At 40.0% G+C, this 57,617-nt stretch carries 49 protein-coding genes; 7 read left to right on the forward strand and 42 right to left on the reverse strand.

The features are described from left to right. Positions 1-412: 412 nt before the first annotated feature. From D1B31_RS21410 to D1B31_RS21500, 19 genes are all read right to left on the reverse strand, one after another. Positions 413-1,345 carry an ATP-grasp fold amidoligase family protein gene (locus tag D1B31_RS21410; RefSeq protein WP_118924308.1) on the reverse strand — a complete coding sequence of 311 codons (933 nt, stop codon included), beginning with the start codon at positions 1,343-1,345 and terminating at the stop codon, positions 413-415. 88 nt (positions 1,346-1,433) lie between these two features. Beyond that, positions 1,434-2,783: a lipopolysaccharide biosynthesis protein gene (locus D1B31_RS21415; RefSeq protein ID WP_118924310.1), complete on the reverse strand. Its 1,350-nt coding sequence runs from the start codon at positions 2,781-2,783 to the stop codon at positions 1,434-1,436. 154 nt (positions 2,784-2,937) lie between these two features. Further along, complete coding sequence (locus tag D1B31_RS21420) at positions 2,938-4,272, reverse strand: glycosyltransferase (protein WP_158587646.1); 1,335 nt, start codon at positions 4,270-4,272, stop codon at positions 2,938-2,940. Positions 4,273-4,361: 89 nt separating this feature from the next. Then, the gene (locus tag D1B31_RS21425; protein ID WP_158587647.1) at positions 4,362-5,495 is read right to left on the reverse strand and encodes an O-antigen ligase family protein; all 1,134 of its coding nucleotides are present in this window, start codon (positions 5,493-5,495) and stop codon (positions 4,362-4,364) included. A 47-nt stretch (positions 5,496-5,542) separates the two neighbouring features. Further along, positions 5,543-6,841: a glycosyltransferase gene (locus D1B31_RS21430; protein WP_118924316.1), complete on the reverse strand. Its 1,299-nt coding sequence runs from the start codon at positions 6,839-6,841 to the stop codon at positions 5,543-5,545. A 28-nt stretch (positions 6,842-6,869) separates the two neighbouring features. Further along, positions 6,870-8,126 carry a glycosyltransferase family 4 protein gene (locus D1B31_RS21435; protein ID WP_118924318.1) on the reverse strand — a complete coding sequence of 419 codons (1,257 nt, stop codon included), beginning with the start codon at positions 8,124-8,126 and terminating at the stop codon, positions 6,870-6,872. Then, positions 8,020-9,225 (reverse strand): glycosyltransferase, encoded by a 1,206-nt coding sequence (locus D1B31_RS21440; protein ID WP_118924320.1) that lies wholly within the window; start codon positions 9,223-9,225, stop codon positions 8,020-8,022. The genes D1B31_RS21435 and D1B31_RS21440 overlap by 107 nt, the downstream gene beginning before the upstream one ends. Further along, on the reverse strand, positions 9,225-10,349 hold the full coding sequence (gene wecB / locus D1B31_RS21445; protein WP_118924322.1) for a non-hydrolyzing UDP-N-acetylglucosamine 2-epimerase: 1,125 nt from the start codon (positions 10,347-10,349) through the stop codon (positions 9,225-9,227). Before wecB ends, D1B31_RS21440 begins: the two co-directional genes overlap by 1 nt. A gap of 4 nt (positions 10,350-10,353) precedes the next feature. Beyond that, a complete protein-coding gene (locus D1B31_RS21450; protein ID WP_118924324.1) occupies positions 10,354-11,463 on the reverse strand; it encodes a capsular polysaccharide biosynthesis protein CapF in 1,110 nt (369 codons plus the stop codon). Further along, a complete protein-coding gene (locus tag D1B31_RS21455; RefSeq protein ID WP_118924326.1) occupies positions 11,460-12,482 on the reverse strand; it encodes a nucleoside-diphosphate sugar epimerase/dehydratase in 1,023 nt (340 codons plus the stop codon). Before D1B31_RS21455 ends, D1B31_RS21450 begins: the two co-directional genes overlap by 4 nt. An 11-nt stretch (positions 12,483-12,493) precedes the next feature. After that, positions 12,494-13,693: a glycosyltransferase family 4 protein gene (locus D1B31_RS21460; RefSeq protein WP_118924328.1), complete on the reverse strand. Its 1,200-nt coding sequence runs from the start codon at positions 13,691-13,693 to the stop codon at positions 12,494-12,496. A 39-nt stretch (positions 13,694-13,732) separates the two neighbouring features. Further along, a complete protein-coding gene (locus D1B31_RS21465; protein WP_118924330.1) occupies positions 13,733-14,467 on the reverse strand; it encodes a GNAT family N-acetyltransferase in 735 nt (244 codons plus the stop codon). Between the two features lie 11 nt (positions 14,468-14,478). Next, positions 14,479-15,108 (reverse strand): sugar transferase, encoded by a 630-nt coding sequence (locus D1B31_RS21470; protein WP_118924332.1) that lies wholly within the window; start codon positions 15,106-15,108, stop codon positions 14,479-14,481. Next, complete coding sequence (locus tag D1B31_RS21475; protein ID WP_118924334.1) at positions 15,101-16,336, reverse strand: DegT/DnrJ/EryC1/StrS family aminotransferase; 1,236 nt, start codon at positions 16,334-16,336, stop codon at positions 15,101-15,103. Before D1B31_RS21475 ends, D1B31_RS21470 begins: the two co-directional genes overlap by 8 nt. Positions 16,337-16,437: 101 nt before the next feature. Beyond that, positions 16,438-18,264: a polysaccharide biosynthesis protein gene (locus D1B31_RS21480; protein WP_118924336.1), complete on the reverse strand. Its 1,827-nt coding sequence runs from the start codon at positions 18,262-18,264 to the stop codon at positions 16,438-16,440. 445 nt (positions 18,265-18,709) lie between these two features. Beyond that, the gene (locus D1B31_RS21485) at positions 18,710-19,474 is read right to left on the reverse strand and encodes a tyrosine-protein phosphatase (RefSeq protein ID WP_118924338.1); all 765 of its coding nucleotides are present in this window, start codon (positions 19,472-19,474) and stop codon (positions 18,710-18,712) included. Between the two features lie 97 nt (positions 19,475-19,571). Beyond that, a complete protein-coding gene (locus tag D1B31_RS21490; protein ID WP_420846140.1) occupies positions 19,572-20,276 on the reverse strand; it encodes a CpsD/CapB family tyrosine-protein kinase in 705 nt (234 codons plus the stop codon). After that, positions 20,266-21,015: a YveK family protein gene (locus D1B31_RS21495; protein ID WP_118924342.1), complete on the reverse strand. Its 750-nt coding sequence runs from the start codon at positions 21,013-21,015 to the stop codon at positions 20,266-20,268. Before D1B31_RS21495 ends, D1B31_RS21490 begins: the two co-directional genes overlap by 11 nt. 555 nt (positions 21,016-21,570) lie before the next feature. Continuing rightward, positions 21,571-26,106, reverse strand: coding sequence for a S8 family serine peptidase (locus D1B31_RS21500; protein WP_240035386.1), 4,536 nt, complete (start codon positions 26,104-26,106; stop codon positions 21,571-21,573). A gap of 734 nt (positions 26,107-26,840) precedes the next feature. Between D1B31_RS21500 and D1B31_RS21505 the strand changes: the two genes are divergently transcribed. Together D1B31_RS21505 and D1B31_RS25085 are read left to right on the forward strand one after the other, a co-directional pair. After that, positions 26,841-27,854, forward strand: a complete 1,014-nt coding sequence (locus D1B31_RS21505) for an AI-2E family transporter (RefSeq protein WP_240035380.1) — start codon at positions 26,841-26,843, stop codon at positions 27,852-27,854. 107 nt (positions 27,855-27,961) lie between these two features. Beyond that, positions 27,962-28,084 carry a hypothetical protein gene (locus D1B31_RS25085; RefSeq protein WP_275670737.1) on the forward strand — a complete coding sequence of 41 codons (123 nt, stop codon included), beginning with the start codon at positions 27,962-27,964 and terminating at the stop codon, positions 28,082-28,084. Here D1B31_RS25085 and D1B31_RS21510 read toward each other — a convergent pair. The 7 genes from D1B31_RS21510 to D1B31_RS21535 form a co-directional block, all read right to left on the reverse strand. After that, complete coding sequence (locus tag D1B31_RS21510; RefSeq protein WP_240035387.1) at positions 28,073-29,455, reverse strand: M28 family peptidase; 1,383 nt, start codon at positions 29,453-29,455, stop codon at positions 28,073-28,075. The two genes, D1B31_RS25085 and D1B31_RS21510, sit on opposite strands and share 12 nt — an antisense overlap. A gap of 337 nt (positions 29,456-29,792) precedes the next feature. After that, positions 29,793-30,830, reverse strand: coding sequence for a DUF4179 domain-containing protein (locus D1B31_RS21515; RefSeq protein WP_192894814.1), 1,038 nt, complete (start codon positions 30,828-30,830; stop codon positions 29,793-29,795). After that, positions 30,820-31,350, reverse strand: a complete 531-nt coding sequence (locus tag D1B31_RS21520) for an RNA polymerase sigma factor (protein WP_118924348.1) — start codon at positions 31,348-31,350, stop codon at positions 30,820-30,822. Before D1B31_RS21520 ends, D1B31_RS21515 begins: the two co-directional genes overlap by 11 nt. An 829-nt stretch (positions 31,351-32,179) precedes the next feature. Then, a complete protein-coding gene (locus tag D1B31_RS21525) occupies positions 32,180-32,602 on the reverse strand; it encodes a VOC family protein (protein WP_118924350.1) in 423 nt (140 codons plus the stop codon). Positions 32,603-32,798: 196 nt separating this feature from the next. Next, positions 32,799-33,494 (reverse strand): Ntn hydrolase family protein, encoded by a 696-nt coding sequence (locus D1B31_RS21530; protein WP_118924352.1) that lies wholly within the window; start codon positions 33,492-33,494, stop codon positions 32,799-32,801. 212 nt (positions 33,495-33,706) lie between these two features. Then, positions 33,707-33,877: a hypothetical protein gene (locus tag D1B31_RS24500; RefSeq protein WP_158587648.1), complete on the reverse strand. Its 171-nt coding sequence runs from the start codon at positions 33,875-33,877 to the stop codon at positions 33,707-33,709. After that, complete coding sequence (locus tag D1B31_RS21535) at positions 33,877-35,043, reverse strand: DUF4062 domain-containing protein (RefSeq protein ID WP_118924354.1); 1,167 nt, start codon at positions 35,041-35,043, stop codon at positions 33,877-33,879. Before D1B31_RS21535 ends, D1B31_RS24500 begins: the two co-directional genes overlap by 1 nt. A gap of 424 nt (positions 35,044-35,467) precedes the next feature. Here D1B31_RS21535 and D1B31_RS24505 point away from each other — a divergent pair, with 424 nt between their 5' ends. Continuing rightward, entirely contained in the window at positions 35,468-35,608 is a 141-nt protein-coding gene (locus D1B31_RS24505) for a hypothetical protein (RefSeq protein ID WP_158587649.1), read from the forward strand. Positions 35,609-35,814: 206 nt separating this feature from the next. Here the strand turns inward: D1B31_RS24505 and D1B31_RS21540 are convergent, their stop codons facing one another. From D1B31_RS21540 to D1B31_RS21595, 12 genes are all read right to left on the reverse strand, one after another. Beyond that, positions 35,815-36,021 carry a hypothetical protein gene (locus D1B31_RS21540; protein ID WP_118924356.1) on the reverse strand — a complete coding sequence of 69 codons (207 nt, stop codon included), beginning with the start codon at positions 36,019-36,021 and terminating at the stop codon, positions 35,815-35,817. A gap of 52 nt (positions 36,022-36,073) precedes the next feature. Further along, a complete protein-coding gene (locus D1B31_RS21545; protein ID WP_118924358.1) occupies positions 36,074-36,451 on the reverse strand; it encodes a hypothetical protein in 378 nt (125 codons plus the stop codon). An 83-nt stretch (positions 36,452-36,534) separates the two neighbouring features. Further along, complete coding sequence (locus tag D1B31_RS21550) at positions 36,535-37,470, reverse strand: hypothetical protein (protein ID WP_240035381.1); 936 nt, start codon at positions 37,468-37,470, stop codon at positions 36,535-36,537. Positions 37,471-37,548: 78 nt separating this feature from the next. Beyond that, the gene (locus D1B31_RS21555) at positions 37,549-39,033 is read right to left on the reverse strand and encodes an MBOAT family O-acyltransferase (protein WP_240035382.1); all 1,485 of its coding nucleotides are present in this window, start codon (positions 39,031-39,033) and stop codon (positions 37,549-37,551) included. Positions 39,034-39,219: 186 nt separating this feature from the next. After that, entirely contained in the window at positions 39,220-40,614 is a 1,395-nt protein-coding gene (locus D1B31_RS21560; RefSeq protein ID WP_118924361.1) for an AMP-binding protein, read from the reverse strand. After that, positions 40,607-40,858 carry an acyl carrier protein gene (locus tag D1B31_RS21565; RefSeq protein WP_240035383.1) on the reverse strand — a complete coding sequence of 84 codons (252 nt, stop codon included), beginning with the start codon at positions 40,856-40,858 and terminating at the stop codon, positions 40,607-40,609. The genes D1B31_RS21560 and D1B31_RS21565 overlap by 8 nt, the downstream gene beginning before the upstream one ends. A gap of 530 nt (positions 40,859-41,388) precedes the next feature. Further along, the gene (locus tag D1B31_RS21570) at positions 41,389-41,658 is read right to left on the reverse strand and encodes an excalibur calcium-binding domain-containing protein (RefSeq protein ID WP_118924365.1); all 270 of its coding nucleotides are present in this window, start codon (positions 41,656-41,658) and stop codon (positions 41,389-41,391) included. Positions 41,659-42,028: 370 nt separating this feature from the next. Then, entirely contained in the window at positions 42,029-43,840 is a 1,812-nt protein-coding gene (locus D1B31_RS21575) for an acyl-CoA dehydrogenase family protein (protein ID WP_118924367.1), read from the reverse strand. Positions 43,841-44,356: 516 nt separating this feature from the next. Then, the gene (locus D1B31_RS21580; RefSeq protein WP_118924369.1) at positions 44,357-45,532 is read right to left on the reverse strand and encodes an acetyl-CoA C-acetyltransferase; all 1,176 of its coding nucleotides are present in this window, start codon (positions 45,530-45,532) and stop codon (positions 44,357-44,359) included. Positions 45,533-46,120: 588 nt separating this feature from the next. Further along, a complete protein-coding gene (locus D1B31_RS21585; RefSeq protein WP_275670738.1) occupies positions 46,121-48,487 on the reverse strand; it encodes a 3-hydroxyacyl-CoA dehydrogenase/enoyl-CoA hydratase family protein in 2,367 nt (788 codons plus the stop codon). Between the two features lie 470 nt (positions 48,488-48,957). Further along, a complete protein-coding gene (locus D1B31_RS21590) occupies positions 48,958-50,331 on the reverse strand; it encodes a DUF4179 domain-containing protein (RefSeq protein WP_118924371.1) in 1,374 nt (457 codons plus the stop codon). Next, complete coding sequence (locus D1B31_RS21595; RefSeq protein WP_118924373.1) at positions 50,324-50,875, reverse strand: sigma-70 family RNA polymerase sigma factor; 552 nt, start codon at positions 50,873-50,875, stop codon at positions 50,324-50,326. The genes D1B31_RS21590 and D1B31_RS21595 overlap by 8 nt, the downstream gene beginning before the upstream one ends. A gap of 270 nt (positions 50,876-51,145) precedes the next feature. Between D1B31_RS21595 and D1B31_RS21600 the strand changes: the two genes are divergently transcribed. Continuing rightward, positions 51,146-52,090, forward strand: coding sequence for an urea transporter (locus D1B31_RS21600; protein WP_118924375.1), 945 nt, complete (start codon positions 51,146-51,148; stop codon positions 52,088-52,090). A 119-nt stretch (positions 52,091-52,209) separates the two neighbouring features. Here the strand turns inward: D1B31_RS21600 and D1B31_RS21605 are convergent, their stop codons facing one another. Both D1B31_RS21605 and D1B31_RS21610 read right to left on the reverse strand, forming a co-directional pair. After that, the gene (locus D1B31_RS21605; RefSeq protein ID WP_118924377.1) at positions 52,210-52,755 is read right to left on the reverse strand and encodes a DUF1697 domain-containing protein; all 546 of its coding nucleotides are present in this window, start codon (positions 52,753-52,755) and stop codon (positions 52,210-52,212) included. 36 nt (positions 52,756-52,791) lie between these two features. Next, on the reverse strand, positions 52,792-53,403 hold the full coding sequence (locus D1B31_RS21610) for an MOSC domain-containing protein (protein ID WP_118924398.1): 612 nt from the start codon (positions 53,401-53,403) through the stop codon (positions 52,792-52,794). A gap of 244 nt (positions 53,404-53,647) precedes the next feature. On the opposite strand from D1B31_RS21610, the gene D1B31_RS21615 reads away from it, so the two are divergent. Next, the gene (locus D1B31_RS21615) at positions 53,648-54,022 is read left to right on the forward strand and encodes a hypothetical protein (RefSeq protein WP_118924400.1); all 375 of its coding nucleotides are present in this window, start codon (positions 53,648-53,650) and stop codon (positions 54,020-54,022) included. A gap of 489 nt (positions 54,023-54,511) precedes the next feature. Here D1B31_RS21615 and D1B31_RS21620 read toward each other — a convergent pair whose 3' ends face one another. Beyond that, entirely contained in the window at positions 54,512-54,895 is a 384-nt protein-coding gene (locus D1B31_RS21620; protein WP_118924379.1) for a YkvA family protein, read from the reverse strand. 113 nt (positions 54,896-55,008) lie between these two features. Beyond that, complete coding sequence (locus D1B31_RS21625; RefSeq protein WP_240035384.1) at positions 55,009-55,431, reverse strand: stage III sporulation protein AH; 423 nt, start codon at positions 55,429-55,431, stop codon at positions 55,009-55,011. Between the two features lie 305 nt (positions 55,432-55,736). Between D1B31_RS21625 and D1B31_RS21630 the strand changes: the two genes are divergently transcribed. After that, the gene (locus D1B31_RS21630) at positions 55,737-56,366 is read left to right on the forward strand and encodes a homoserine/threonine efflux transporter (protein WP_118924383.1); all 630 of its coding nucleotides are present in this window, start codon (positions 55,737-55,739) and stop codon (positions 56,364-56,366) included. 284 nt (positions 56,367-56,650) lie between these two features. Beyond that, complete coding sequence (locus D1B31_RS21635; RefSeq protein WP_118924386.1) at positions 56,651-57,418, forward strand: SurA N-terminal domain-containing protein; 768 nt, start codon at positions 56,651-56,653, stop codon at positions 57,416-57,418. Positions 57,419-57,617: the final 199 nt, after the last annotated feature.

The following is a 57,617-nucleotide window of genomic DNA, read 5'->3' on the forward strand; positions in this document are numbered from 1 at the left end:
GTTACGTTGTCACAGGGCTTCAACCTTAGGATTTCTCCACCAGTTGCCTGTCAGCTAATGAGCGTCTTGGTACTTACTCAGATTGGACTTTCACCAATTAGCAATTAACGGCTTGCCTGGGCACGCAGCAAAATAAAAGCCCTCCAGCCACAGCTGGCTGGGGGATTTAATTCCTATTGGTTAGCCAATATACCTAGTCAATTTGCACACAAACTGTGGAACAACCAATCGATAAAACTAGAAATAACGGGGATTGACAGGCACTTAACATAAAAAATCATTAATCAACTTTATGCTAATTACTATGCGTTAATACAAAATGAAAATATCAATAGATACATTTTTGTTATTTTTTACTTCAAATAACTTACCATATAAACTAACAACTTTGATTCATTCACCTAATACCCGACTATATTTTTTTCGCTATTTTTTTACTAACCTTAATTTTCTCATTCTTCAGATTTATCAAATCCCCCCAAATATACTGATATTTATTGGGTGATATATCATGAGATCCACCTTGGTGAAAAGTGATTTCGCCAAAAATAATTTCACCATTAAGGTTATAAAAGTCTACTCTACACGCAGCAAATGGCCTAGATAAAATATTTGCATACTCAATCATTAAGTCAAAGTTTTTTGGTTTTTTAATTAATGTTTCATCGAAGTTTGGACGACGCAACCTTATATTCATATTATTAAAGTCTAAATCATAAACATTTCTTTTTGCCCCCGCGTTATGAGATCCATCTTCAGCCGCTGTTTCAATATCTACACATAAAAATTTAGCCTGCCCATCAAAACAAAAAAACCTATAGTCAACCAAACCTATTTTTGAATTTTTATCCTTGAGTACTTTCTCGCAGATAATCTGTGGTTTAATATTTTTATAATTCCATTCCCTTGAATTCCAATAATAGTTCTTACTCATCAAATTCTGCAACTTTTGTTTTATCTCATCAATAGGAAATGCACTCTTATCTTTACACCAAATGTTTCCATCAGATAAGTGATTACATTTAAGGAAAAATTCATTCGGTAGCTTAGATAAATCAATTTCCTCGGGATTAGAGTATATAGCATACACTTCATTTAAAATATGAGATAGTCCACATTCCTTAACATAGTCCCTGACCTTAACCTTATCGGTACAGATGGTTGTAAGTGAATCTCTATTAAATATATGCAACCACCATAGTTTTTCATTAAATGTTACAGGGTTATTTAAATTAAATTTGTATCCATAATATTTTTTAAAATAATATCGTATATAAAGAGAATCCGGCATTAATTTATATAGTATTTTTTTTGCATTAGAGGGTATTTTTCCAATAATCGACATTATAATCTCCTTCTAAAGGTAAATAATTCATTTTTATAACAAAGCCCTAATCAAACTTCTCCTAATTCCAATATAATTATTATTGCATTCAAAAGCTTAAGTTGATTTTATCAAATCTTTTACATTTTAGAATCACTTTGAAAATAAGAATTATATTTAGTATTGCACCAGAAATGCTGAACAAGGCTATTGCCATGATGTCACTGTTAAAGAAATATGCACCTACTATTAAAAGGCCGAATCTAATCACCAAACTAACGTTTGTAAACAATAGAAAAAACCGTTGTTCTGATATTACTGGTATTACCCTAACACTTGGATTGTTTAAAAACATAAAATAAGTCCATAAAGCCATCCATCTAGCATATTCCCCTGCAATCTCCCAACTAGTACCAAAAGTAAAACTAAATACTGCTGGTCCAAATAAAATAATAAACCCGAATGGTATTAAACCAACTAACGCTAGAAGTTTTGTAGCTTTTAGGACTAATTTAGATGCTTTCTCTTTGTTATTGACAGCTTCAGCTATTCGCGGATAAAAAACATCTCCAACCGCTTTTCCTATTATTTGAGCAGGCATTGATAATAATCTATTTCCAATAACATAAAAACCAGCAGATGCAGGTCCGAAGAAAGTTGTTAGCATTAACATAGGTAAACTTTGTGTTACTCCATTAACAAGCATTTCAGGGGCTCTATAGATTGGAAAGTCCTTATACGACTTCGCTAAAGATCTAAACGGTAATTTCTTTTTAATTTTATTTTCATTTCGTAATTCCTTTTTAATATTCATTGAAAGTAATACCGTATTTAACATTTGTCCTACTGTTGTTAGAACAATAAGTACTGTTGCAACAGGATAGTAAAAACCCATTCCAACTTTTGCAATATTTAATATGAGAGCATGATAAATAGTAACCTTCGCTTTAATACTAAAAAGTTTTTTTCGTATTATCCACTGTTCTGTAACCTGAAGAAAAGTGGAGAGTAATAAATAAAAAGGAATTATTATTAAATATGGAAAAAGTACATCCATGTTCAATAGAGATAATAGGTCTCTACCAAATAAACCAAGTAAAATTGAAACTAAAACAGAAGTTGATACCCCTATATAAACTGAAAAGGCAGCTAACGTCTTTGCTTCGGTATCATCTCTTGGAAGTACAATTGCCATTGGATACGTTAATGCAACAACTGGTCCAATTATACTAGTCAAAGAAGCAAAAACCCCTAAAATTCCAAATGCCTCTGGACCATAAATTCTTGTAATTAAAGGAGAAAATAGAATACCAATTAATTGTGCTATTGCTGTACCTGAAGCAACGGTGAATACATTTCTAATAAAGGAGCCCTTGTTAAACCCGTTTAATTTGTATCTGAGGTTTTTTAAGATAATCAATGACCTTTTTTTGATTGTAAATCCTCCAAATAAGCTCAACTATTTCTTACCCCACTAACATCATTATTTTCCTTTATTAGCATTATAAGATAGTTCTTCCTACCGAGTGCTATACCTATAAGTCCCACAAAAAGTTCAACTTAATCAAATTTCAGTTTCATAGAACTGTTATTAAAATTATGCATTATTATTCTCAAGAAGATCTTTCAATTAAGAATATAAAATCTTTAATTATATTTAAATAATTATATTTATTTACAAAGGCCTCATCAGAATTAAATGTAGGTTCTAATCCCTTTTTGAATCTTTTATATTCATTTAAGATATATTCTTTTAATAAAATATAATGTTCTGCTTGCATCTCTTCATAAGCAATACCTATTTTAGAATTGTGAATCATTTGATATATTTCACTATTTGCCTTATTACCACTCACAAGAGCAATAATAGGCTTATTAAATAACATATATTCCAATATCTTTCCTGGAAAAACACCTTCTTCTCCATTATTATTCCAAGTAGATAATATCAAATAGCGTGATTTACACTGTAATTCTAAACAATCTTTTCTTGATAGGGTACCGTGGTTAACCAGTATGTCCTCAATTGAATACGCCTGTGCCTGCTCGAAAAGAATATTAAACTGTGAACCTGCATACCAAAATTCTATATCATATAAGTCAATTTTTTTCTCTTTAGCAAGTTCGCTTAACACCCTAAATAAAGGAGTAATTTTCCTTTTCCCTCCATACAAAGCACCTGGATATACTAATGAGAATTTTTGGGGTTTATCTTGTGAACCAATTTCATCTAAGTCTTCTATATCGTATCCATTAGGTATTACATATGATTTATCATGATACTTGTTCTTACATATTCTATCTAAATAGCCTTCAGAAACAGCAACAATGTAATCAGCATTCTTACATGCCTTTTTTTGTAGATACCTATTATAATTTTTAAATAAAAATGGTGTATCTTCCAGTACCATCGGATCTCTGAAATCACAAATCCACTTGATATTTGGAAATTTTCTTTTTAACCATAGTCCACTTAAAAGGGAAGCAGTTGGGCCAAAGGTAGATATACAAACCTCATATTTTTTATATGTTTGGGGATTACTTTTTACATTCTCCTTAAAAACTTTAAAAAAGTCATAAGACTTATACAGTGATATTGAATAGCGTATATTAAAACTAATAGTCTTTCTAATTGAGTATGATTTTTTTAATTTATTCTCAATAGACTTGCTATTGCCTTTTTGAATAGATAGGTTTTTTTTGTTGAGTTTATTCATAAGCCTATTATAGAAATTTAAGAAAGGGGTAGTATGATTAAGCTCTGTTATCCTATCTATAGGCTTAATGTCCTCTTTTAATTTTTCATCTTTTTCATTTTTTAAAGAGGTTGTAACCACATCTACATTATATTTATTTTTTTTTAAATACTTAGCAATTTTAAGAGGCCTAATTGCCCCTATGGCATTTTCTGGAGCAAAAAGGTAACTGATGATTAGTATGTTTTTCACAATCTATAACCAACCTTGTTAGAGTTTATTAATAAAGCGTATAAGAAAAAAAGTAGGCGTCTAGAAACCATGTATTTCTATTAAAGAAGTTAAAAGAAAGAATTATCTTTTTTTATTTTTTTCATCAAATGGTAATTTACTATAATAGAAGAGATTATTAGTGCATTCCATAAAAATCTTTTATTCATAGAGTCAATAAAAAACGCTGGAACCAAACCGCTAATTAAAATGGCTAATGCCAAAAACAATCTTTTTTTTATCACTGTATATAATATACTTAATATAAATCCCAAGAAAACTATTCCACCTATAATGCCTTGTTCAAAAAAAACTGTAAAATATGTGTTATGCATTACCTTTGATGTCATTGCCAAGTAACTACCTAAACCATAACCAAAAATAGGATTTTCTTTTAACAATTCAAAACCATATTTCCATAAAATTGTACGGTTACTACCACTGTCATAAGTATCAAATCCAAAAATTCTATCTAATAAGTATGGGTTAACAAACCTGTTTAGCAGAAAAAAACTAGCTAAGAGTGTCGTTAAAGATATTAATGTAATTTCCCCTACTTTTTTAAACTTTAATCTATTTTCTATAAAAGCCTTGCCAACAAAGATAACAGTTGAAGCTAACACCGCAGTAATAAATCCCGCTCTTGATCCAGTCTTAAATAATGCAATAAATGAAAGTAGAAATACAGTAACAAACATAAGCTTTAAAACCAGTGACTTAGATTTGAAAATTCTCCATAATGAATAAGTAGTTGATATTACAATAAAGGCAGCTAAATTATTCGGCTCTGAATTTGCCCCAAATAATGCAATTACAAATCTTTCTCCACCATCATAGGGCTGAGCAAAAAACACAACCAAAATAACTGAAACGAAACTACCTATGAACATACTGTTTATAAAAAGGCTAATGTCACTTCTTGTGAATTTAACAGCTGTTATTACGACATAAAACATTATTATATTTATATAACTATTAATATAAATTTTTGCGGTGTCTATAGAAGGGGTCCAGAATACACTAACTAGAGCTAAGAAAAGCCAAAACAATAAAAATATTTGGGGCATTCCTATTAAAATTTGCTCGTTATTTTTATATGCACTGGCTAAAATTAGAACCAATATTGCTGCACCTAAATATTTTAGGCTAGATGCACCAGTAACATTATTTAGAGCAAATTCTATTGCACTTAATCCAAAATACATGGCGAGCATATAGCTATATGCGGGACGTTTAACTCGTAATTTATAACTTATAATTTTTCCTCTCCTTTTTCAAAACTTTTTATCTCCGTACAAAATTCATTGTAATTATTATTCTCATCAAATAAATGTTCCCAATGATTTCTACAGTTTTGGCGAATTTTTTGATATGTCCCATTATCCATTTCAATAAACTTAACTATTAGCTTTGAAAGCTGTATTACTTTAAAGTCCTTTTCAATGAGATAACCACATTTATTGTCAATAACAGCTTCAGATGTCCCTCCAACATTCGTAGCTATAATAGGAATACCAAATGACATCGCTTCAATTATTGATACTGGCATACCTTCACTTTCTGAAACATTTATAAACAAATGTGGGGTTTTTTTTGAGTAGTAGTTCATAATTACTTCATTTGAGATAGCGCCTTTTAATTCAACCTTAATATTCATTGGTAGTTTCTTTGCTAGACCCTTTACCTCCTCTTTTAACACACCTTCTCCAAAGTGTACCCACTTTATATTATATTTACTTATATAGGCCAAGGCCTCGATTATTAAATGCACCCTTTTAACATTTACGATATTTGAACATGATACAATAGTGAATGTTTCCTTTTCTTTTATATTAAATACTATCTCATTATTAAGACAATAATCCTTTGTACCAAGACGAGAAGTTCTCAACTTACTAGAGTCTTTTATTTTTTCGCTAAGAAACTTTTTCCCGTTTTCAGAGACTGAAAAAATAAGATCTAAAGACTTATAATATTCTTCTCTATAGGGCAAATAAAAATTTAGTCTATCACCACCATATACATCTGATGTACCGTGAGCCCTACTAATAGCCTTTAACTTTATTTTAGGATTTGCCTTTATAATTTCATTTTTCAAATTACTTACAGCCCCTGCTAACGACGAAAACCAGTAAGAATAAAGAATTATTTCTCCCCATTCAGTAAAATCAATTCCTTTAAGTTCTTCTTTAACCTTTCTTTTGATAACCTCTTGATTAATGGTGTAAATGAAGAGTATTTCTACTGTTTTTTTATTGAGAATTTTGTTTGTATACAAATATTTCAATTCAGTCCAAAATGCTTTATTGGTCATGAGTTTATGTCCAGTTTTAAGTATTTCCATTACTTTAGATTTTCTCTCAAGCCTTTTAACTTCAACATTTTTAAATGGGATTTCCCTTACATCTGGTGTATTAGCTGTTCTAAAGCAAGGTATTAAGATTACTCTATCAAAATTTCGGGATAAATATTTTATTTCACTATTGAAAAATTGTTCACCATATTGTGTGTAGGGATACCAGCATGTTAAAACCACTAAACACCTTTTCAATCTAACTCAATCCTTATTATATATATTATTATGTTTCAATTATGCTTTTTAATTTTTGCATTTGTTTTTTATATTCTCTTTCTTTTAAGTCAATAAATATATTATTTTCTTTTAAATATTCTTTTTCTGAGATTATTTTTTTTAATATTTGTGCTGCTTCAACTAGATTGTTTTCTCGGAATAAATTCTTTCTTTTCACAACTCTTTCAATATTTGACTTATGATCCTCCATAATTGTTGGACAACCACACACCTGCGCATGAATAGAACTTAGAGTTGTTTCTTTTGGAAAAATGCAAATATCACTTGCTGAATAATATTTTCTTAGTTCTACAAATGGTTTCACTTCATCTATAATTAAAGGAATTTTACCCTTTAGGTTTTCTACCTTTTTATTAAATTTTTTCATGTAAAGATCATCTTTTGGACCAATAAATAATAGTTTTAATCTGTTAGCTTTAATAAAATCCATTTCAAGCATATCAATAATATCCAAAATAAGATCTGGTCTCTTTGAATAATTAAATTTCCCGATATATGAAATTATTATATCTTGTTCTTTAAAACCATAATTTAACCTAATATTTTCTCTTTCTTTTTCATCGTAGAACATTATTGTTTCATTATAACCATGTGGTAAAAAGTCTATTTTTTTATTACTAATGCCTATTTTCTTTAAATATTCATATTCCTCATCGCCTAAAGCAAAGATTACATTATATATATTTGTATTATTAATAATACTTGCAAAAAGAGTTCTATAAATCATATAAAATAAATGTCTAAGCTTATTTTTTGATGCAACCCACGACATATGGCAATCCCGTACAATTATATAGTTGGGTTTTTTTCCCCATAAATATAAATCCTTAAAATCTCCAATTCCATGCATAAATACAATATTAGGCTTAATCCCTTCAATTTGGGTTCTTAAATTTTTTAAAACCAATCTACTAGATACTTTAAATCTAACTCCTAACCTAATAATCCTTACACCAGTCTTTTCTTCAAACTCTTTATCTTTCTTATAATCTACTTGTTTATGAAAAGGTGACATATCATCAGAAGTTATAAGAAAAACTTGGTCATTAGTTTCCTTACTAGCAATTAATAATTCATTTATTTGATAACCAGCTGTTGGATCAAAATAATCTTCAACATGTATTATTCTCATAGTCTCACCTAAATTTTTGGTATAAATCAATATAGTCCATAAACCTATCTTCTTTATTATAAAAAGCCTTTGCTCTATCAATACAGTAAGATTGATAGCTTTTCTTTCCATTTTCTTGAACTTTCTTTATTGCATGTATTAGTTCATTTATACTTTTATTTTCAATAATGTAACCACTTTTTTCATCAATACTTTCATAACTTCCACCTGTTTTGAAAGTAATTACAGGGGTTCCACAAGCTAAAGCCTCAATGTTTGTTGTTGGAAAATTATCTTCTAAAGTTGGATTTATATAAACATCAGATGTTGAATAAATTTCTGCTAGCTCCTTCAAATTATTGGTTCTTTTTAATCCGACTATATTTCCAGGTAGAGATTTAATTTGTGTATTATTTAAACCAATCATAACTAGCACTTGGTCAGAAGAAAGATTATTTGATAGGTCTAAAAAATATCCGTAACCCTTCCTTGTTGTCCATTCACTTGCTACACCTAATATAATAAATTTTTCTTGTAAGCTATATTTTTCTCTAAAGTTACTTTCCATAGGTCTAAATTTTTCTAAATCTATACCGTTATTAATTACTTTAATAGGGTATTCGGATAAAAAAGTTTTTTTTGCAAGTTTAGCAAGCCATTCAGAGGGGGTTACAATGATTAAATTATTTACCCCTGTAAAAGCTTCCTTTTTCCTAGCGTAGTTATTTTTTGAATTATTGAACAAATAACTAGATGGATAACTTTTTTTTTGAATACATTTATGTTCACCGTTAATATCCCAACATTCACAACCACTATAATCAAAATAAGTACAATGACCAGTAAAAGGCCAACAATCGTGCAATGTCCAAATGACAGGTTTTTTATTTTTTTTTAAGTACTCGAATAATAATTCGATATTTAAATAGTATCCATGAATATTATGGAGATGGATTATGTCAGGGTTAAGTTCACTTACCCTATTTAAAAATTTTTTAGTAGCCCTTTTTGATCCAAAACCATGTTTGTCAGTTATTCTTGTTTTAGCTACATGTAAATAATTATCAATGCTAGTCCCTATGCGTATAACATTCTCATTGTTACCAGGATTATTTCTACCGTACCCAATGTAACTTTCATGTCCGTGTTTCACAAGGATAGTTTGGATATCAGTAGCAATTCTTCCGGTACTTCCAATTCCACAAACAGAATTAATTTGTAATACTCTCATTACTTACCCCACACTACTCTATTAACATAATCTGTATAAGACAGTATAATTCTTAAAACCTTCTCTGATACATTAGGCACACTATAATCTCCAACACATTTTAATATATTTTTATCTTGCGTTTCTAAAATCTCAAGCCCCTGTAATATTCTTTCCCTTTTAAGGCCTACCATCATGACTGAAGCTTCTTCCATCGCCTCTGGTCTTTCATGTGCCTGCCTGATATTAAGCGCTCTAAAACCAAGAATTGATGATTCCTCACTAATTGTTCCACTATCACTTAGAACTGCTTTCGCTTTGATTTGAAGTTTCACATAATCATTAAAACCTAAAGGTTTCATAGTTTTCACTAGTGAATTAAATTCAATCCCTTTACCTTCAATCATTTTTTTTGTTCTTGGATGTGTACTTACAATGACTGGCATTTTATATTTTTCTGCCACAGCATTTAAACTATCAACTAAATCCAAAAAGTTAGTATCTGAATTGATATTTTCTTCTCTATGGGCTGATACAACAAAGTACTCTCCTTCTTTAAGTTCCAATCTCTCTAATACATCTGATTTTTCAATATCATCTTTTCTTGAGTTTAGAACCTCAAACATTGGGCTACCTGTTTTAATTATTCTATCGGCGGGTAATCCTTCTCTTAACAAATATTCTCTGGCTATATCGCTATATGTTAAATTGATATCCGCAATATGATCAACAATTTTTCTATTTGTTTCTTCTGGAACTCTTTGATCAAAACACCTATTTCCGGCTTCCATATGAAAAATAGGAATTTGCCTTCGCTTTGCTGCTATAGCACATAAGCAGCTATTTGTATCTCCTAACACTAAAAAAGCATCCGGTTTAACCGCTTCTAAAATTGGATCAATCTTAATTAGAATATTTCCTACGGTTTCTACTGCAGTTCCCGTTGCTGCATTAAGAAAGTAATCGGGCTTTTTCAACTTGAAGTCATTGAAAAATACTTCATTTAATTCGTAGTCATAGTTTTGGCCAGTATGAACTAAAACGTGATCAATCGCTTCTGATTCTTCTAATTTATTTATTACAGCAGACAGTCTTATTATTTCGGGTCTTGTCCCCACCACTGTCATTACTTTCAGTTTTTTCAATGCGTTAAACCTCCAAGTAAAATGTATCAGGTCGTTCAGGGTCAAACTGTTCATTTGCCCACATAATCGTGACCATATCGGTATTCCCAAGATTTTCAATGTTATGTGTGTACCCTGTAGGAATATCAACGACTTCTAGTTTTTCTCCGCTAACAAAGTATTCTATTACTTCTTCAGTATCAATCTTTCTAAAGCGAATAACCCCTGTGCCACTTACCACCAAGAATTTTTCGTTTTTTGTATGATGCCAGTGGTTTCCTTTTGTAATGCCCGGTTTGGAAATGTTAACTGAAACCTGGCCTCTATCCGGCGTCTTAATAAACTCTGTGAAAGATCCACGATTATCTATATTCATTTTAAGTTCATAGCTAAATTGCTCTTCTGGCAAATAACTTAAATACGTGCTATACAATTTTTTAGAAAAAGAATCTGCCATATTAGGAATTGAACGATCTTTTCTACTCTTCTTAAAAGAATAAATGAGGTCCACAATTTCTCCTAGGGTACTCTGGTATGCAACTGGCACTTCACAGAATTCTCCTACAGTAGTTTGATTTCCATTTAAAGCGCGTGTTAATTCTTCTATAACATCATCTATATAAACAAGGTTCATTTTAACACTGGGATCGTTGACGGTAATTGTTAAATTATGAGCAATGTTATGACAGAAGGTTGCAATTGCACTGTTATAATTTGGCCTGCACCATTTACCGAATACATTAGGAAGTCGATAAATTAGCACCTTTGCTCCTGTTTCTTTTCCATAATTAAAGAGCAAGTCTTCACTAGCCTTTTTGCTAATACCGTATGGATTGTCCAGTCCAGCCTGAATAGAGGATGAGACCATTATTGGGCAAGTGTTTTGATGTTTTCTTAATGTATTTAGCAAGATTGAAGTAAAGCCGTAATTTCCATCCATATATTCCGACTGGTCTTTAGGGCGGTTCACTCCGGCTAAATGAAAGACAAAGTTAGCTTCTCGACAGTATTCATCCAGCAAATTAGGATCCGTATCTTTCCCATATTCAAGAATATAAGTATAATTTTGATTTCTTAATTCTGCTACTAGGTTCTTTCCGATAAACCCCTTAGCACCGGTCACAAGAATTTTCATGCTCGATTCCACCTTCCTAATTCTTCTTGGACGTAATCGAGCGTTAATAACCTATCTTTAATCTCTTCAATATTTAATCTTCTGGTGTTATGAGAGTTATATTCCTCTTGTTTCGAAATCTCCTTATCCCCTTCAACAAAATACTTATCGTAGTTAAGGTCCCTTTTATCAGCAGGCACTCTGTAGAAGCCCCCTAAATCTTGTGCCACAACATGTTCTTCTCTAGTTAGAAGGGTTTCATACAATTTTTCACCATGCCGTGTACCAATAATTTTGATATCATTATCGGAATTAAATAATTCCTTAACCGCTTGTGCTAAATCGCCAATAGTTGACGCTGGGGCTTTTTGAACCATAATATCTCCGGCCTCTGCATTTTGGAAGGCAAACACTACGAGCTCGACAGCCTCTTCCAAGCTCATTAAAAATCTTGTCATATTCGGGTCCGTTACTGTAATTGGTTTCCCACTCTTTATTTGCTCAATAAACAGAGGAATAACTGATCCTCTTGAAGCCATTACATTCCCATAACGAGTGCCGCAAATAAGTGTTCTATCAGGATCGACTGTATTTGCTTTTGCCACAAAGACCTTTTCCATCATAGCTTTAGAAATTCCCATTGCATTGATTGGATAGGCTGCTTTATCAGTAGATAAACAAATAACTTTTTCTACTCCCATCTCAACCGCACCGGTTATGACATTATCTGTTCCTAATACATTAGTTTTTACAGCTTCAAGCGGGAAAAATTCACAGGAAGGAACTTGCTTTAAGGCAGCAGCATGGAAAATATAATCTACTCCATGCATAGCGTTTTTTACACTTGCCAGGTCTCGTACATCTCCAATATAAAATTTAAGTTTTTCATTTTTATATAGTTTTCTCATGTCATCCTGTTTTTTTTCATCACGTGAAAAAATACGAATTTCTTTAATAGCAGTATCTAAAAATCTTTTCATAACCGCATGTCCAAAAGACCCAGTTCCGCCTGTAATTAATAAGGTTTTATTAGTAAACATCCCACTTACCTCTATTCATTAAAATGATTCTCTAATAATTCTACAGAATGCCGTACATTGAAATGTTCTTCTATATATTCCCGTCCATTTTGGCCCATTGCTGTTAAACTTTTGGACTTAGAAATTTCCTTTATTTCTTTAATAAAGCTTTCTTTATCCCCTGACCAAACCCACATCCCGCAAAGCGCATCTTCAATTAATTCTTTAAGGTCAGTACTTCTATCAGTTGCTGCCAAAACTGGTTTACCGTATTCCATATATGAAAGAATTCGAGAAGGATAATTAGGTATAGTAAATCTAGGATCTAATACAATTAATCCAACATCGCATTCTTTTGTTATCTGTTCGTATTCTTCTCTCGGTAAGTTCTCAATTACTAGCGCATTTTTTACATCATTCTCAATAATCGCTTTTTCAAGTTTATGTCTATCTGTTCCTCTTCCAATAAAGAGAAAGAACAATTGAGTTTCATCTTTACATTCTTTTATTGCTTCACATAATAATTCGATATATTGTGGTCTTCCCATATTTCCTCCAAATAAAAAAACACATGCTTTAGAAGGTATGCCTAATTTGTCTCTCATTGGAAATTCATTAATAATAATGTTACCCTCTAACTTTTTTGTATTAGGGAAGATTTCTAGCTTTCCAGGATCTAACCATGGATTGTGTTTAATCACATACTGTTTATTTGCAATTGACATGCAGCCGATAAAGTCAGCAACCTGCAAAAGCTTCTTTTCTTTTAATTTGAAATAGCTGTATAAGAGACTCTTCTCTTTTATAATTCCTAAATCCAGAGCGTTTTGAGGAAATATATCTTTAAGCATAAGATAAGATGGACAGTTAAATTTCTTTTTGGCCCATTCTACAAGTCCAGCATTTGTTACAGGCGGAGACTCAAACAGGATAAAATCAAATTTTCTGTTACCCAGGTACTTACTTATCCCTTTTTTCATCAATACTGGGATTTTAAGAGTAGTAATTCCTTTTTCAATAAAACCTACATCGTAGTAATTACCTGTCACAATTCGCAAGACTTCAAAACCACGTTCCATTTTTAGTTCAGTTTGCTGTTTATTCTTGGCCTGCTCAGATACTGCAACTGTTATCTCATGGCCAGCTTCATTTAAAGCTTCCGCTAAATCTGTATATATAGTAGCTCCCTTTCCAGGTTCAGGAAAGGAAGTCGCGATGTATAAAACCTTCAAAGAGATCTCTCCTCATTCAAAAGCGGAATCATATATTTATTACGCATTATTCCATAAATGATACACTTGGTGGCACCCAACCTGTTTACAACCTACTTTTTGATAAAAATTTAAGGCAGCTAGATTCCGTAATTGTGTTCCAACTTTAATTAATTGAATTCCATTCTCCGCCGTTGAATATTCCACAGCTTTAAATAGCTCTGTTCCTATTCCACTTTTAGCAGTTTCTGTTGAAACAGCTATCAATTCAATAACACACAAATTATTTGAAAAGGAATATAGAACAAAGCCATTTAGCTTATCGTTTTCACCTCTATAAATAGCAAAATATTTATCGGACTTTTCAAATGAGTTGAGGAGCCAGTGATAATACACCTTTTCTCCTCCACGCTCACTAAGTTGGGGATCTGCAGTAAACTTTGAATATTGAAAGTCCGCCATTTTAAGAATTTGTTCATTCTTTTTTAACGATTGATGAATTGTTATATTTGATGGTAACTCAAAGGGTCCTTGTATTTTTTTTTCAAACTGAATATTTACATCTACTAAAAACGCTGAGGTATCTTTTCCAATATAATAGGCATTATTTGGTTCGGAATTTTTATTTTCTATTGAAACAAACTCGTATTTATTAAATCTATCCTTTAAGTTTACCCAATCATGAAATACAATCGTGTTTTTGAGAACCGCCTTAGCAGAAGAGATTCCAAAAAACTGAGTGTCCCAATCAAGTTCGTAAAAGGCTATTGATTGTTCATCATTTGGTTTAATCATTACCTAACCTCCTACACACTTAATTTCTTATTACTCTTTTGATTTGGATTCTCCTCATTTACAAACACTGCTTCCCGCTTTAATACTGATATTGCTGTTTTAATAAGTACTCTAAGATCAAGCCAAAATGATAAATTGTCTATATAATAAATATCATTTTGAATCCTTTCTTTCCATGGTACAGTATTTCGAAAATATGCTTGATTGAACCCTGTAACCCCAGGTTTAACTTCTAACTTCCGACCTTCGTTTCCTTCATATAAATCCTTATGCTCAGGTAAATCAGGCCTTGGTCCGATAATGCTCATGTCGCCTTTTATAACATTTATTAATTGAGGGGTTTCATCCAAGCTTGTCTTTCGTATAAACTTCCCTACCCCCGTCAATCTAGGATCATCTTCGGAATTGAATGTTGAACCATCGTCATTTCTTATGTCTGGTGCATTCAGTTTCATTGAACGGAATTTATACATTTTGAATATCTTTCCATCCTTACCTAAGCGATGAGCATTATAAAAAATTGAACCTTTGTCTTGAAAGTAAATAATTGGGCCAATAGCAATTAGAATTATTAACCAAAATGGTAATGCTATAATTGCTAATGCTAAATCTAAAAGCCTTTTAAAAAAATTCTTATACATTCTGACACCCCACGCTATTCTTCAATACAGTTTTAAAACATTGAATAATATACTCGACATCCTCATCACTCAGCAAAGTATGAAGCGGAAGTGTTATTTCATTTTGGTACAAATTAAAAGCATTAGGATAATCATTAATGTCAAAGCCTAAATTTTTATATGCAGTCAGCATTGGAAGCGGCTTATAGTGAACATTACATGCGACTCCCGCTTCAGCCATTTTAATAATAATTTCGTTTCGAGCTTTCTCCTCTATTCCCGGTATTCTGACTAAATAGAGATGACCGGATGAAGTAGAGATTCCATCATAATGTTCTAGTCTTTGAAGACCTAACGGAAGAAGTTCTTTATCATACTTTTCAATAATTCCTTTACGCCTTTGAACCAAATCCTCATATCTGTTTATCTGGGCTAATCCAATCGATGCCATAATATCAGTCATGTTACATTTATAAGCAGGATAGACAATGTCATACTCCCAAGCCCCGATTTGTGTTTTAGCTAGTGCATCTTTTGATTGGCCATGAAGGCTATAGAGCATAAATTGTTGATAAAGCCATTCATCATCCAACCCTAATTCACTACGCCAAACTACCGAACCACCTTCTGCAGTTGTTAGGTTTTTCACCGCATGGAATGAGAAACAGGTAAAGTCTGCAACTTGCCCGGAGTTCAATCCATTTCTATTGGCGCCAAATGAATGAGCAGCATCGGCCATAACAATTACTCTATTAAACAACTGTTGTAGCTCATTGTTTGCTTTAAATAAAGTTTTCTTACTTTCAATCACTTTAAAGATTGTATCGTAATCACACATTTTCCCTGCAATATCGACTGGAATGATGACTTTGGTTTTTTCAGTAATCGCCTCAGCTAATTTTATATAGTCCATTTCAAAGGAATCAGGCGCTGTATCAACTAGGACAATTTTTGCTCCCACATGGTCAATAATCGAGGCTGATGCTGTATAAGTGTAAGCTGATGTAATGACCTCATCTCCAGGGCCAACTCCTAAAATCCTTAAAGTAAGCTCCATCGCTGCGGTGGCTGAATTCAAGCAAACAGCTTTTTTCGTTCCAACGTATTCAGCAATTCTTTTTTCGAACTCTTTCGTTACTGGTCCTGTGGTGATCCAGCCTGATTTTAATGCATTTACTACTTCTTCAATTTCAGAGTCTGTTATATCTGGCGGCGAAAAAGGGATGTTCCGTTTTTTCATATCTATCATTAAATTTTGCTCCCCCTTTGACTTATTCTTAAACAAAATAACAGCCCCACACATAGAAATTTAATCATTCCTATGTAGGAGCTCGAATTTATATATAGTAATTAAGCATTGCTAACAATTGAAAGCTTTCTATTGATTTTCCTGTTCGCCAAATTAATGACAAATGTCTTCATCTCTTCTGAAGAGAAGCTCTCAAACTTCCTAAGAAGATAATCCACTTCTTCTTCCTGCTCCAGCACTGCTTTCCCAATAAAAATCTTCGGATAAATAGGCTCTGGATGGACTTCTTTTTCGTTCAGAAGTTCTTCAAACATCTTCTCCCCAGGACGGATTCCAGAGAAATTTATCCCGATTTCTTCTATAGTATAGCCCGACAGTTTGATCAGGTTTTTGGCGAGGTCGACGATTTTGACTGGCTCGCCCATATCAAGGACAAAAATCTCTCCCCCTCTTGCAAGTGCGCCTGCCTGGATAACTAGCCTGGATGCTTCCGGGATTGTCATGAAATACCGTGTCATGTCCGGATGGGTTACGGTTACCGGACCGCCATCTTGAATTTGTTTTTTGAACAATGGAATAACGCTGCCACGGCTGCCGAGTACGTTTCCGAACCGAACAGCGACGAATTTTGTTTCGCTTTCCTGATCGAGCTTTTGGATGATCATTTCAGCAATCCGTTTTGTTGAGCCCATAACGTTTGTCGGGTTGACCGCTTTGTCGGATGAAATGAGGACAAAAGTTTTCACACCGAACACGTCTGCGGCCTCGGCAACGTTCTTTGTGCCAAAGACGTTGTTTTTGACCGCTTCCCTAGGATTGTATTCCATGAGCGGCACATGTTTATGGGCTGCCGCGTGATAGATGACATCTGGCTTATGTTCTTCCATGACTTCAAACATTCGGTTGCGGTCCTGGATGTCGCCGATGACTGGGACGATTTCGATTTTGTCTCCATACGCTTTTCTTAGTTCCATATCAATCAAATAGATGCTGTTCTCCCCGTGGCCGAGGAGGACGACTTTTCCAGGAGTAAACTTGCAAATTTGACGGCATATTTCCGAGCCGATTGAGCCCCCTGCCCCTGTGACGAGAACAGTTTTGCGGGAAATATTCCCTGATATGCTGTTCATATCAAGCTTAACAGGTTCCCTGCCAAGCAGATCCTCAACTTGAACGTCCCGAAATTCGCTGACAGATACCTTACCGGTTACAAGGTCTTCAAGCATCGGAAGGATTTTCGTCTTTGCTTTCGTCTTGGCGCATTCTGTGTAAATCCGGTTCATCCCCTGCCTGTCCAGTGATGGAATGGCGATGATGATATGGTCGATGCTGAGCGCTTCGACAACGTCATGGATGGAATCGATCCCTCCCATGACAGGAAGACTCAAATATTGGAGCTTCTGTTTCCGCTGGTCGTCATCAATGAAGGCAATTGGACAAAGTTCCGACTCCAAATTTTGTTGAAGCTGCCTCGCGACCATCAACCCGGCTGCGCCGGCACCAATGATCAATGTCCGTTTGTTGGCACATCTTTGTTGAAAGAATGAATCCCTCAGTGTCCGCCAGAAGAAGCGCGATCCGCCAATCGCCAGTAAATAAATCATCCATGTACTGGCTAATGCCCTCATAAAAATGCCCCCGTAAACGAAATACTCTACTAGGGCGGTTGCAAGGACGGATAGGGAAACAGCCCTGCCAATCGCAATCAATTCGCCGATGCTTGCGTATTCCCATGCTTTATGGTAAAGACCGTAATAAAATGAAAAAATATGATGGCTAATAAGCATGGTGAGCGCGCTGGCTGAAATCATCGCGAACGACGTGATGCCGAGTGACGGGTGGAGCGGGATGTAGCTGATATACACTGCGGACAGGACCAGGATTGAATCAATCAAGACCAGCAGCGGCAGACGGAATTTAAAGGCCACGTGTTCATTTCTCCTTTGTAACAGATTTTTATAAATTTTCATTAAAATGGAATCAAAGAGCAATAGTTAGCTAGTTAGATTTATTTCCCAACATGTTTTCACTGCGTATGCGTTGAAAACTTTGTCGAAAAAAAGCTATAATAAAAAAAAGTAAATATTTAATGAAAAAATAGCTGTTTACCCCTATTCTTTCATTAAATATCTACCGATACACACAGTATGTAAGCGTGTTTCATTTTTGCCAATTTTCACTCTTATGATAAAAATTGTGGGCATCTAACCCGTCCTCACACCATGCAAGCGACGACACGCGTCTAAGGAGTCTTACTCCCACTGCATAGCCGAGTGCTTCCAGGTGTAACGGACAGGAAAGCATCGCCGGCCTGGATCCATTCCAGGCAAACTATTTTTAAAATCTCTGGTGACAGGGTTTATTTGACGTGCATTAAAAAAGGCCGAGAAATTTCTTCTTTTTGATACGGGCAGGAATCTCACGATGGGCGTGCTTCCCTTCGATGAGGAGTTCTGCATTTTCCTTGAGCAAAAATACCATATCGGAACCGAAGGCTGAATGGATTGTATTGTATGCTTTTTCCATTTTAAAGCCCCGGTTTGTTACGTTATGGGCATCGGAAGCTAGAAAGTGTGTCAGGTTGGACTCCAAGAGTTGTATGGAGAACTTCTGGATCTTTTTGCCGAACTCTCCTGCTGCACTTGCCGCCGTGATTTGCGACAGAGCCCCTTTTTTAATGAGCTGGTAAAGTACTTCAGGACGCTCAATGATTTCCTGGTTCCGCTCAGGATGAGCGATGACCGGGATGTACCCTTTCAGCTGCAGATCGAAAAATAGTTTTTCCGTGTACCTTGGCACATGGCTTGCTGGCAGTTCGATTAACAAGTAATCGGAACCCGCCAGCGTTTGAATTTCCCCCTCAGCAACTCCATCAAGCAATTCTCCGTATATTCGGACTTCCTGGCCGGGCAAAATTTCTAAATCTACTTTTTCTTCTTTTAACTTTCGGTTTAACAAATGAACTTTTTCAATAATCGTTTCTTTCGGATTAATGTCGAAACTATTCAAATGATGGGGAGTGGCGATTACTTTTGTTATGCCTTGCTCCATGGCTACTTTTGCCATCATTATCGAGTCTTGCAGATTCTTGGCGCCATCATCGGCACCGGGCAGTATATGACAGTGAATATCGACCAAATTCCCACCATCTTTCCAAAATTATGGCAAACAGATGTGTCTTTAATACTATCAGCAGTGCGTTAAAGCGACAAGGGGGAGATTTTGTCGAATCTTGTCATCTTGTACCGTAGTATTGATAATAATAGTCATTTCCCTTGATTTCTTTATGGTTTAAAACTGTTCCGAGCAGTTTTCCTTTTGCCGATTCGAGCAGTTCTTTCGCCTTCGTGACTAGCTCGATTTCCGTCTTTCCGCTGTAAATGACAAGAAGCGTCCCATCGCATTTATTGGCGAGTATCTGCGCATCGGTTACGGCCAGAACTGGGGGCGTGTCGAAAAGGACCATATCGAAATGGTCTTGCGCTTCTTTTAAAAGATGATCCATCGCGGCGGCCCCTAAGAGCTCTGCCGGATTAGGCGGAATCGGCCCGCTTGTCAGGACATACAAATCTTCAACTTCAGTTTTTCTGATGGCTTCCGGGAAGGCAACCTGCTTTGTCAGGACATTCGTCATGCCAAAGGTGTTCGGCACGTTAAAGGTGTAATGGACAGTCGGCCTTCTCAGGTCGGCGTCGACAAGAAGTACCTTTTTTCCCTGCTGGGCAAACACGACAGCCAGATTGGCAACTGTTGTCGATTTGCCCTCTGAAGGGCCAGATGAGGTAACCATGAGTGATTTGATTTCGTTATCGATTGATGAAAACTGGATATTTGTCCGGATTGTCCGATATTGTTCCGAAATGGTTGATCTCGGGTCAAAGAGAGTGACCAATTTGACCTTGCTTGGTGCGATCATATTCCGTCTTTTTCTAAGAGCCAAATGTCTCACCTCTTGTTCTTTTTCTCCGCTCATTGCGCTCGGTCCGCTTTGCCTTCATTTCCACTAGCTGGTCACTGTCAATCGTCGCAATGACGCCAAGGACGGGCAGGCCAAGGATTCTATCAATATCTTGTTCTGTTTTAACCGTATTATCGAGGTATTCAAGCAGGAATGCCACGCCAACACCAGCCATCAGTCCGACTACAAGGGCAATCGCTATGTTCAATAGCGGCCTTGGTTTGATTGGAGACGGGTTTTCGGCTAGCTCTGCTTTCGCAAGAATTTTTACGTTATCAACATGCATAATTGATTTGATTTCTGTTTCAAATACTTCTGCTGTTTCATTGGCGATTGTGACGGCCATTTTCGGGTCGGTATCCTGGACAGAGATGTTCAAAACCTGCGAATCGCGTTCGCTTCCGACGTTAATTTTCGGATTAAGATCCCCTTCATAGTTAAGGTTTCTTTTCACAATATCAAGGATGGCCGGGCTCTTAATAATGACGTTGTAGGTGTTGATCAGCTGCAGGTTTGTTTGCACTTCGTTCGTGCTAATCATCGGCTGGTCTTTTTTCGCCTGGTTTACGAGGAGCTGTGTAGATGCCTGGTAGACCGGGGTCAGTACAAAAAACGAAATAATAGCGCTGGCAAGAACAGCCACCGCAGTAATTGCTATGATAAGTTTTAGGCGTTTTTTTAATGTTTCAAACAATTCTTTTAAACTAATAGTCTCTTCCATTCGGTCCTCCCGCTTTCTGTCGAACTAAGGCCATTATACCACCTTAGAATGGCGCAAAATATGTAAAATCAGTGAGAATTTTACCGTAATTCCAACCCATTAATCTCAATTAAACCATATATTTGCTAAAAAATGTAGGAGTTTTTCACATTTACCAATATTTAGATGGTCTTATTTGCTAGTTTGGGGGTAGTGAAGCACGGGGACGGTTCCAGTGCCTCACTGTGTTTTCTATAGGGAAATAGAAACGGGGTTAGGAGCTTTGGTATATCGAAGGTATAGTAGAGGAATGAAACATTAATAGTATGGGCATTTGGCGTAGGGTTATCTACGCCATTGGGTTTGGTTACGTTAGTTCGCTTGTGCACGCTCAAAGAAGTGAAACCCGTTTATACGTAAAGGATTCAATGGTAGTAATGTTTAAGGGGAAGCCAATGATTCGGCTTCCCCTCTTTTTCATTCTTTTTTAGCTAGTCTCTCGGCCTTTCCGCGGTTGTTACAGTTAAAGGCACTTACGTGGTGGCCGGTTTTTCTTTTGCTAAGAGCGGGTTTGGTCTACAGCTTTGTTGACTGGATGCCTGTGTAGTTGCTGTAGACTTTCTTGCCGTTGACGACGCGGTAGGCTCTTACTTTGTAGTAGTAGGCCTTGCCCTTCTTTAACTTCGTGTTTGTAAAGGATTGGGCGGATCCTGATTTGACTAGCGAATATTTTCCGCCTTTCGTTGTTGAACGATAGACTTCATAGCCGCTTGCTCCGTTTACTTTCGACCAGGAGACTTTGATGGATGTGCTGCTGGCTTTGGCGGTTTTGAAACCGGACGGCGTCTTCGGAACAGGCTTGCCGCTTACGGCACTAGAATACGGGCTGACGAGCTTCTTGCCTTCGACTGTGCTGTAAGCCTTTACCTTATAGTAGTAAGTTTTACCGGTTCCGAGCTTGTTGTGCGCGAAACTGGTTGTGCTGCCTTTTGTGATTGTGGCGATTTTTTTGTAACTGCCGGTCTTCGAAGTGGCCATGTACACTTCGTAGCCTGTAGCGCCGGAGACTTTTTTCCAGCTGACTGTCAGTTTGTTATAGTCGCTTGATGCAGCTTTTACGGATGTTGGCGCGGCAGGGTTCTTCACATACCGTGCATACACATTCGTATCCGCGACGATTAGGGAATTGAAGTTAAACTTTGTTTTCAGGTTCTTATCCTTATACCAGCCAATGAAGGTATAGCCCGCCTTGGCTGGAGCGGAAGGTGCTTTCACTTTCGTATCTTCGACTACGTCTTGCTGCTTGAGTAGCTTCGATCCATCATAAAACTTCACTTTGTACTTTGATTCGCCGCGGAAGATGTTGACTGTTTTCGTTGTTTTGTGGCCAGCGATGTCTTCCAGTTCGAGAGCAAAGGTGTTTGTTCCGAGATTCAGCGGAAGGACAGTTGACACTGTTTCCTTGATCCCTTTGATATCAAAGTTTTCAAAATTGAATTCTTTGCTGAACACTTCGTCGCCATCGATTTTGTAAATCAATGTTTCGTTCTGGTCAGAAATCGTTGCTTTCAAGGTGACTTTGTCAACGTTCTTTTTCACTTTGGATGGAACATCAACAGTTAGTACAGGTGCTGTTGTATCGACGAGCAGGTCACGGATGAGATAGTCGATTTTGTTCCCTGCAACATCGGATCCAGCAATTCTGATCTGTCTGTGGCCGTCCGCAAGTTTAATATTCGTGCTGAAATCATAGCGTTTTTCTTTGTCGTTCCAAACGAGCTTGACTGCTTTTCCGTCTACAGTCAACTCTTTCATCGGTGATGCATCTTTGACATAGCCAGTTACCTGGATGTCATTGTGGTCGATCACACTCGTTGCAGTCGGCGATGTCACGTGGATAAACGGAATGGTCGTATCGTTCATTCCATTTACAACTGCCTTTGTCGTATTGCCTGCAAAGTCGTGTGCGATGACTTCGACAGTTGCATCCTTTGCAACCGCTTCTTTTAATTTGTAGGTCGTTTTGTCCCCGGCCAAAGGAAGTTCCTTCTCGCCATAGACAGACTTGCCGTTTAGCAAAATGTCGTAGTAAGCAATGCCAGAACCTTTTCCGTCCGTTCCGGTGACGGTTACTGTATCACCTGATACTGCTGCCGTTACTGTCGGTGCAACCGTATCAACCAACACTGGGAACGTCATTTTTTGCGCTTTTTTGCCTGGGAAGTCAATGGTGGATGAAACTTCATAGAAATACTGGCCATCAGCCACCAACTTGTTTTTCACTTTTCCATCCCAGCCGGCTGAAGGAGTTAAGTAATATTGCGCTCCTCTGTTGCCGTCATTGAAGTTTTTACGGACGAACTCCTGGGACTTCAGCTTGCGAAGGACATTTCCGTCCTTGTCGACGATGTTGTATTCGACCACTTTCGCATTTCTCATGAATGAAAGGATCGGAACGGCGTTATCACTCACACCGTCGCCATTTGGAGAAATAGCAATCTGGCTTGTTTTCACCGAGTCGTCAGCCGGATTGTAGCCAAGGTAGTCGTAATTGTTATTGCCGTCTTTATCCTTGCCGGCATTCGTTACCAAGCCAGTCCATGCATAGAATGAGTCTTCGTCTTTGCCGTCGTAGATCATTTCGTCAAGGACAGGCGGCTTGTTCCAGTCGCCGTTAAAGCCGACATATGGAACGTGTAGCTCTGGGTTTTCATCCTTCACGTCTGTTAGTGTGACGAAGCCTTCAACGAAGTAGCCGTTTTCGAACAATTCATCGAGTGGCGCGCCGTAACCCCAGTCTTCCGTATTATTCAGGTCAACTGTTACTTCAACTGTTGCGGTTCCTTTTGCCGGAACTGACAATTGTTTTTTATTGAAGGAGATTGGGAATTCACCAACACCTGATTTAGGGTCAAAGTCCCCATCCGATTTATAGATTCCGTTTGCTTCCTGGGAATCAAAACCGCCGATGGCAAGATCGGTCTGGACATTGCCGCTGACATTATACGTTACAGCTTTGCCAGAGTAGTTTTTCGCCTCCAACGTGAAGGTTGCCTTATTTCCCTTGATTTCTTTCAATTCAACTTTTGCTGAATTTGTTCCTTTATTCGTTACAACAACAGGTGTGCCAAGGGCGTTATGCAATTGCATCAGTCCGGCACCCTGGCGGCGAGGAGAATATGGGTTGTGCATATAAGCGCCATTATAGGTCCCTTTGTCCTCGACCACTTTCGCTGTATTCATGAGGATGTTTTTTGCCATTTGAACTCTTGCTGCGCCAGTTAGTTCTGGGAAATCCTTTTTCACACGTTCTAATACAAGCGCGGAACCCCCGGAAACGTGTGGAGCTGCCATGGATGTGCCGCTCATTCCACCGTATTTATTGTCATTCAAAGTGGAATAAATGTTTCCGCCTGGTGCCGTGATTTCCGGCTTCAGGTCAAGGTTAGGCGTCACCCCCCAGGATGTAAAGCTCGACATTTGATCGGCGGTAGGGTTTACCGCTGTGATCTTGTCACCCTGGAACTCAATAGTTACTTTTGTACCTGCAACGATTTTGGACTTAAGCAAATCTCCGTCCGTTTTCAGCATGAAAAGCTGTGGAATCTTTATTTCAGGATCCGTTGCCATGCTTACATAACCAGCTGCATTGTTGTACACAATCACACCGGCCGCACCGGCTGCCTGGGCGTTTATCGCTTTTTCTACGAATGTCAGCGTACCGCGCTGAACAAGCGCATATTTCCCTTTGAAGTCTTTGCCTGCAAATTCCTCTGGCTTGCCGATACCGGCATCGAGGATTTCAAAAACCTTCTGAGACTGCTTATTCGGGTCTGCTGAGCTTGCCGACATGAACGGCGCTTTTCCGGCTTCAGCGCCGTCAAATGAATAAGTGGCCGCGAACATGTCGATAAAGCTGTTTTCAAGGGAAGCGACTTGAAGTGAATTTGTCGACAAGCCAGGCGCCCCTACAACACCTTTATCTGGATTTGAAGCAAGTGTGTTAAAGTATCCATCGCCCAAATGATTGGAGTTCCCGGCGGAGATGGACATCAGAACGCCGTTATCAATCCCTCTTTGGACTGCGACCTGCTCGGGATCATCTGGTGCGACGAATGCCCCAGTCGAACCTAGGCTCATATTGACAACATCGGCATTCAGCTTGATTGCGTCATCAATCGCTTTGATGATGATGTCGCTCCAAGTGGAAGGCATTTCAGGGTCATTGCCGAATACTTTCAGCCCAAGTAACTGAGCTTCCGGAGCAACCCCTTTAATGCCCCCATTTTTCTCGTCACCATTGGCTCCAACTGTTCCGGAGACGTGCATGCCATGCATGGAAGCGCCTGGGCCAAGATCGAGAATCTCGCTGTTTTCGTCATAATAGTTGTACCCGTAAGGAACTTTATCGGTATAGAACTTGCCGCGCAGCCCATTTGCCGCGACGGAAGCGTCAACCTTGTCCTTTGTTAAAGCGGCTTTGGCCTTGTCAGACAGGACCATGTCTTTATGGCTCGGGTCGATGCCTGTATCAATTACACCGACGATCATGCCCTCGCCTTTATAGCCATACTCGTCCCACGCTTTTTGGGCTTGGACAATGGCTTTGCTGTATTTCATGTCAGGCTTGATTTCCGGGCGTTGGTATTCATGCGCGATGGTTACCTTCGATACGCCATCAGTCCCTTCAATCAGCGGAATTTGTCCATATTCAACGACACCACTGAATCCATTGAACGTTGTGGTGAAGTTTTGCTTGTACTGCATTTTGATTGCTTTTTGCTGTAGTTTGGCTTTTACATTTGTTTGCGCGTCTACGGCTTTCTTTTGCAAGCTTGCTTTGATAGAACTAGACAGTTCGCCATATTTTTTCCCTTGCTTTGTCGCATATGTAACCGCGGGGTCGCCATCAACCTCAACAATTACACGGACCTTATCAGACCTTTTATAGGTTTGGTCCGCATTTTTTTCTTTTACTGTTTTTGAAAGGGAATTTCTTTCGGTTTGGCCCGCTTTTGGGGCGGCTTTACGTGCTACGTTTGGTGACGCAGCTTGGGCAAAACTAGAGAAGATCATTAAAAAGACTAGGAATAACGGTATAATCCTTTTCACTCTCAATACATTTCCTCCTTTTGGGTTCCTCAACTTCGACAACCTATCTATCTAGCAACCTTTTATTCTCGTAGGAAAAATGACCCCCTTTAGATTTTCCTTTTTTTGAACACAGTTAAATTTTAATTCAGAATTGGCCAAATTATCAATATATTTTGTATATCAAAATACTAAAATAAAACGACAAATTTTGACACGGGGAGAGGGTTCGACAAAGAGAGGGGGTTTTGGGTGGCTGGCGGTTTGGCAATGTTCTTTTAACTGGGAAGGAAGGGGACTGGATCGGCGAACGATGACTAGTGAATTTTGACTATGAATATTTTGCAAGTATAGCCATCCTCAGAGGATAACTATTCATAAGTCTTCCATCTAGTACGGAACTGCTAGTGAATTGGCTTGATTGAATAGTAAGTTTCTAGTGAACGATACGAAATTAACTAGCTAGGAATGGCTATTATTTCTCGCGATGAGTAGCCCGGGTCAGACGCCTACTACTTCGCGCAGCAACACATAGCAAATATTCACTAGTAGGAAGCAAGGGGACGGTTCTACTGCTTCATTCGACACCCGAATGAAGCGCTGGAACCGTCCCCCTGCCTCAATCGGTTGAAATAGTTTACTTATCTTCCAATTAGGAAATGAATAAAAAGAAACATTATAAACTTGTAATGGTTGCCGGAAAGGTTGATAATATACGTTATTGAGTAGGTTTTTGATTAAGGGGAAATGTTTAAGTGGAAGCGCTAGCTGAATTGTTTCGAAATAAGGGTATAAAACGAATTGTTATCTTTTCTTTAATGGTTTTATTCTTATACAGCGTACGGAGTATCATCAATTTAATTTTGTTAACGTTCATTTTTGCTTTTTTAATGGACCGGATTGTGGAGTTTACCGCTAGGCGGATTGCGATTAATCGACGCGTGCTCGTTTTAATTCTGTACACACTTATCGTCGGTTTATTAACATTTGGGCTTGTGAGATATTTACCGATTATTGCGGGTGAAATTAGTGAGCTTGTTAAACGGATCACATCGTTTTACACCCAGCCGCATGACAACGTGATAATAAATTATATTGAATCGATTCTTTCAAATAATCAAATTGCGGCCTATTTGGAAAATGGCGTATCCTTTTTGCTCAAATACTTTACCGGTATAAGTAAAACGAGTATTCAGGTATTAATTGCGTTGATTTTAAGTTTATTTTTCTTGCTGGAAAAACCACGGTTACAACAATTTACGCGTAAATTTAAGACGAGTAAAATTGCTCCATTTTATTATGAAATTGAGTTTTTTGGCAGAAAGTTCACAAGGACGTTTGGAAAAGTGATCGAGGCTCAATTTATTATTGCCATTGTCAATTGTGTATTGACTGTTATTTCTTTAGTCATCTTGGGCTTCCCGCAAATTTTTGGATTGGCGATTATGATTTTCTTCCTTGGACTGATTCCGGTTGCCGGGGTGATGATTTCACTCATTCCGCTTACTTTGATTGCCTATACCATTGGTGGCCTCATGAAAGTGGTTTATGTGTTGATTGCCATTACGATTATCCATGCGATTGAAGCCTATGTATTAAATCCTAAGCTGATGTCATCTAAAACGAATCTCCCGGTTTTTTTCACATTTATTGTCCTCATTTTTTCACAGCATTTCTTTGGGGTATGGGGGCTCATTCTCGGAATTCCCGTGTTCGTCTTCTTACTAGACGTGTTAGAGGTAACAAACAAACAATCGGTGAACCAGTAAACTTCCATACTCTTTTCACAGAAAAAAGCCGACTCTATTCGAATGTAGGAGTCGGCTTTTTTGTTGGGAAGCATTGGGACGGTTCTGCTGCTTCCTTCGGGACCCGAATGAAGCGCTGGAACCGTCCCCGTGCCTCACTTGGGCTTTCCGCGGTTGTTGCTGTGCAAGGCGCTTACGCGGTGGCCGGTTTTTCTTTTGCTAGAAGCGGGTTTGGCAGTTTATTTGTTTAGTGCCGGCACGTCTTTTCTGACAACGTCGAATAGTCCGGATCCGATGATGTCGAGGGCGGACTGCATGCGTTCGGCTGAGATGTTGTCAGCGATGGTGTCTTGTGGTGTGTGGTAGACTTTTTCGATATGGTAGACGAGCGGGCTCCAGCTGTCGATGCCCATCCAGATGAAGAGTGCTGCAGGGATGCCTGCGTTATGGAATGGGACGTGGTCACTGGATCCGAATGTGCCTGGCAGGATGTCGGAGTTGCCGAGTCGGGCTCCGGCAGCCATGACTGAGTCGGTAACGATATTGGTGCTGCCGTTTGGTGTCATAGCGTATAGGTTTTTCGCTTTGTCGTAGTTGGTAGCGACCATGTCAGCGTTAAAGACCCCTTCAATGTTGTCTCTTTCTGCTTGGGACAGCTGGTCCACATAGTATCTTGCGCCAAGGAGGCCACGCTCTTCCGATCCGAATGCGATGAATTTCATATCTTTATCGGTGTTGTAGCCTTTGAAGACGCGTGCCAGCTCGAGCATGAGGCCGACGCCGGAGGCATTGTCATTCGCGCCCGGTGCGCCTACGACGCTGTCATGATGCGCGCTGAGAATGACTTCCTTTGGATTTTCCACGTTGCCTTTTGCCGGCTTTGTGGCAATTACGTTGACAGATTGTAGGTTAGAGAAGCGCTCAGCTGTCAGGCTTACTGTGACTGGGCCTTTTGCGAGCTGTTCCTTCAGCCATTCACCTTGGATGTAGGCTGCGCCGAAGACCGGAACGTTGACTTGTCCTGTCAAGCTCGGGTTGAAGGCTTGGCCGTAGTTGCCGCGGCTGCCGACGAGGCTTTGCAGGATGACGCCAGCTGCGCCTTTACTGATCGCATTGTTGACTTGAGTGCGGTATGCTGCTGCTGAGCTTCCTTGTGGCATGACGACGATTTTGCCAGCGGTGTCTGTCGGGAAGTCGGCAAGGTTTGATCCGCCGTTGACGAAGATGACTTCGCCGGTAACAGCATCTTTACTAAGTTTTCCGTTTGGTGCCGCACCCATATCCCAGGAGGTGCCGTCATTGAAAGCGACGTTAGCTATGTACTGGTCGGCGACCGGGAAGTATTGGTACTCGACGTCGTAGCCATAGCTCTTCAGGACCCCTGCAATGTAGGCGGCGGATTTCCTCTCGCCTTCCAGGCCTCCGTTACGTGGCCCGATTTCTTCTGATAAGTACCTGATGTGCTCGATGGCGCGATTGGCATCGACGCGTGCGACGACTTTCTGGTCATGGGCCGCGGTAGATTTTCCGGCGCTTGCCTCAGGAGCCGCAAGCCCGGTCGCACCAAATAACATTGAAATGGCAAGAATCGGTGCTGCAACCTTTAACACTTTCTTCCTCAGAAACATGGAATCCTCCTCTTTTTTTTGCTAATGAGGCAGGGGACGGTTCCAGTGCCTCACTGTGTTGAGTAGCCGGTTTGGCGAGGAACTGAACTGTCGCTCATGATGATTAAGACCTGCTCCCATTAGCAAATTTTAATAGTTACATCTATATGATAGGATGTATAATCGGAAGTTAACAAGCTACTAAGTTACCAATATTCTAAATATTATATATTTTATGATGAGGCTTTTCTCCTATTGGTATGTTAAAAAGGATTAAATAGTAAATACGATAGGAATTTCCATATAAAAAATCCCGATTCAGTCTTGTAATGAATCGGGATTTGTTTATTTTCTATTTTTTAAGCAGTTCCACTTCGCCAATTCCCTCTACGATAAGTTTTAGCTTGACGGCGTTGTGATAAGAAGTGATTGGGAAGTTTGTTGAAATAATGGTTTCGTTATTCTTCTTATCCATACTAAAGCTATTATCTGCAGCAAAATCATTACCATTTTCATCGATGATTTTCATACGATGTGCAAAGGTATTTTCATTCTCATAGATACCTTCTACTGAAAATGTTAGATTTAATGATGTTGGATTTGCGCTGGCTTTTGAAACTTGGATGATAGATGCTTGATCCTGCGGTACATATTCAATAACCATATCTGACTTTTGCTTATCTTTGTTGGCTACTGTCAGGTCCCAGTTGCCATCAATTTTTTTGAGCTCCCCTGTTTCATAAAAGACATTGACACTTTCTACTTCTACCACTGCGCCTTGTAAATTAGGGATCACTCCATTATTGGAATTGAATAATACATCATACTGGATTCTCCCCGATTTTACATCCAATAGTGGATTTTGGTGTTCAGCGCCAGACATATATTTATTGTCACCTTTCAACGCCTTTGTATCTGGAACAAATTCCACGATGTATGTTCCATCACCATTTTTCAATCGATAATCCATCGAAATTTCTTTTGCATTAAGTAGGATTGAAGGATTCTCGAATACTAACTGAAAACTCATTCCTACTTTATTTGCGTCTGAAAAATGTCTATCGAGTGTGATCTTAATCGCTTGATCGGTAACCGTACTATTATTTTCCTGTGTAAAGCCTTTATTAACGGCGTGTTCAATGCCTTTATCGCCAAAGTTAAAGAATTCGTTAATACTAGCCATTACATTCGTATTTGTAAGGACAACGCCTGTTGCTAAAAGAGCGCAAGCAGCTGTAGCGACTCTTTTCCATATAATATTGACTTTTTTCTTTTTTGATTTTGTTCGAATCATATCATAGGATTGATCCAGAGCTTTCCTTACTGTGGCGGGTATTTCTACCTCTTCATTGATTATCTGACTAAACTCTTTTTCGAAGTCATTTTTCATAGATAATCGCTCCCTCATTTTTGTAATAGTTCGTTCTCAATATCGATTTAGCCCTAGAGAGTCTGGATTTAATCGTCCCTTCAGGCTCTTTTAAAAATTCACTAATTTCCCTACTATTCAACCCGACAATATAGTACAAAATAAGCGATAACCTGTAGACTTCATTTAAACTATTAAGCGCATCCTCTAATTCTATTTTTTCATATTCATCATTTTTCTTTTCGGGGAGTAAATGCTCGTTCATACCCACAATATTTTTATTTTTGTTAAGCCAGCTGTTGCATTTATTGATGAGGATTTTACAAATCCACGTATTAAAGTACTCATCGTTTTTTAGGGTATGTAATTTTTCATATGCCGAGATGATCGCATCCTGCATAGCATCTGCTACATCTTCGTCATTATTTAACATTCTACTGGCTGTCCGATACAATACATCCTCGTATTGCTTTACCAATGAAACAAACGCTTCTCCATCTCCCTTTTGTGCCTTTTTGACCAATGCTTTTAATGATCCCATTCCAAGCACCCCCTTACTAGTTATTTTGTTTTTCAATAGATTAGATAGGGCAGGGGTTCAATTGGTTGCATTGAGTGAAATGATTTTATAAATGTCTATGAAAATAAGCTGTTTGACAGACATCTGTGTCAAACAGCTTATACGAAGGAAAAACATTCTTACGTATATTAGAATGTACCATTTCCGTTATGTTATTTACCAGGGTTTTATTAATCGAAGGGACGGCTGTGCATTGCTCTTCGGTTAATAAACCGTCCTTTATCAACCGAAGGACCGCCTGCTCTTTACTCCTCGGGCTCTAAATTGGCCTTTATCGACCAAAGGTCCGGCTGGTCATTGCTCTTCGGGCTCTAAACTGGCCTTTATCGACCGAAGGGCCGCCTGCTCATTGCTCTTCGGGCTCTAAACCGGCCTTTATCGACCAAAGGGCCGGCTGGTCATTGCTCTTCGGTTAATAAACCGGCCTTTATTAATCGAAGGGACGGCTGTCTATTGCTGTTCGGTTAATAACCGTCCTTTATCAACCGAAGGACCGCCTGCTCTTTACTCCTCGGGCTCTAAATTGGCCTTTATCGACCAAAGGGCCGGCTGGTCATTGCTCTTCGGGCTCTAAACTGGCCTTTATCGACCGAAGGGCCGCCTGCTCATTGCTCTTCGGGCTCTAAACCGGCCTTTATCGACCGAAGGGCTGGGTAAATTATATACTAAGCGCTCCCAACAAGCATAATATGGAACTTCAGATGCTTATATCCTTGCCATACTAAACTTTTGCAAAAGGCTCTGTTAATTTTCAACCAACGTCACCGTTGAAGTTGAAAATTCCCTTACCTTATTCTGTAATTTCCCAAGCTGGATTCCACACTACTTCCCATACATGTCCGTCTGGGTCTTGGAAGTATCCTGAATATCCTCCCCAAAAGGTATCCTGTGGTGGGACGGTAATCGTTGCACCAGCCTTTCTTGCCAATTCCATCACCATGTCAACCTCTTTTTTACTCCCAACATTATGACCAATCGTAAATTCAGTTGGACTTGGTGGTGTCTGGTTGATACCTGAGTCATGTGCGATATCCTTACGGTTCCAAATTGCGAGTTTTAAAGAGGATTGTAAATCGAAAAAGGCAACAGCACCATGCTCGAACTCTTGTCCCACTATTCCTTGTGTGGGCAGCCCAAGTCCATCCCTGTAGAATTTCAAAGACCTTTCCAAATCATCTACACCCAATGTTATTACTGAAATTCGTGGTTTCATCGAGTACCTCCGAACTAATTTTAGTGTTTAGGAAGCTGTCGCCTCTAGCCAGTTACTTATAACGGATCTAAGCTTCTCTTCTTTGTCTTTGACGTCGTTCATGGATGAAAGTTTCACCAGGGCACCTATTCAACATATTGAACATTTAAACCTTATGAATGTAGGGAACCGTCCCCTGTCTCAGTTCTTGGCGGGTTTAGTTGTGGGTGGTTAGTTGTTTTTTTACGATGAAGGTGGTTTCGTTTGGTTTTAGGATCAGGGTGTCGATTGGGCCGCCGACTGTTGGGAATCTTGGTTCGAATCTGAGTTGGTCGATGGTTGCGCGTATGAGGTGCCTGGAGAAGTCGATGGCGTCTTGGAGGTTGAGCATCCCGAACAGTGGGAGGTGCTGCGGCTGGCTTAGTAGTCTGTTGACGATTTCTGTGTCGCCGCCTCTGATGATGCCATATTGGACTTCATTGCTGGCCGGGTCAGTGTTGATTCGTTCGCATTGGTTGTTTGGGACGTTGACTTGGAAAACGAACGGTTCATTGTGGTCGTAGCCGGCTACCAGGAACGAGACGGTCGGGATCGGTGAAAATGCGCGAAAGTACGCTAATAGTTGGGTGGCGAATTGCCCCGTGGTGCCAAGTGCGTTTTCCTGGTTTGCGTGTTCGAATTCTTTTATGTAGTGTTCGATTGGCAGGTCGTTGATGAGCGCACCGCCGAATGTGCCGACTCCGAATTTGTTAAAGACGCGAAAGATTTTGTTGGTTGCGTCGGATAGGACCAGGTTTGTTGTGTGGGTGACGCGATTTGGGACTTGTTGTGTGTTTTGCAGGGTGACGGTTGTGCGGCTGTCGCCGGATAGGACAATTCCGGTTGGTACGTATGTGCAGATGATGAGTGACATTGGCATGTTCCCCTTTTGGTCGTGGACCGTTTTTCTTTTAGTTTACTATAGTTGGTGGGGGATTTGTTGACGGGGTGGGAAAGTGGTAATTTGTTTGGTATATAGGATATTGATGAAATCTTGTCTGTGAAAGGTAGAAATAATAAAAAGGAGAGGCCATTTTAAAAATTGGGCTTCTCCTTTATTAATAATGATTAAATTTACCGGTTTAATTAACTGAACGCCCTCCGCCTTGGACTTTTCCCAAAGGCTTCTTGTAGCCGACGGTTCGTTTCGTCAAAACGCTTTGCTTTTTCTTCAATATACTTCTCAGCAGCCTTTTCGGATCCGGAGGCGACATGGATTATTTTGTCATCATCATTTCGAATCGATTGTGTTTTCATTATTTTATCCCCCCTAGTAATTTTATGGCAAAATTACGGAAAAGTGCTGGTTCTGTTTCCATTATATCACGCATGATATCTCCTTTGAAGCGCCTCATGGTTTCTTCTGTCCAAAATGAATCAACAGGGTAATGAAAGCAGATTACATAATTTCCTGATTGTATAGCGAGATAGAATTGTCGCTTTTCTTCACTATAAAACAGTTCTGGATTTTGGCTGTCAAAAGCCTTGACAACATACGAAGATTTATCCCCTAAATCATATGCTGCATTATCGTCACTTGCCATTCCTGAGGCAGCAACCAGTTGCAATTTTAGATCATTCTTTTTATAAAGTGTACTTCCGGAGCAGGATTCATATTCACCCAAAACTCTTTCGAAGACTGTACCCGGTTTAGTAAAAACGATACCACTTTTCAAATAACGTTGCAGATACTCCAAAAACATTCTTGGGTTTTGTAATTCCCCGTTTCTTAAGTACCCAATCATTTGCGACGTAAATTCTGCGTGTTTACGGTACGTGGGACCTTCAGCAATCTGTTCTTCAATTTCTGTTTTTAGGGCAAGGTATTTACTTCCTTGACGAAAAAGATCACTAAAGTAACGCTTAATGGTTTTTACTCCATCAACCCCTAATGATATTTGCTCCAGGTAATGTCCTTTTTGATAAATATCATATAGGAATCCCCAGATATATGAGTCAATACTTTCAGACTTTCCTGGGTAATTACTCCAAGCCTCCTCAGCAATATCCCGGTAGCTATCAGGTTCCATACCATGATGAGATTCTTTGTAAGCCTCAATTAACTCGGCTATCACCCAACGCAAGTCATTCCAAAATATACGATAAATTTCATCATGCACGAATACAATTATGTTTTTATTATTTTGATGTGCCTTTTGAAATTCAACATGAGTAACTGTGGCTTTATATCTATCGCTAAAATTACCTGCTTTATGTGAAATAAATAACAAAAAGATATCGCATCTTAATACATGTTCTATACAATTCCCAACTAAATTTTGGACAGGCCATGGACCGAAATCTTTTTCGTACATTTGTGGATGATGTTCCATTGCTCTTAACTCGGCATGTACACTTTCTCTCAACCAACCTAAACCTGATTCAGCCGCAGAGCTTATAAAAATCTTTGTTGGTTCAGCCATATCAACACCTCTTCGTTATTAATTGATACAACTGTATTCAACATATTTTTCCTTATACCTTCTACTCAGGTTAAATTGATTACTAATCATTCCCTTAGATGAATGGGTTTCGCGTGTTTCCCAATTTCACCAAAGCGAAACAATAGGTATAAATATGTTATAGAGTTGATGATTATAATGAAAGAGTTGCCTGTGGAGCAAATTGAGATGGTTAAAAGAATTTCCTTAACTCTCTCCAGCGTTTGTTTTTAAATTCGTTAGAAACGTTTCTTTCTCCTCAAGAGGCATTGAGTAAGGAAAGCTGGCTATTGAAATGAGCCATACATTGTCTTTGCAAACTGGTTATGGTCAGACTGGAGTTGTTACTGCCTATATTCCTGATAGATGATAAAATAAAGGTATCATCTTAAAAGGGGGCATCTTTTTGCAACACAATAAAAATAAGCCGGAATTAGATGAAATTTTGAGACCTTTATTCCTGTTAGGTTTAATACTTACGACAGGTTCAATTGCCTGGTGGCTTGCCCAAATTGCTGATTTACTTGAACTGATTGTGAATAAATAATATGAAGCGGGTGAAATGGCAATTAGCCTAACCCGCTTTTTCTTTATGTTTTAATAGAAAGCCTGGTTGCTGCATAAAAAAGTGGGGTTTTATGCACCTTCTTATCAATAAAATGAAAATAAGCGCTGATCCTTGTTACAGGGAAGCGCCCGATTGTTGAAGATATCTTCGCTACTTTTTCTTGGTTTAGTAACGCACCCTTTAGTTCAATAACTTAATGCTGCTACACTCATTATTGAGTAAATGATCAATATAAATGTAATTGTTATCCAAACCGTGTTTTTAGCAGTATTCTTACCTGTTTTTATTTTTTTTGTTAAACTCACACAATTTAATACAAAAACAATACAAATGATTGGCATTAAATTAAAAGCCACCCATTCCATCATTTTTAACCCTTCTTCAATACTCAAACGGCTTCATCCCCCATTTAAAAATACCATTCTTCAAAAATCTACCGTTCGTTCAATTAGACTGTACAAAACTTTGTTCGACCAGGTTTGGATCTAAAGCAACTAAATGCGGTTGCCAGCAATCTGATATTTCTACTCCGATTTCATGGTTATTCTGACAGACTAGGTTATTACCGTCACATCCATCTTTTCCGCAACAACCATTTAACCTTCGCCGGTCTCGATGATATTTACAATGAATTAGGTCTTTAATATTAATGATTATTCTATTTCTTATACGGGCGGGATAAACATCATCACTATTTATTATAAATAAACCTTGGGGAATGAAGTCTTCTCCAACTATATCCTGGTTTAATTTTGAATCATCCTCCAAAAACTTTAACTCATTTGAAATAACAGTCTTACAGGCTTTACAGAGTAATCTCATATGGATTCTCCCCTAACTGTTTAATTAACCGCCCCATTAGTCGCCAATAAACCATAACTCCTCTTCAAAGGTTAAAATATGGACTAACTTGGATCGCTCATTAAATAGCCCATTTTCTTGAGGTCCTCGTATACTATCCAAGAAAACATTTTCCTTCCCTCTCTGTTTAAATGATCGGGATCGATAAAATATTCTTTTTTGTTTACGAATCTTTGATCACTCATATAATTTAAAAATGGGACATCTAATTTAAGAGCTTTTAAGTACTGAAAAACAAGTCTATTCATTACTTCTTCATTGAAATATTCAAGATAAGATTGATGTACTGGCTCCATGGTTAATATTACTTGGTAGCCTTTCTCGCTACAATAATCTACTATCTCTCTTAACTGCTTTACATTTCGTTCAATGTTATTGTTTTCAACTGCTTCTTGGTACTGTTTTTCTATTTTCGTATACTTTCTTCCCGAATAATTTTTACCGTTATTTGCCCAAGGTTGATGAGAATTCCATTTAAAGTTTTTCAATTTACCCGCGAGCGCAGAATGAAATCTCTCACTATTTGTCCCAGGTAAGTACAAGTAACTATAATAATCAATTAAATTAAACGGTTCTATTTCGTTCCGATCCAGAACTTTATAATAATTTCCTATGTGCTTAGCCTCAGAATTGGCGAAAGTAATTTGAGAGATGGAAACGATAACGACACCACCAGGTTTAAGATACTTGCCATACTCTTTCAACAATTTAAAGTCGTACTGAATTGTCTGAGCAGGAAGCGCTAAGTCCAGATGGGACAAACCAGTAGGCTTAAAATAATAACCATACATTGAATGAGAAGCACCTAGATTGATGATATCAACAGGATATGGCTGTTTCTTAAATGCCAGAATCTCATGGTTTATATTGTAATCATAAGAATCCCTTACAAATTTATTTACTGGCATAAACAGCAGGATAACAACACTAATGATTATTGTTAACTTAATGAATAATCGTCCCATAGCAAATCCTTTCAATACAGTGTTTCTTTTACCAAAATTTCTGAATGGCTCAAATATGAAATGCAACCAAACTTCCCATGGATTTTATTTAGATTAAAAACCACCATAAACAAATTCATTACCCGATACACCGAATACAAGGACTGAAAGAATGAGTAATATATAAAATGCAAATCTAGTGGATATCGAGTGCTTCGATAGAAATTTCCATGTTGAAACATTGTTTCTTTCGATATACTGAAAAAGTTGTAGAATAATAAAGAACAAACTGAAAATCACCAAATCCAGCAGCGGAAAAATTTCAAATGCTTTAACAATTCCCAATGGGCTCCAGGAGCTAATTGATAAGAAAAGTTTTGCATTATCAAATGCTTGTGCTACGGAATCAGATCGAAAAAAAACTCTGGAAAAGCAAACTAGCAGGAAGGTTATTGCAATTTTCACCCATTTATGGAGCACTGGACTTTTATCCAATTGAATAAATGAAGCAATGTTTTGACGAAAAGATTTTGTAGCATCTCCAAACACGCGATAAAACCCATGAATCAAACCCCATAAAACAAAAGTCCAAGCGGCTCCGTGCCAAATGCCGCTTACTAAAAAAGTAATCACAATTGCTAAATATATTTCACTTCTCTTCTTTTTCCCCTTACATAACGGGAAAAAGATATAGTCCCTAAGCCATGTAGAGAGCGTTATATGCCATCTGCTCCAAAAATCTGCTATCGAAACTGCAAAGTGCGGCTGCTTAAAGTTTTCTGTCAAATTTATTCCTAGCATTCTTGCACAGCCGATGGCAATGTCACTGCATGCTGAAAAATCAGCGAACAATTGTATTGAGAATAGAATAGTAGCTAGTACGATTTGTGAACCAGTCGGGTTAGGACTATCGTAAACACTAGAAACTATTGGAGCCAGTCGATCGGCTATTAATGTCTTCTTAAAAAACCCCCATGCAATTCGCTTCATCCCATAGACCAAATTCTCATAACTTAAACTTTGTTCGGCTTTTAATTGTGGAAGCAATTTCTTGGCACGTTCAATCGGCCCAGCAACCAATTGCGGGAAAAATGCAAAATATACCGAAAAATAGCCGTAATGTCTTTCTGCTTTTTGCTTTCCATAGTATATATCCACAAGGTAACTTACTGCCTGAAATGTATAAAACGAAATGGCTAATGGCAGGACAATCTCTTGGTATGGTATGGTATATTTCCAATCAATGAATTTTGCCATCGCCCGAAGCGAGTCATTTACAAAATTAAAATATTTAAACCAACCGAGAAAAAACAGCAAAACGAAAATACCAACCAGCATGACTTTTTTCTTCTGTTTTTTTGTCTCCTGTTTTTCAATTATAATTCCAGTAAAATAAGTAAAAGCTGTGCTAGTAAGTAGTAACGGTATAAATTGTATACTTAAGGTAGCGTAAAAAACGTAACCCGCTACTAATAAAAGGATCCATCTCAATCGATGTGGGATTAAATAATTAATAAAGACGATTATTGCCAAAAATAGGAGAAACTCAATTGATATAAAAGTCATCCAATCACCTGATAATAAATAAATTGAATCCAAAAATTAACCAAAAGTTGTCCAAGCTGCATGAAACCCTGAAAATTGTCGACTAACGCTTAAGAACTAGTAAACTTACTAATGTGGATACACCTTACTTCAATGTTTTACTTGGAAGGTGGCAAATCTCAGTATCTAGGGGTTTGCCATGTGTATCACATTTCCTGTTACTGTTCAGGTGATGATAGGTTATCCGTATTTTAGCAACTCTGAATAGAGGATTTTTCCAAAATGGTTACGTGGGATTTCCTCGATTCTCACAATCTTAAAGCCCTTTAAGTTTAATTTTTCCTTGATAATTTTTTTAATCTGAACATAATCATCTTTTAATGTGTAAATAACCATTTGGTCATCCGTTCCAGCACAGATGCAATCATGACCATGTTCATTTAAAAATGCTTCTACTTCATCAAGGCTGATACGATTCCCATAAACTTTAATCATTCTTTTGATTCGGCCAGCTATAAAAAAATATCCATCCTCATCAAAGTAAGCCATATCTCCTGTACGCAAAATCCCGTTATTCTCGTCTTTTTTCGAAAGATCGAATAACGAATCAGCATACCCCAGAGAAACATTTGGCCCTTTGTATATCAATTCGCCTATAACATTAGGCGCTGCAATTTTCTTGCCTTTGTCATCTTGCAGAATCAGTTCTCCACCTGGAATGGCAATACCGATACTTCCGGCTTTTTCAAGATTTTTTTCATATGGTAAATAGGTCATCCGCGCTGTAGCTTCAGTTTGACCGTACATGGTAAAAAACTGAATCCCTTTCTGATTACATACTTTAGCAAATTTGCGTGATAGAGTTTCGCTTAATTTCCCACCTGCTTGGGTTAGTTTTTTTAAACTTGGAAGATTAAACTCTTCAAACTTCAGCCTATCCAGCATCTCATACACGAAAGGAACTCCTCCAAAGGTTGTTGCTCGTTGCTCCTTACATAAGTCCCAAAACTCCTTTTTCATGATAGATGCATCCGTTGCAATTATCGTCGCCCCGCATATGAAATGACTATTAATGATAGAAAGACCATAGGAGTAATTCATTGGAAGTGTTGTTATAGGTTTATCGTCTGCATTGATGTCAAGGTACTTTGCTATTGATTCAGCGTTTTTGAAAATATTTTCATAACTTAAACGAACAAATTTGGGGCTCCCAGTACTTCCAGAGGTTGTTAAAAGAAGCGCAAGATGTTCATGAAGATTATGTTGGAAATATGTCGGACATCTAAATAAAGTGTAATCCCCAAATACAAATGAACAATCCATTACCTTTAATAGATCTTGATTTTCACTACTCGCCCAGATGTATGCAGGTTTATAAAGGTTAACCAATCTGCGCAACCGATCAATATGGATGGATGCATCCAAAAGCACAGGTACAACGCCGCCTCTAATAAAGCCCACGTAGCCAAATAAAGACTCTTTATTATTTGAACATAAACAAAAAACGAGCGTTCTTTCACCTACACTACCGCAGATCGCATCAGCTATTTCTATCATTTCAGAGTAAGAATAGTTTCGTTCAGCATATACGGCGGTACGGTTCCCAAACTCCTCCAAATTTTTGAACCTATTCATTAATAAAGTCTACTCCCAACCGTTTCAATAGCTCAATTCCCGACAGGTAAGAATTGAACTCGGTAATCCATTCGGAATCTAATGTGACATCAAAAACATCCTCCATCTCAGAAATGAGTCCCATATGTCCAATTGAATCCCATTCTGGTGTTGATCCAAGTGCTAAATCTTCACATACATCTTCTTCCTCCAAATCCAGGATATTGATAAATGCATTCCTATATTTTTCAATATTTCTCATCATTTACACCCTTTCAATCATTAATCATCTTGAAGATGCTGCACCTGAACTTTATATTCCATTGATAATAATAATCATTTTCAATTGCAATTCTAGCATATCGGTATTCAAAAAATCAACAACTCACGTAGACTGTTAAAAGAGGACATTTACCTCGTCTAAGTCACGTATTTTTTCTGTTTATTTTTCTCGTCATCAAGTGTTAAGTTCCACTTTCAACAAACTGAACGGCCCCCCAACAAAGCAAATTCGTGTTAATCTTGATTTCTCCCAGGACATTAAACAGATAAAAAGCGCCCAATCCCTTTTGCAGTAAGGGTTTAGGCGCTTTTTAATAAGTAACATAAATATCCAATTACTTGGCGGTTTTGACTATCTTTTATATATGGCGGTTTTTTTAATCGCTTTATATCAATAAAAATGAGTGACAAATTACCGTACAATTTGTCACTCATTTTACTATCCATTTTCCAATGTTTGCGGTAGGTAACGGAAATCTGTTAGATTACGAGGCTCTACATTCAACCATCAACTTATCTTTCACACGCGATTCCGTCTTTGTCGCGATCCTTGCTTCTATTGGCGTCATAAAGTGCTTTTGAAACAAAAGGCTTGTACTTTGTCTTGCCACCTTTATTTTTTACTTTGGAAGACTTGGCGATGCCGCCTTTATAAACCTTGTTGATTTCTGTACAGTTTTTGTAGACCTTTGGTTTTGCAGCTGCTTCAGTTTTGTTCGCATATCCAAATGATAATCCAATGACTAGGCCAGCAGATATAATAACCGAAAGAATCTTTTTCATTCGGGTGACCTCCTTTAGAATATTATGGTTCCCATAATAACCCAGTAGAAGGGCTTGCACAATAAAAAATTATCGCAAAAAATTACAAAATTAGACGATTGAGTGTCTCAAGAGCTCAGGCAGAATGTTTTTTGGGAGTGCTTTGCTGGAGTGAGATTTTTTCGGCTGATGTCTGTGTTTTGGTTTCTTCGCTTTTTCGAGGAAAGCTGTCCTGGTTTGTGCGTCGAGGGTCTTTGTTTATGGGGGTTGTTGTTGTGGTGCTGGTGCGGTTTGTCCGGGGGTTGTGGTGGTGGCGGGGATTGGGTTGGGTGGCGTTGAAAAAGGCATCCGGGTGGCGGATGCCTTTTATTTTGCCATGATGGTCTTGGTCTTAGACGACGTATTTCTCTGCGTCGATTAGGCGGTTGGCGGCTTGGCGTTTGAGTGCGATGACGTTTGTTGGTGTGTGCCGGGTGAATTTTCTTAGTGCTGATATGAGCATTCTCAGGGCGTCACCTTCTTCGGTGGCGACGAGTGTTTCTTTGGCGTGCTGTTCGATTTCGTTGAAGGCTTCCTGGCAGAAGATCTGGGTGTAGAGGAGCTTCTGCTGGGATTTTTCGAGGCCGGCTTTGTTGATGGCTTTTTCGGTTCTCAGGACAACGGATTCCATGGCGTATGCGTTCGAGATGATGTCGGCGATGTTGACGAGGATTTCCTGTTCCTGCTCGAGCGCTTTGCCGAATTTCTGGGCGGCGAGTCCGGCGGCGAGGAGACCGATTTTCTTGGCGTTTTTGACGAGATGTTTTTCCTGGGCGAGCGGTTCGTCGCCTGGCTCCTCTGGCATCATCATCATGAGCTCTTCCTGTAGCTGCTGGGCTTTCTGGAACAGCGGCAGCTCGCCTTTCATCGCCTTCCTTATATAGGTGCCAGGGACGAGCAGGCGGTTGATTTCGTTCGTGCCCTCGAAAATGCGGTTGATGCGCGAGTCGCGGTAGGCGCGCTCGATTTCGTATTCGGCCATGTAGCCGTATCCGCCGTGAATCTGGACGCCTTCGTCGACGACGTAGTCGAGTGTTTCGGTTCCGAAGACTTTGTTGAGTGAGCATTCGATGGCGTATTCGGCGATTGACTTTGCGACTTCGAGGCCGTCTTTGGCTTCCTCTTCGGTGAGGCGTCCCATCCGGTCTTCGAACAGGCCGACGGTTCGGTAGACGGAGCTTTCGGCTGCGTAGAGTTTCGCGGCCATTGTTGCGAATTTTTCCTTTGTCAGGTTGAATTGCGAGATTGGCGTCTTGAACTGTTGGCGCTGGTTGGCGTACTGGACGGTGATTTCAAAGGCGCGCTTGGCTCCGCCGACGACGCCGACGCCGAGTTTGTAGCGGCCGATGTTCAGGATGTTGAAGGCGATGATGTGGCCGCGGCCGGCTTCGCCTAGCAGGTTTTCTTTCGGGACTTGGGCGTCCTCGAGGATGAGTGTCCTGGTTGAGGAGCCTTTGATGCCGAGTTTCTTTTCTTCCGGGCCTACTGAGACGCCCGGGTAGGTGCGTTCAACGATGAAGGCGGAGAACTGCTCGCCGTCGATTTTTGCATAGACGATGAAGACGTCTGCAAAAGCTGAGTTGGTGATCCATTGCTTTTCGCCGTTCAGGACGTAATGGGTGCCTTCGGCGTTCAGTTTGGCGGTTGTTTTCGCGCCGAGTGCGTCTGATCCGGAGCCTGGCTCGGTCAGGGCGTAGGCGGCTAGTTTTTCACCGGTTGCGAGGTCTGGGAGGTATTTTTGTTTTTGTTGCTCGTTGCCGAATAGGACGATTGGCAGCGAGCCGATGCCGACGTGGGCGCCGTGTGAGATCGAGAAGCCACCGGCGCGGGCCATTTTTTCGGCGATGAGCGCGGAGCTGACTTTGTCGAGTGCGAGGCCGCCGTATTCCTCTGGGACGTCGGCTCCTAAGAGGCCGAGTTCGCCGGCTTGTTTCAGGAGTTTTACCGAGCGGTCGAATTCGTGGTTTTCGATGTGCTCGATTTGCGGCATGACTTCTTTTTCAATGTATTCCTCGGTTGTTTTCGCGATCATTTTGTGCTCGTCGGTGAAGTCTTCGGGCGTGAAGACGCGGGCAGCTGGGATGTCTTCAATTAGGAAGCTTCCGCCTTTGATGGGTTGGGTTTGAGTTTGGGTTGGGTCGAGTTGAGGTTGGTGCTGGGTCATTGCGATTCCTCCGTTTCGGGTTTGGGTTGAGTGAATGCATACCTGGTTCTGTTTTACGCGGGGGGATAGGCTGAGTGGACAGCGTTTCTCCCCCGCGACTGGGTATCCTTTTGGGCTAACAGTAAGATTGAGTTGGCAGATAAACAAAGCTGGTTTTTCGAGTTTGGTGAAAGAGGCAGCGGAACCGTCCCGGTGCTTCTTCGACTTCCGAATGATGCAACAGGACCGTCCCGGTGCTTCATTTGGCGCATTAACTGTTAGATTTGGCGCATAAAGGCCGGGATTTCGCGCATAACATGTAAGATTTGGCGCATAAAACTTTGCCGGTGGGCTTTGTTCGTTAACGAACCCCTTTATCAGCGTTCAGGATGCTGCTTTTAAAGCCGTCCTTTCATTAACGAGATGTTTTTTATTCTTTTTTGATGCGATTCTTGTTTTTTTCCGTTGAATGAAGCAGTGGAACCGTCCCGGTGCTTCTTTCGACTCCCGAATGAAGCAGTAGAACCGTCCCCTGCCTCACAGCAGTTCGAATACGCCTGCGGCTCCCATTCCGCCGCCAATGCACATGGTGACGACGCCGAATTGTTGGTTGCGTCGTTTGAGTTCGTGGATGAGTGATAGTGTTAGTTTGGTGCCGGTGCAGCCGAGCGGGTGGCCGAGTGCGATGGCGCCGCCGTTGACGTTGACTTTGTCTTCATCCAAGCCGAGTTCGCGGATGACCTGGATCGCTTGGGATGCGAATGCTTCGTTGAGCTCGAATAGCGAGATGTCGCTAAGTTCGAGTCCCGCGAGCTTGAGTGCCTTCGGGATGGCTACGACCGGGCCGACGCCCATGATTTCCGGCGGGACGCCTCCAACGGCGAAGGACCGGAATTTTGCCAGTGGCTTCAGGCCGAGTGACTCGGCTTTTTCGCGATCCATGACCATGACTGCGGCTGCGCCGTCACTTGTCTGCGAGGCGTTTCCGGCTGTGACGGTCCCATTGACGGAGAAGGCCGGGCGCAGTTTTGCCAGTGTTTCGACGTTTGTGCCTGGTCTTACTCCTTCGTCATTGGTGAACTGGAATGTTCTTTCTTTTAGTTTGTTGTCACTGCCGACTGAGCGGACGGTGACATCGACGGGGACGATTTCGTCCTTGAATTTGCCTTCCTTGATGGCGCGTTCGGCCCGCTCATGGCTGCGGACGGCGAATTCGTCCTGGTCCTGGCGGGTGACGCCGAATTTCTCAGCGACTTTTTCCGCGGTGTGGCCCATGCTCATGTAATATTGCGGGGCCGTTTCGGCGAGCCTGGCATTCGGTCGGGTGACGTGGCCCATCATCGGTACCATGCTCATCGATTCCGCTCCGCCGGCGAGTATCGTGTCGGCCTGGCCAAGCATGATTCGTTCGGCAGCGTAAGCGATTGACTGCAGGCCGCTTGAGCAGTATCGGTTGATAGTAATGGCTGGGACTTCGTACGGGAGTCCGGCCAGGCCGGCGATGTTGCGGGCCATGTTCAGGCCTTGTTCCGCTTCTGGCATCGCGCAGCCGATGATGACATCATCTATGTTTCCTTCGTAGTTGCCGGCCCGTCTCAAGGTTTCCTTGATGACGAGCGCGCCGAGGTCGTCGGGGCGAACTTGGGCGAGTGAGCCTTTTTTCGCCTTTCCGACCGGGGTGCGGGCTCCGGCAACGATGACCGCTTCTCTCATTGGGTTTCCCTCTCTTTCTGTCTAGGGTTTTTGGATTCTGGTGTTCTAGTAACCTAGAGTGTATTTTAGAAATTGTTGCGACTTATCTGTAATTGAGTTTTGTTTATCCGTGTGATTTTTGGTTTTATTCATGTAAATTTTGTTTTATCCGTGTGATTTTCAATATATCCGTATTTGGCAGTTGGTGAATGAACTGCCGGTTATATTGAAAGCCGAGCTTCGAAGCTTAATAGAGTGAACGAACTGCCAGCCACTTTTGAAAGCTAAGCTCCGAAGCCTAAACCAGTGAGGTTCTGTAACTTCTTTCGACTCTCGAATGAAGCAGTGGAACCGTCCCCGTGCCTCACTGGATGGTGCATATCGTCAAATATTTGGTTCATTAATCGAAGAAAGGAGTACATATTGTCACAAATAAGGTTCATTTCGTCACATTTACGGTATATATTGTCACAATTCTAAAACGCGTTTCTGCATTCCGGAACCATCTCCCCGTTTCTTTCGACTCCCGAATGAAGCAGTAGAACCGTCCCCGTGCTTCTTTCGACTCTCGAATGAAGCAGTGGAACCGTCCCCGTGCCTCACCCTGCCTCAGTTCCTAAGCGGCTTGCCCTTTAGGAGCATGTGTTGCATTCTTTGTTGTGATTTGGGTTCGGCGAGGAGGCTGAGGAAGGCTTCTCGCTCGAGGTCGAGCAGGTATTGTTCGTCTACTTCGGTGCCGTATGGGAGTTTGCCGCCGGCTAGGACGTAGGCGAGTTTTTTTGCGATTTTCATGTCGTGTTCGGAGATGTAGCCGGATAGCTTCATCGCTTCTGCTCCGAGTAACAACGCGGCATATCCGGTTTCGCCGACGACCGGGATCTTCTTCCGGGCTGGCGGTTTGTAGCCTTGTTCGCTTAAGCTTAGGACGGCTTGTTTCGCGTCATAGAGCTGGTGGTCGCTGTTGACGGAGACGCCGTCGGCCCGGTACAGGAAGTTGAGTTCGCGTGCTTCGTCGCCGGATGTTGAGACTTTTGCCATGGCGATGGTTTCGAATACTTTGGCTGCGACTTTCATTAGGTCGAATTCGACGCCTTTCGGGAGGGCGTTCAGGTGCCGGATGTAGAGCTCCTTGTTGCCTCCGCCGCCCGGGATGAGGCCGACACCGACTTCGACGAGGCCCATGTACGTTTCCATGTTTGCTTGGATGTGGGCGCATGGCAGGCACACTTCGGTTCCGCCGCCGAGTGTCATCTGGAACGGCGCGGCGACAACCGGTTTGGCCGAGTACTTGATTTTCATCATCGTGTTCTGGAACTGGCGGACGACCATGTCGAGGTCGAAGAAGTTGTCGTCCTGGGCTTCCATCAGAATCATCGCAAGGTTCGCGCCAACGCAGAAGTTTTTGCCCTGGTTGCCGATGACGAGTCCTTTGTAGTTCTTTTCGACTTCATCGATGGCAAAATTGATCATCTGCAGGATGTCTGGCCCTATTGCGTTGCTTTGCGAATGGAACTCAAGCAGCGCGACACCGTCTCCGATGTCGATCAGGCTTGCGCCGGAGTTCTTTTTGATGACGCCTTTTTCTTTTTTAAGTAGCTTTAGGTCGATGACTTTCTGGTTCACTTCGAGCGGCTTGTATTCGCCGTTGTGATAATACGTGTTTTCACTGTAGAAGGAGCTGTGTCCTTCGGCGAGCATGTCGGTGACCCACTGCGGAACCTCGTCGCCTTGTTCCTTCATTTTATTGACGGCGCGTTCAACGCCGATTGCATCCCACGTTTCAAATGGTCCCTGCTCCCAGCCGAAGCCCCATTTCATCGCGCGGTCGATGGACGGGATGTCGTCGGCAATTTTGCCAAGAAGCTCTGCCGAATAACGCAGAACCGGGCTCAGAATATTCCAGAGCAGCGTGCCGGCTCGGTCATCCTCGGCATATACAAGCGCTTTCAATTTATTCGCCTTGCCTTTTTCCTGTTTGGCAAGTTCGGTTGCCGATGTTTTTAGTCTTTGCCTTGGGCTGTACTCAAGTGTTTCCGGGTTCAGCTCGAGAATATCTTTATCTTCTTTTTTATAAAAGCCTTGGCCGGATTTGCTGCCGAGCCAGCCTTTTTCAAGCATCGCTTTCATGACTAGCGGAACGTCGAACACGTCTTTTTCAGTGCCTTCCGCCTGGTCGTAGACGTTTTTTGCCACATGGACGAACGTATCGAGACCGACAACGTCGAGTGTCCGGAATGTTGCGGACTTCGGACGGCCGATGAGCGGACCTGTAATCGAGTCGACTTCTCCGACTGAGTAGCTGCCCTTCAGCATTTCTCTCAGCGTGACGAGCAGGCCGAATGTGCCGATGCGGTTCGCGATGAAGTTCGGTGTATCTTTTGCCACGACGACGCCCTTGCCGAGTACGTCCTCACTGAACGTTTTCATGAACTGAAGGACTTCCGGGTCGGTGTGCTGTGTCGGGATGAGTTCGAGCAGTTTCAGGTATCGCGGCGGGTTGAAGAAATGTGTGCCGAGGAAGTGTTTCTGGAAATCCTCGGAGCGGCCTTCCGCCATCGCTTCGACCGAGATGCCGGAAGTGTTCGAGCTGACGATGCTGCCCGGTTTCCGGTGCTGGTCGACTTTCTGGAATACTTGTTTCTTGATGTCGAGGTTCTCGGTGACGACTTCGATGATCCAGTCGGCTTCCTTTAGGCGATGCAAATCGTCCTCAAGGTTGCCAGCTTCAATGAGCTGCAGGTTTTCTTTGACGGTGAGCGGCGCCGGCTTCTGCTTGAGCAGTTTCTGGAGCGACTCGGTGGCAATCCGGTTGCGGACTTGCTTGTCTTCGAGTGTGAGTCCTTTCGCTTGTTCGGCTTTGTTTGGCTCGCGTGGCACGATGTCGAGCACGAGAGTCGGGATGCCGATGTTGGCAAGATGAGCGGCAATGCCTGAACCCATCACCCCCGATCCGAGGACAGCGGCTCTTTTGATCAAGTGTTTTTGATGCGCCTTTTGCTGCTGCGATTGCGCGTTGTTTTGCGCATGAATTTGAGGTTGAATCACATGTGTCTCCCCCTTCGACAAAATTTGAATGAATACTCATTCATTTTTTCGGCAAAAAAATATGGAATGAAGTTTGAGGCCATTTTTGCAAAAAATCCTGGCCCCCAAAAAAGGCATCTCGCCCCTCTTCCACAAAACACCATGGAAATAAATGAGCCCCGTTACCTCTAATAATAAAATATTTAGAAAATTGGTGCAACATTTAAGTTATCAGCAATGTCTTCCAACTGAATCACGATGAGGCAGAGGACGGTTCCAGTGCCTTACTCGTTGAGTATAAGTTAGGATGATATGCATTTAGAAACTGCAGGAAACGCAAAACCTTCCAAACAATCAGGTTAGGAAGGTTTTTTGGCATGCTTATTGACGTTTAGTCCCTCGTTGTTTGATAAAGCAATTGTCTATTTATTACTTTCCTGTATTCCTAATTCTTCTTTATTAATGGGTATTTTTAATTCCAACTCTTTAATAACCTTTTGTTTAAAAATTGTTGTTGAAAAAAAGTTTAAATCCTCACTGTATGGTGTTTTGAATTTTATCAGCTGATTTTTACTATCGGGATTATCAATGTCCCCTTCTCTATTAATTACTTGCAGTTCGTTCTCTTTCATTAGATTAAATCTTTGTTTTCTAACTTTTACATAGTCGCCTATAACATCAAAATACACCCACACTTCTCCTTGTTTCTTTTCAATTTTATTAATAAGTATTCCGCCATCCTCTCCTTGATCGAGGAAAATGGGAAGCTTTTCAGTGATACTGATTTTATTGTTTTTGATCTCACTTATTCCATCATAATATGGTTGGATTGTAATAAATTCCGGAATATCTTTCATTGGCTCAAAAATAATCTCCGTTTTCATCGTTGCAATTCCATTTTTATACCGGTAACTGCTAATTTCGCCTCTTAATACCTTCATTTTCTTATTGTTAGGATCAAGAACATTATAAGAAATACTGGAATGCTTTAAGTTCATAGGCCGTTTATATTCAATTTTCACCAATGTCGCACTAGGCCCAAAAACAATTTCCGGAACCCTGAGTTCTCCTAATTCTGTTTTTTTGGAAACAGTCGGCGTAAATTCAAAGGCTTCACCCGTTTTCTCTACTGGCAAAGAAAATGCCCAATTTCCTTTTATTCTCTTACCTCCAACATCATCTACTGACACTAATTCCTGAATGGAAAGATTCAATGTGAATTTTTCAGGTAAAGCTTTCTTGAGATCGATATTTTGCACTTTTAAATATCGGTTCCCGATTTTTTTATCATTTGTTCCTCCTGAGAATCCATATGACGTGAGATCTTGGCCGTCTACCTTCATATTAAAAAGAAAAATATCCAAATTCTTGCCTTTATACCTTCCGCTAGTGGCTTCAATCGAATAGGAAACTGAAATCCTTGCCCCATCATACAGAATCTCATGAAAAGTCACCTTTACATCATTGTCAAGGACAGTTTGATTAATGTGTTGAACTTCAGTCTTTTCCACTGCCTTTTTTTGTCCCTCATCTCCATATTCAGAGAATAATGTCTGAATAAACGGGATTGCCGCCAATACTTGTTTGGGAATTGATGTTTGCAGCAACAGCCCTAAAGTAATGATGACAACTGCAGCTGGTATAAGAATCTTTACGGGGTGCATCTTTCTAACCAGGCGTCCATTGGATACTTCTATTTTTTGAAAAACCTTTTCCCTGTCCTTCTCAGTAAATCTGAGTTTTTCTTTTTCATCTTTTGATAACAGTTTTTTGATATTCCTTGATGGTTCATACATATGGAAGCACCCCCTGTTCTAATAGTGGAGTCAATTGTTTCTTTGCCCTTTGTAATCTTGACCGTACTGTTGCTTCGGGAAGATTCAGAATGATGGCTACTTCTTTGATTTTTAAGTCTTGAAAATACGTCATGAGAATCACTTCACGGTAGTTTACCTTTAACTTCATCACTTCCTGTAAAACCGAACGTGCAAACTCTTTATCCATCAGGTGCTCCTCTGCCGAATTCCCCGTCTGTTTTGGTTCAATATTTGTACCGAAAAGAATAATACGTTTGAACAGTGCACTTTTTAAATAATCTTTACATTTATTAATCGTGACTCTATACAACCAAGTCTTAATCGTACTTTCTCCCCTGAACTTCCCCATCTGTAGATAAGCGGTAACAAAGACATTTTGGACAATATCCTTAGCATCCTCGATATTTTTTACGTAAGAGTATGCTAGAATCGTCAATTCATCTCCATAATGAATCATAAGTTCCTCTACTTCTCTTTTTAAAGGATCTCTCGGATCTTCGTTTTCTATATTTTCGGTGCTCATTACATATGTATCCCCCTTTCACTAATTAGACGATTGAGAAGTTTAGATTTACTCAAATTTACAAATAAAAGAACCATGGGGTCACTTATTCTTGACTCTGCACCCTATTCATGTACAGAGGTTCGCATGGGATGAGGGAAGGGAATAACTTTTTTCGGGTTGAAAGAGTGATGCCCGGGTATATTAGAGGTAGATTGACTGCAGTTTTTACATACAAACGAACAGACAGATGAGGAATCAATGTAGGCAAAAGGGAAGGATTTTTTAGAAATGCTGAAACAAACAATCGAAAGTTTAATAAAAATACCAGGCGCAGCACAATTGCTCATTATTTTGCGCGGAATTTCCCAAGTCGTTCTAATTAATAATGCGTTGACTGGTGCGGTCATTTTATTTGCTATTGCGACTGTCTCTATTCCTCTTACGATCGCCGCCTTTGTTTCCTCGGCCATCGGCACACTGACGGCGTATTGGGGAGGAGCAGATAAAAACCGTATTCGGAACGGACTATTCGGCTTTAACTCAGTGTTGACAGGGATGGGGTTGATCCTCTATTTAAGCGGTCCTTATAAGTGGATAATCGCACTAGCCTGTGCCTTTATCACATCATTTATGACAGCGGCACTGATGCGGGCGATGACTCCAACCGGCTTACCTGTGCTCTCCATTCCCTTTATTCTTATAACCTGGATGATTCTGCTGGCATCGTATCGGCTAAAAGCGTTTACACTCACAACCGAGTTAATGCCACAAAATCTTTCGAATTGGAAATTGGATATTTCCGGTTCCATTAACTGGGCTACTGGATTGTTCGATGGAGCGAGGCAAGTCTTTTTTCTGCAAAACAGTGTGGCAGGGATCTTGATCCTTATCGGAATTTCAATCGCTGGTTGGAAGCTGGGAGTCTATGCTCTTTTAGGAAATATGGCAGCACTGGCGACCGCTTATGTCCTCGGGGCTGAGCATGCTTTAATTGACAATGGGCTTTTTGGATATAATGCTGTATTGGCCGCTGTTGCGATCGGTTCCGTGTATAGGAATCCACATAATAAGCTGGCTCCGCTGTCTGCAATCATCGCCTCATGCCTCACCGTTCTGGTCATTTCTGCAGTTGATTCCTGGCTGCTACCGTACGGATTGCCGGCATTGACTTTTCCATTTGTCCTTTCCACCTGGATTCTCCTAGGCGCCCGGAAAACTCAAATGAACTTCTAGATTGTCCAATATTGTAGCAACGTGGCTGACAATTAAAATCATTCATAGCGCTTTGCGGCAAATAGCCGTAAAGTGCTTTTATCTGTACTGGGTTATTATGAATTCTCATCCTCGGCGAATTACCTGTTTTGAGCTTGCATGAGTTCATATATTTTACGGGTGGTGTTGACATTTCGGACAGTCACTTGTTTATAAATCGTTGAACCAATGATTTTTGACATCCCGCTTTTTGTTGCGTTTTTCTTATCAATCGACCAAAGAATCGCGCCGGGCACATACCTCACCTGGTCAATGGTTGGTTTGATGACCAACCTCTCAAGCACAGATTCATTATCAATTTCGTCCCAAAGAAACAAGACATCACTTTTCATGTCTTTATCGTTTTTCCATGTGTCGGGAATGGCGTTAACAATTCCCCGCAAATCATCAATACTGCGAATTAATACCTTAATTCTCAGTCCGAAATCAGCATGGATTGCTTCTTCCAAAATACGTGAAAGTTCATTTTTTGCCAGGCTGTTGTGTGAAAAAATGATATTACCTGTGTTGATGTATGTGACCACATCGTTCGCTCCAGCCTGCTCAAACGTCTGTTTCAGCTGTTTCATATCTATTTTATTTTTTCCGCCCACATTAATCCCGCGAAGGAGAGCGATAAAGACCATACCCATCTTCCTTTCAACTTTATACTCGGTCGTGCCTTATATGCCGGTAGTAAGCTTGCTTAATCGACTTTCCAGCGCCGTTCTCCAAGTGTTAGCCAATTCTTCAACGGCCAAAACTTTCTTGATCCCATCAATATCCTTTTGCCTGTGAAAGTAAATCTCGTTTCCATAAAGAATCGATACTTGTTTTGGATGTGATTCCAATAATGTGATTTGTGAATCTTTCCGAACAAGACCTTCTTCTAAAACACGGCATAAATAACCAGTAAAACCAGTTTGAATGATCCTTTTTAAAAGAAAAGGATGATTCGTTCTTTTTGTAATCGTACTGCATGGAACCCTGCCTTGCGTAATTTGGATAACGGCTTCGCCAAGACGGAAGATATCGCCAATATGAACGTCGCTTTCGAGCATGTTTGTGACGGTTAAGTTTTCTCCAAAGTTTGCTGGCGGCAAAGGTTTTCCAAATTCTTTTGCCCAGAGTGAATAATGTTCATATGGATAAATGCAGACGGCGCGGTCGGGCCCGCCATGATGCTGCGTGTTCGCAACTCCATCCCCTACGAAACCTTCTTTTTTCAAAAAAGCCTCTTCAATAGCTTGTTTATAAATTCCTGTTTTCATTTCCTGATCGTTTTCGTACTTCATTATTTTAGGCAAACCGGTCGAGAAGTTTTTAATTTCAATCACTTTCTAGAACATCTCCTAGTAATTAGCTTTTTACTAATAGTATCACTTGTTTGGGACTAATTTTACCAAGCTCTCTCATTTACAGTCAATTTCCTTCTATACAGGAGGATGTCGCTTTTATTTTTAAAGGTTTAATATGATATTTTTGTTATAATACCAACTTAAGATCAATTGACAGAGGTGAAGAGAGGAAACTATGAACATGGAAAACGTATCAAATGTCGATAAAGTGGAATCGATAAAATCCTTAATATCGACAATTCGCAAACTCGAAAATGCCTTGGCTCAGATGACTGAGAAAGGGGCAAATACGACCTTAGTAAAAAAACGGCTCAAAGCTGTTACTATCGGCTTAGCTATGCTGGAAAACGTTTGGAATCAAAGGCCCCATCATTATACCGAGGAAGATTTAGCAGAAGTCCACACTGTTCTCACTGGTTTACTCCCATCAATCGAGAACGTTTATGCCAAGTCCAAGGAAGGCAGCCCTCAAAGGACGCTTTTGGAAAGAAGGAAGAAATCATTGGAACTAGCTGTACAGGCGATTGACGAGTCTTTGTATAAAAATTTGCCTTGATGAACAGTATAGCTGTGGTTTTTTGAATAAGCGGGACCTTTTTTTAGATTCTTAGAAACCAACCCCCTACTTTTTTGCCCGTTGGGGAACTTTAAAAGATCCATTCGGCCGATTCCAAGGGGGATTCATCCGAATCGTGGGGAGATTCGTCCGGATTCGGAGAACATTCGGCCGGATTCAATGGGGATTCGTCCAAATCAGATCTTTATTCGTCCGGAGCCGAAAAATCACTAAGCAAAATCCACCTTTAATGCATTCTCTATTCAACCGTAGGAACGCTTTCGGCCGATTCCAAGGGGGATTCATCCGAATCGTGGGGAGATTCGTCCGGATTCGGAGAACATTCGGCCGGATTCAATGGGGATTCGTCCAAATCAGATGTTCATTCGTCCGGAGCCGAAAAATCGCCAAGCCCTCCCCTATTCAATCGTAAAAAAAGCGCCTTAATCCTCCTTGGATTAAAGCACCGCGATGAGATTTCCACTTCAACTACTGAAATAAGTTGAAAATTTTTATAACAGCCCAAATTATAAACAAAGACCAGATGAATAGAATAATGGAACCGACTATCCAATTCTTCGGTTTACCGTTTTTCAGCATTTCTTCTGCCTTAGCTTCGCAATCTTTCAGGACATCCTTTGGAATCATCTTTAATGCAAAAACTATCGCGATTGGCAGGAGAATGACCTCATCTAGATAGCCGAGAAATGGGATGAAATCAGGGATTAGGTCAATTGGGCTGAACGCATAAGCAACGACCCCCGCGGTAAATGCTTTAGCATACCAAGGTGTTCTTTCATCTTTATATGCAAAGTAAAGAACGTATATTTGTCGTTTTAGATTCCTCGCCCATGATTTGATTTTGTTTAACATGATACCTCCTGTAACCGTAAGATATGGTTTTTTTCCCATTTACAACACTTCGCATGTTCTACAGAGATTCAGCCGGTGGGCAGTCCGATGTTGCTTTCATCCAATACAGGAATTCACCTTTTTAGGAACCTCTCCCATAAAGTTTCATCAACCATAAAAAATCCCTCGTGTGAACATGCAGCCAAGATACATTTGTCATTTTGATAAAACATTAAGTCTTCTGGCAGTTCCGGGCTAATCCACCCAAAAAGCGAATCGCTATATTCTTCCAAAAAATCCCTTGTTGCATTATTGAAATGAAAGTAATAAACGTACGCCGTATCTTCAGCAAGCCTTGTTGTTTCCCATTCCCGTTGAATTTTTCTTTCTATTAAATGTCCTTTCATATCGACTATTAAATCGTCAATGTAAGCAAGGCGCTCTTCTTCGATCTCCATCATTTGTCTATTCTCAACAAAAGCAAAACGATTACATTGTCTTGAAAGTAAGTCAATTAATTGTTTGTATTTTTTGCCTTTTACATTTTCATGCATCATGAGCATATTTCATTCCTCCATGGCCCACTAACCTCTCGTTTGTCTAATTAGGAATTCAACAAAAACATACGTTAATCCTGCCTGGATTAGCCCTCTATTCATTTCACAGAAAAGTTTCAGGCCTTAGGGAATGACCCCCTACTGATGCAGGATTCACTTGAGATAATGTTATTTTAAGTCCGAGTGGTTGGGAAAATTACGCCGCAACTATTATTTCAGCAAAACTTATTGGTATTTCTAAATTCATTTGATATACTTTACCGAATACTTACCAAGGTAGTCACTATGAAGAGAGGAGAAATGGCATGGATAGCTTACTTACTTACATCTCAATTGCTGCAATGATGGTTCTGATCCCAGGAGCGGATACGATGCTACTGGTGCGGAACACGCTCAGCTATGGCCAAAAAGCCGGGCGGTATACGATTCTTGGAATGGCAACGGGACTTATTTTTTGGACGATTATTGCGATTCTTGGCTTATCTGTCGTCATTGCAAAGTCTGTCATTCTCTTCAGCACAATAAAATATTTGGGAGCTGCTTACTTAATCTATCTCGGTATCAGAAGCTTTTTTGCGAAAAGCGGGGTTTCCCTGGAGGAGATTCAGGCACATGCAAATGTACCCGTGGATTCTTCGAGCCGGCATCATAAAGCGTCTTTCATGCAAGCATTACTCAGTAATGTCCTTAATCCAAAGACTGTTTTGGTTTACATCACCGTCATGCCGCAATTTATCGATTTGAGTGGAAATGTCAATCAGCAATTGATTGTTCTGGCATCCATCCTTACCGGACTCGCTGTATTGTGGTTTTTAATCCTCGTTTATGTCATTGATTTCGCAAAAAAGTGGCTGAAAAACTCCAAATTTCAAAAAGTTTTTCAAAAATCAACCGGCTTACTTTTAGTAAGTTTCGGCGTTAAAACAGGCATTTAAACCATTATCAAACACCGTTCAGACAACTGAACGGTGTTTCTTTTGGCAAATTAGGGACGGTTCTGGGTTTGCCGGGGCAGTCGCGCATGGCCGCCGACGCTATATTTTGCTTAATCTGTTTCACATCTGCTTTTTTACAGCCTCCATTAAAATATTTCAATCCTGTGATAAATATTAAATTCGAGCGCATACTGTTTCTTTTTCTTAAAATTAACATTATAATCCGCACTAGATGATTTTTTTAGGGAAAAATTATACTTCTAGCTTAGGGGAGGAGATTGATTATGAAGAAAATGATGTTTATGGTATTAACCGGTCTATTGGCCGTTGTTTTAGCAGCATGCGGAGGAAATGAAGAAAGTAAAGAAGCTAAAAATAATGATAAAGAAAAAACAGCGCAAACCGATCAACAGAAAGAACACCAAAAGCAAGTGGAAGAAATGCAAAAGAAATTAGAAGCACAGCAAATAGATGAAAAGAAAACTGTTGCCATAGTGAATAAAGAAGAAATTTCAGGAAGCGACTATAATAACGCTTTAGCTTCTGTACAAGGACAAATGCAGCAAATGGGACAAGATCCGACTTCTAAAGAAGCTGCAGAGCAAGTGAAAAGCCAAACCATTGACAGTTTAGTCAGACAAACTCTTCTGCTTCAAGATGTAGATAAAAAAGGCTATAAAGTTTCAGAGGCAGATGTTAATAAGCAGCTGGACGAAGTAAAAAAACAGTTTAAAACAGAAAAAGAGTTCGAAGCCGCTCTTAAAAAATCCGGCATCGATATAAAAACACTTAAAACTCAAATAGCTGACGATCTCAAACTTACACAATACTTTGAGAAAGAAGTGCCGGCGGGTAAAATAACCGATGAAGAAATTCAAAAAACGTATGATCAATTTGCGGAACAAGGAAAGAAATCTGGACAAGAAGTTCCAAAGTTTAAAGAAGTAAAACCGCAAATCGAACAATCTCTTCAACAGCAAAAACAGCAGGAAAAGATCGCTCAGCGAATTGAAGAGTTAAAGAAAAATGCGAAGATTGATATTAAGATTTAAGATGTTCCACACTAAACCGAACAGCTCAAAGGGTAATTGAGACAACGAAAAAGAAGATGAACCTCTACAAAATGATATGCTCCCCTTAAGGTAGACAGATTAAAAAATAAAAATCTGTTTACTTTAAGGGGAGTTTTTATTATGTCAAAAAGGGCACTTTCCCTCCAAGATAAAATCAAAATCATTCATGCATACGATA

The sequence above is a fragment of the Neobacillus notoginsengisoli genome, assembly GCF_003515685.1.
Lineage (GTDB): Bacteria > Bacillota > Bacilli > Bacillales > Cytobacillaceae > Bacillus_D > Bacillus_D notoginsengisoli.

Coding starts and splice junctions, on each gene's coding strand:
- D1B31_RS21410 (WP_118924308.1), bottom strand. CDS start 1,345: ATGTCGATTATTGGAAAAATACCCTCTAATGCAAAAAAAATACTATAT.
- D1B31_RS21425 (WP_158587647.1), bottom strand. CDS start 5,495: ATGTATTTTGGATTAAGTGCAATAGAATTTGCTCTAAATAATGTTACT.
- D1B31_RS21435 (WP_118924318.1), bottom strand. CDS start 8,126: ATGGAAAGAAAAGCTATCAATCTTACTGTATTGATAGAGCAAAGGCTT.
- D1B31_RS21440 (WP_118924320.1), bottom strand. CDS start 9,225: ATGAGAGTATTACAAATTAATTCTGTTTGTGGAATTGGAAGTACCGGA.
- D1B31_RS21450 (WP_118924324.1), bottom strand. CDS start 11,463: ATGAAAATTCTTGTGACCGGTGCTAAGGGGTTTATCGGAAAGAACCTA.
- D1B31_RS21455 (WP_118924326.1), bottom strand. CDS start 12,482: ATGTTTACTAATAAAACCTTATTAATTACAGGCGGAACTGGGTCTTTT.
- D1B31_RS21465 (WP_118924330.1), bottom strand. CDS start 14,467: ATGATTAAACCAAATGATGAACAATCAATAGCCTTTTACGAACTTGAT.
- D1B31_RS21470 (WP_118924332.1), bottom strand. CDS start 15,108: ATGTATAAGAATTTTTTTAAAAGGCTTTTAGATTTAGCATTAGCAATT.
- D1B31_RS21475 (WP_118924334.1), bottom strand. CDS start 16,336: ATGATAGATATGAAAAAACGGAACATCCCTTTTTCGCCGCCAGATATA.
- D1B31_RS21495 (WP_118924342.1), bottom strand. CDS start 21,015: ATGGAAGAGACTATTAGTTTAAAAGAATTGTTTGAAACATTAAAAAAA.
- D1B31_RS25085 (WP_275670737.1), top strand. CDS start 27,962: ATGAAGCGCTGGAACCGTCCCCGTGCCTCACTTGGGCTTTCCGCGGTT.
- D1B31_RS21515 (WP_192894814.1), bottom strand. CDS start 30,830: ATGAAAAATGACTTCGAAAAAGAGTTTAGTCAGATAATCAATGAAGAG.
- D1B31_RS21520 (WP_118924348.1), bottom strand. CDS start 31,350: ATGGGATCATTAAAAGCATTGGTCAAAAAGGCACAAAAGGGAGATGGA.
- D1B31_RS21525 (WP_118924350.1), bottom strand. CDS start 32,602: ATGAAACCACGAATTTCAGTAATAACATTGGGTGTAGATGATTTGGAA.
- D1B31_RS21530 (WP_118924352.1), bottom strand. CDS start 33,494: ATGTCACTCATCATCTGCACATACGTACCAACCGGAATTGTCCTATCC.
- D1B31_RS24500 (WP_158587648.1), bottom strand. CDS start 33,877: ATGAAAACACAATCGATTCGAAATGATGATGACAAAATAATCCATGTC.
- D1B31_RS21535 (WP_118924354.1), bottom strand. CDS start 35,043: ATGGCTGAACCAACAAAGATTTTTATAAGCTCTGCGGCTGAATCAGGT.
- D1B31_RS21545 (WP_118924358.1), bottom strand. CDS start 36,451: ATGAGATTACTCTGTAAAGCCTGTAAGACTGTTATTTCAAATGAGTTA.
- D1B31_RS21560 (WP_118924361.1), bottom strand. CDS start 40,614: ATGAATAGGTTCAAAAATTTGGAGGAGTTTGGGAACCGTACCGCCGTA.
- D1B31_RS21565 (WP_240035383.1), bottom strand. CDS start 40,858: ATGATGAGAAATATTGAAAAATATAGGAATGCATTTATCAATATCCTG.
- D1B31_RS21570 (WP_118924365.1), bottom strand. CDS start 41,658: ATGAAAAAGATTCTTTCGGTTATTATATCTGCTGGCCTAGTCATTGGA.
- D1B31_RS21575 (WP_118924367.1), bottom strand. CDS start 43,840: ATGACCCAGCACCAACCTCAACTCGACCCAACCCAAACTCAAACCCAA.
- D1B31_RS21580 (WP_118924369.1), bottom strand. CDS start 45,532: ATGAGAGAAGCGGTCATCGTTGCCGGAGCCCGCACCCCGGTCGGAAAG.
- D1B31_RS21590 (WP_118924371.1), bottom strand. CDS start 50,331: ATGTATGAACCATCAAGGAATATCAAAAAACTGTTATCAAAAGATGAA.
- D1B31_RS21595 (WP_118924373.1), bottom strand. CDS start 50,875: ATGAGCACCGAAAATATAGAAAACGAAGATCCGAGAGATCCTTTAAAA.
- D1B31_RS21600 (WP_118924375.1), top strand. CDS start 51,146: ATGCTGAAACAAACAATCGAAAGTTTAATAAAAATACCAGGCGCAGCA.
- D1B31_RS21605 (WP_118924377.1), bottom strand. CDS start 52,755: ATGGTCTTTATCGCTCTCCTTCGCGGGATTAATGTGGGCGGAAAAAAT.
- D1B31_RS21610 (WP_118924398.1), bottom strand. CDS start 53,403: ATGAAGTACGAAAACGATCAGGAAATGAAAACAGGAATTTATAAACAA.
- D1B31_RS21615 (WP_118924400.1), top strand. CDS start 53,648: ATGGAAAACGTATCAAATGTCGATAAAGTGGAATCGATAAAATCCTTA.
- D1B31_RS21620 (WP_118924379.1), bottom strand. CDS start 54,895: ATGTTAAACAAAATCAAATCATGGGCGAGGAATCTAAAACGACAAATA.
- D1B31_RS21625 (WP_240035384.1), bottom strand. CDS start 55,431: ATGATGCATGAAAATGTAAAAGGCAAAAAATACAAACAATTAATTGAC.
- D1B31_RS21630 (WP_118924383.1), top strand. CDS start 55,737: ATGGATAGCTTACTTACTTACATCTCAATTGCTGCAATGATGGTTCTG.
- D1B31_RS21635 (WP_118924386.1), top strand. CDS start 56,651: ATGAAGAAAATGATGTTTATGGTATTAACCGGTCTATTGGCCGTTGTT.